Below are 44,226 nucleotides of genomic sequence, written 5' to 3' on the forward strand. Positions count from 1 at the left end.
CGGTTTGCTGTCACCATGGAGTAGGTTTCTTCTGCTTGGGTGGGGTTGAACGCACGGAATGTGTTCGAGCCATCTCCATCTTCAAACAGTGTGTTTTCTACTGTTGCGCCGTGGATCGCGCACAACAATGCTCCACCGAGTACCCCAGCCACTCCCATCATGTGGAAGGGGTTGAGTGTCCAGTTGTGGAACCCTTGCAGGAACAGCAAGAAGCGGAAGATTGCTGCCACTCCAAAGCTGGGTGCGAAGAACCAGGATGATTGTCCCAATGGGTACATCAAGAACACGCTCACGAACACTGCTATCGGTGCAGAAAATGCGATCGCATTGTATGGTCTGATGCCTACGAGTCTGGCGATTTCAAACTGTCTGAGCATGAATCCAATCAGACCGAAAGCTCCGTGCAGTGCTACGAATGGCCACAATCCACCTAGTTGGAACCAACGAGTGAAATCTCCTTGTGCTTCTGGTCCCCACAGCAGCAACAAGGAATGTCCCATGCTGTCTGCTGGTGTGGATACTGCTACTGTCAAGAAGTTACACCCTTCCAAGTAGGAGGACGCCAAGCCGTGTGTGTACCAGCTTGTTACGAATGTTGTACCGGTCAGCCAACCGCCGAGGGCTAGGAAAGCACAGGGAAACAGTAATATCCCCGACCAACCTACGAATACGAAACGATCGCGCTTCAACCAGTCGTCTAGTACGTCAAACCACCCTCTTGTACTGGGGGCGCGTCCAACTGCGATGGTCATTTGGACTAAATCCTCTTTACTAAAATTGCAACTTTTTGAGGAATTAAGGTTTTGCTTATGACACTTACAGATGCCTAACAGCAACTGACTTTGTGAGAAACTACTACCACTAGTAGTCAAGTTTCTCATAAAACCTCATAGAGGTCACTTAAATATCTAGTGTCACAATAGTTTCTACCAGTTGGTAATTCAGCTTGTAGAAACTTAATGATTCTTAACTTATCACATTAGTTTGGCTTTGTGCTCGATTAGCACTTAAAAATTAGGTATAAAGCACAAACCTACTACTTATAATTAATATCAGAATTTTTACAATCTGACACAACTTTTCTCAGAAATCTCACAAAACTTGCAATACACGCGCTCTAGTGGCAAACTTAGTAGAGAGTATCTATCAGTGCTAAGGTAGTTCGCTTACATGACGGCATCAACAACCATTAACAAAGGCGAGTTCCCTTCAGAGGGTAACTCTACTTCAAACGTTCTGCATCAAAAGGTTCTCGGTTCCCGTCGGTTCAGTAACTACTGGTGGGCAACTGTAGTCTCTATAGGATCTGTAGGCTTTTTACTAGCCGGAATTTCGAGTTATTTAAAAGTTAATTTACTTTTAGTAACAGACCCAACGCAACTGGTTTTCTATCCCCAAGGCTTAGTAATGGGTTTGTACGGTTCTGCCGGTCTACTTTTGTCTCTGTACTTGTGGTTAACGGTTCTTTGGGATATAGGCGGCGGGTACAACGATTTCAATCGGGAAACAGGAAAAGTGAAAATTTTTCGATGGGGGTTTCCCGGCAAAAACCGTCGTATAGAAATTGATTGCAGCACTCAAGATGTGCAATCCGTTCGAGTCGATATTAGGGAGGGCATTAACCCCCGTCGCTCGCTGTACTTACGTGTTAAAGGTCGTCGAGACATTCCTTTATCGCCAGTAGGTCAACCCATGTCATTGCAAGAGTTGGAAACTCAAGGCGCTCAATTAGCCCGCTTTTTAGAAGTACCTTTGGAAGGACTGTAACAGTGACCAGTGAACAGTGACCAGTTACCAGCTATTGATTATTGGTAACTGGTTACTGCTCACTGGTCACTGAATTATTGCTGTACTTGATAATGCGGTCTAATATTTCCAAATTAGCAGTTGCTTTATTGATGGTTGGTATCTTATGGCTAAGCGGTGGTTTTATAGAGCCATCTGTAGCCAGTTCTCTATCAACTGTCACGCCGAACCAAGCAACTACCCAGTTAACTTTCGGGAATTTAACTAAACAAGCAACCCTTGTATCTCAACTTACAAACAAGAGTACTCCCAGAATGAACGACTACCCACGGCTCGAAGGCAAAGCAACTGTAGTGATGAGTGTTGGCGGCTCGCCCATCACTATTGAATTGGATGGTAAAAATGCCCCTATTACTGCAGGCAATTTTGTAGATTTAGTCCAAAAAGGCGTGTACGATGGCTTAGTTTTCCATAGGGTTGTACGCCAGCCCCAACCGTTTGTGGTTCAAGGGGGTGACCCACAAAGTAAAGACTCAAAAGTACCAGCAAGCCGCTTGGGAACAGGCGGTTATATCGAGCCAAAAACTGGCAAAGAGCGTCGCATACCTCTAGAAATTAAGCCACAAGGATCGGAGGAACCAGTTTACAGCAAAACTTTTGAATCGGCACGTATCAATAAACAACCCGTACTTCAGCATAAATTAGGGGCAGTGGCAATGGCGCGATCGCAAATGCCAGACTCTGCATCATCCCAATTTTATTTTGCTCTGGACAACCTCAGTTTCCTAGATGGTAGCTATGCTGTTTTTGGTTACGTCACCAATGGCATGGACGTTGTTAACAAAATTCAACAAGGCGATCGCATTGACTCAGCTAAAGTGACTGAAGGTGCGGAAAACTTGAAGAAGTAGGGAATAGGGAGTAGAGAGTAGGGAGTAGGGAATACATATTTTCTCAACTTCCCACTCCTAATCCTCTATCCCTAATCCCCAATCCCTAGTCCCCAATCCCTAGTCCCTAAGCAATGCAGTTAAACTGTTCCAAATTCTTCTTCGTTTTCATTTTCAGTGCGTTCCTGCTTGGCAGCTGTTCGACATCTCAAGTCGCTTCCAATTCCTCTCCAACATCTACCGCTACTCAAACAAGTTCCGAGTTATCAACACAGACAAGTACCGAGACGGCAAACCCAGAGACAACTCCTGAATCGGAAAATACTAGCGAGAGCATTCCCGGATTCAAAGAATTACCACGGCTTGAAGGCAAAGCAACTGTAGTCATGATAGTCAAAGGTTCGCCCATCACTATCGAAGTGGATGGTACAAATGCGCCCATCACGGCAGGTAATTTTGTAGATTTGGTTCAGCGAGGTGCATACAACGGGTTAATGTTCCATAGAGTTGAGAAAGATCCAAGTCCTTTTGTGGTGCAAGGCGGAGATCCTCAAAGTAAAGACCCAAAAGTACCAGTTACCGATCTAGGCACGGGTAGTTTTATCGATCCAAAAACAAATAAAATTCGTTACATACCTTTAGAAATTAAGCCGCTAGGTTCAGAAAAACCAATATATAGTAAACCTCTTAAGGATGCAGATGCAGAAGTGTCTTCACAACCAGTGTTAAAGCATACACGGGGTGCAGTGGCAATGGCGCGATCGCAAATGCCTGACTCTGCATCCTCTCAGTTTTACTTTGCTTTATCCGATTTACCCCCACTTGATGGTAATTACGCTGTGTTCGGCTATGTCAAAGAAGGAATGGACGTAGTTGACAAAATTCAGCAAGGCGATCGCATTGACTCAGCTAAAGTCACTCAAGGTGCAGAAAACTTGAAATAAAAGTGGTCGTTATCACTGGTATTGGTCTTGTTTCTACTTTAGGTAAAAGTTTAGAGGAAAGCTGGCAACAGTTGATTGCAGGTAAATCTGGAATTAAGCTACACCAACCGTTTCCAGAATTAAAATCCTATCCTCTGGGAATGATTGAGGAAGAACCAATGAGATTGAGAACACTCACTCAGTTGGTTGTTTCTATGGCATTGCAGGATGCCAATTTACTTCCACCTTTAACTGATTGTGGAGTAGTTATTGGTTCGAGCCGCAGCAATCAGGGTTTGTGGGAGAAGATGATGAGGTCTCCCGACTTACCAAGTATCTGCTCAGAAGATTGGTTAGAAACTTTGCCTCACATGAATGCGATCGCAGTCGCACGGCAAATTGGCTCGTGTGGAATCGTTTTAGTTCCTATGGCAGCTTGTTCTACAGGAATTTGGGCAATTGCACAAGCCGCTAACCTCATTCTAACTGGGCAATGTCAGAGAGCGATCGCAGGTGCAGTGGAAGTGCCAATAACACCTCTAACGTTAACTGGGTTTCAACAAATGGGGGCTTTGGCAAATACAGGAGTTTACCCTTTTGATTTGAATCGAGAAGGTTTGGCGCTAGCAGAAGGTGGTGCTGTGTTTGTTTTAGAGTCAGAGGAGTTAGCACTCCAGCGTCAAGCTAAGGTTTATGGTCGAGTCCTCAGTTTTGGCTTGACAGCAGATGCATATCATGCTAACTCTCCCGATCCAGAAGGTAGGGGTGCAAAACAAGCGATCGTACAATGTTTAAACAGCGCTCGCTTAACCTTCAATGATATTGATTATATTCATGCCCACGGTACGGCAACGCAAATGAACGATCGCATGGAAAGCAAAGTTATACAGCAGTTGTTTCCTCAAGGCGTTGCAGTCAGTTCAACGAAAGGAGCAACAGGTCATACTCTAGGAGCTTCAGGAGCTTTAGGTATTGCCTTTTCTCTCATGGCATTACAGCATCAAAAGATACCACCTTGTGTTGGGTTGAGCAATCCTGACTTTGATTTAGATTTGGTCAAAGAAATACGCTCGAGCAAAATTCACAACGTGCTTTGTTTGAGTTTTGGCTTTGGCGGGCAAAATACAGCGATGGCTTTGACGACTTATGACTAATATTATATTTCGTCAAAAAAATAATTTATTAATTGTATCGCGATAAATCCCAGAACAAGAAAAAGCTAAATTTTCATTGTTTGGGTCATTATACCATTGCTAAAAGAATATGTTGTACTGCTGAGGTTAATTTCTGGAAAATTCAAGTTGTTAGTAGCAGCCGACTGTTGTAAAACATCTAAATTAGGAAGAATCGAAGTTCTAACGAGTGATGAAAATTTTTATCTATTTTTCTAAGGTTTTCTGGAATCACTTTTAACTAAGCTGTAGAATACTCTCAAGAACACAATCAAATATATTAATATTGTCAGAGAAATTAATTGAAAACCTAAAAATTATTTGGATATAGCAATTCTATTGGGTTTGCAAAATCTATCTTAGACGGGCAATTCTTAACACTAAGTCTTTTAGTGGATATTGATTCACCTCACAGTACCTAAAATTGTTCATAAAGGATTGAGGATGGCTGTATAATCGAACCGAGAGTAAAGTGGAATTTTTAAGACAGACACACCTAGCTAACTGGATAACGCTTCTACAAAATTTCCAATTTTAGAAGTTAGATTAAAAAGAAAAAATGCATGGGTTCATCTACTAAAATTCCAATCATTGAAAATTATATTATGAAATTAGATTATGCGCTTACACCAGTGTTGATGGGAGTAGCGATCGCCTTTATTCAACCACAAATGGCTATAGCCCTATCTTCATCAGAGGTGTCGAAGATAGCTAAGGCAATGACTGTATTAATTGACAATAAAGATAGTTCCGGAACGGGAGTAATTATAAAAAAAGAGGGCGATACTTACACAGTTTTGACTGCTCAGCATGTAATAGCCAATCAAGTTAAATATGAAATTGTTACCGCAGGTGGTCAGCGTTATGCGCTCAATTACAATACTGTGAAAAAACTGCCGGATATAGACTTAGCTATTCTACAGTTTACTAGTAGCCAAATTTACGTTGTTGCTAAAATAGGAAACTCGGATAACTCTACAGAAGGGACAACAGCCTACATAGCTGGATTTCCGCAAACGACAGCAGCAATTACTGATAAAATTTACAACTTTATCGACGGGCGGATTACGGCTAATGCTTCAAAACCCCTGCGTGATGGCTATGCGTTGCTTTACAGCAATAATACGATGCCAGGGATGAGTGGGGGACCAGTATTAAATGATAATGGTGAACTAATTGGAATCCATGGTAAAGGAGACACTATACCGATCTTTCAAGTCTTTGAGAAAAATCCTGATATTATTATCAAATCAGGGATTAATTTAGGCATTCCGATTAATACCTTTTTGAAACTGTCAGCCAAAATAGGCGTAGATGTGGGTGTTCGCCTCCCCAGCAAGCCTGTAGTTACAGCACCGAAGGCTGATGACTTCTTTCTTCAGGGTCAGGATAAATTTAAGAAAAAAGACTTTCAAGGAGCTATTGCTGATTATACCCAGGCGATTCGTCTCAATCCCAATTATGCTAATGCCTACGCTTATAGAGGATTCGCCCAGTTAGTGTTAGGAAATAAAAAGGAGGCAATTGAAGACGTTAACCAAGCAATTAAGATTGATTCCAAGTCCGGTGATACCTATGCAGCCAGGGGAATAGTGCGCTATCAATTGGAAGATAATAAGGGGGCGATTGAAGATTTCACTCAAATTATTCGCCTCGATCCTAATATTGCTGATGCCTACCTATATAGGGGAGCAGCACGCTATAAATTAGGAGACAACAAAGGGGCGATTGAAGATTATAACCAAGCTCTCAAGATCGCTCCTAATGATGCAGACGTTTACCACGGAAGAGGATTAGCTCGCGCTAACTTGGGAGACCACAAAGGGGCGATTGAAGATTATAACCAAGCTGTCAAGATCGATCCCAAGTTAGCCAATGTTTACAACCGCAGAGGATTGGCTCGCGCTAACTTGGGAGACAACAAAGCGGCGATTGAAGACTACAACCAAGCTCTCAAGATCGATCCTAAGTTAGCCAATGTTTACAACAACCGGGGATATGCTCGGAGTGAGTTAGGAGATAACAAAGGAGCAATTGAAGATTATAACCAAGCCCTTAAGATCGATTCAAACTACGATACCGCTTATAGCAACCGAGGATATACCCGTGCCGATCTAGGAGATGACAAAGGGGCAATTGAAGATTATAACCAAGCCCTCAAAATTAATCCCAACTATGCCAATGCTTACAATGGTCGAGGATTAGCCCGGAGTAAGTTAGGCGATAACAAAGGAGCAATTGAAGATTATAACCAAGCCCTTAAAATCGATCCCAACTATGATACTGCTTATAGTAACCGAGGATATGACCGGAGTAAGTTAGGCGATAACAAAGGGGCAATTGAAGATCATAACCAAGCCCTCAAAATTAATCCTAATTATGCCAATGCTTACAATGGTCGAGGATTAGCCCGCAGTAATTTAGGAGATGACAAAGGGGCAATTGAAGATTATAACCAAGCCCTGAAAATCAATCCCAAATACGCTACTGCCTACAATAATCGAGGATCGGCTCGGAGACAGTTGGGAGACGACAAAGGGGCAATTGAAGATTACAACCAAGCCCTGAAAATCAATCCCAACGATGCCATAGCCTACAATAACCGAGGGTATACCCGCAGACAGTTGGGAGACGACAAAGGGGCAATTGAAGATTACAACCAAGCTCTTAAAATCGAGCCCAAGTTTGCTGAGGTTTACAATAATCGGGGATTTGTCCGTTATGATTTAGGAGACGAAGAAGGAGCGATCGCGGATTTAAAAAAAGCTGCTAATCTCTATTTAGAACAAGGTGATACAGAACAATACCAAAAAGTGCTGCAATTAATTAAACGGTTTCAAAAACAGGAGTTAGAGTTGTGAACGCTATGAAATTTATCTAGTGTAGTACGTTCTTAAGTACAACTACTATATATTCTACTAATGAGTATCAACAATAGATTTTCCCAACTCTTTCAATCTTTAAAAAAACTTTCTAAAGAACACCCTATCGAAGTAATTGGAATTGTTCTTGCCTTACCTACAACTATAGTTGCTTGGGCTTCCCTTCCGAAAGACATACGTGAGAAGGTATTTCCCGAACGGTCAAAAACTGAATTTACTGCCTATGAAAATATTGATTATGGAATCAGCGTTCAGTATCCTAAAGACTGGCAAGTACGAAATATCTATAATCCAATTACTGGAGAGATCGTTGAATTTATTTCTCCTAAAGAAAATAATTCAGATAAGTTTCAAGAGAAGGTAACTGTTACTGTGGAGACAAAAGCCAGTTTTACACTAATAGAATATACTAATTTGGTCAAACAAGATATACTTAAAAATATTAAAAATGCCCAAATTATAAGTGAAAGTGAGGACATTTTGGCAGGTAATAGGAGTTACAGAGTAGTTTATACAGGTTTAAATAAAAATATACGTATCAAAAATATGGATGTTTGGAACCTGAACAATTTTCAGGCATATTATGTTAGCTATAATGCCAAAGAAGATAAGTATGACAAATATTTACCAATAGTAAACGATATAATTAAATCATTACAAATAAAAGCTAAAAAGTCAAAGTGAATGTATTTACGTAAGTACATACGGAATTAAAGGGGAAATGCCGTAGGTAGTAAGATTCTTTCTATACATCCTTATAAAGGATTGGTATCAACAGTAGCGTAGTTTAAATACAGATTCACATCAATGTAGAGAGAACTATCGTCTTTACTTTCAGTCAATATCTTCCCAGCTGCTAAGCCACGCTTATCTAATAACCTTTCCAGAGTCTGCTTGGGCTTACTACCAGGCTTAAAAGTAAATAATAAGGTGTTATCCGTACAAGAGTCGTTGATACTAGTAGCAGCGCATAGGACTGTTTGCTGATTAAAACTACCAAGTTTCAGAATTTTCAGAGTACCGTTGTCATAATTCTTCTGAAATCTTCGAGATACCTCAATACAACGCTGCATTGGTGTCCAAGGAGGAGGGAACTCACCAGATATCCAGCGAATAATTGCAATATTTCCACTTTGGGTACGAGCATAGGTAGCTGGTACGCCTTGACTCTTTTGGCAGAAAAAGTTTGTGCTTTGTGCCTGAGAGGGCTGATTATAGATTGCAGTCATGGCAAAAGCAGCAAGTGATGCTATACCAACTGCGATCGCCGTAAATTTTTTAGCAGATAGCTGTAACTTCATCATTCAGTAAAAATACTTTAAAATTATAAAATATTATAACAGTTTATACTGTAATATACTTAAGATTTATGTTAGTGAAATATTTATATCGAAAACCATGCCATTGAGTACCGCCTCAATTAGATACCCTCATTCATATGTGTAAATTCGTCAATTCGTGAATCTATTAAAAACTTGGTAAATTTTAGCATCTCTACACTCTCTTCACAAAAAATAGATATGATATATAAAAGTCGATAAATCTTAAAAATTATTTATCAATGCTGGTTTCCTCCTCTGGCTTGTCCAAGGTCAAAGACTCAGTAAAGGAAAAAGTTTTTTTCGGTAACGAACTGACTACCGAGTTAGTCGCTATTCTTACCGTGTACTTTGTACAGGGCATTTTAGGATTAGCACGTCTTGCCGTTAGCTTCTTCCTCAAGGATGAATTGGGGCTAACCCCAGCTCAAGTTTCGGCAATGTTAGGCATAGTAGCCCTTCCTTGGATTATCAAGCCGCTATTTGGTTTCATTTCGGATGGATTTCCCATATTTGGCTACCGCCGACGACCTTATTTAGTGCTGTCAGGAATACTGGGAGCAACTTCTTGGGTTAGTCTTGCTACAATTGTCCATACACCGATAGCCGCTACACTGGTAATCTCGTTAGGTTCCCTTTCTGTTGCCGTCAGTGATGTCATTGTTGATTCGTTGGTAGTCGCAAGAGCAAGAAAAGAATCTCAAGCAGAAGCAGGTTCTCTACAGTCTTTAACTTGGGGTACATCTGCTTTAGGAGGTTTGATTACAGCATACTTTAGCGGTTTGTTGCTACAGCACTTCACCACACGCACAGTTTTTTGGATTACGGCAGTATTCCCACTGATTGTCTCTTTGGTGGCTTGGCTGATTACTGAATCACCTATCGAGCGAGACGCAAATAACAGCGATAAGCCGGGTACGGCTTGCGCCAGGGGCGAACGCGCAAATTTTGATAACATTAAGCATCAAGTCGGACAACTGCGTAAAGCCATCACTCAGAAAACAATTTGGCTACCGACATTATTTCTTTTCCTTTGGCAAGCTACACCAAGTGCAGACTCAGCTTTCTTCTTCTTTACCACCAACGAACTGCACTTTGAGCCAGAATTTTTAGGACGAGTGCGCCTAGTAACAAGCCTTGCATCCTTAATTGGTATTTGGATTTTTCAGCGTTTTCTCAAAACCGTTCCCTACAGAGTTATCTTTGGTTGGAGTGCAGTCATATCAACAGTGTTAGGAATGACAATGCTGCTGTTAGTCACTCATACCAATCGCGCTTTAGGTATAGATGACCACTGGTTCAGTTTAGGTGACAGTCTCATTTTAACTGTCATGGGGCAAATAGCTTATATGCCCATTTTAGTACTAGCAGCAAGGCTTTGTCCTGCTGGTGTGGAAGCAACCTTATTTGCCCTCCTAATGTCCGTAACAAATTTGGCAGGATTACTTTCCTACGAACTCGGGGCGGGATTGATGCACTTAATGGGCATCACAGAATCAAATTTTGATTCTCTGTGGTTGTTAGTTCTGCTTACAAACCTCAGCACATTACTACCATTACCCTTCCTGAAATGGCTGCCGTCCTCTGACTCTCAAAACGAAACTACAGAAACACAAAAATTACAACCAGCATCCGCACAAGTACTACCATCAGTTCCAACCAAAGATGGAGAACAATCATTAGTTAATGGTTAATGGTTAGTGGTTAGTAGTTAGTAGCAAATAACCAATAACTATCTATTAACGATGACAGGCGAGACGCCTGTCCTACACAACCTATTAACGATGACAGGCGAGACGCCTGTCCTACACAACCTATTAACGATGACAGGCGAGACGCCTGTCCTATACAACCAACAACTAAAAGTTAAAGATATGCAATCTTTTCAACTCTACGAACGAGCCTCTACAGTTCCAGAAAAATCATACAATCGTGCTAGTTGGCAAGCAGGATATCAATCTCTCAAACAAGAGTTTGATTATTGGATTAACGATATAGAAGGGCAAATTCCCCCAGAACTTCACGGCACTTTATTTAGAAATGGTCCGGGATTGTTGGAGATTAACGGTCAAAGGATTCACCACCCCTTTGATGGAGATGGGATGATTTCTCGCGTCACCTTTGTTGATGGACGCGCCCATTTCAGTAACCGCTATGTCCGTACTGCAGCCTATTTAGAAGAACAAAAAGCTGGCAAGATTCTCTATCGCGGCGTATTCGGTACGCAAAAGCCTGGAGGAGTGCTGGCAAATGCCTTTGATTTCAGAACCAAAAATATTGCTAATACCAACGTAATTTACTGGGGTGGAAAATTGCTTGCCTTATGGGAAGCAGCCGATCCCCATCGCCTCGATCCTTACAGTTTGGAGACGTTAGGGAAAGAACATTTAAATGGTGTTTTGTCAGAAGGGGAAGCTTTCTCCGCCCATCCTCGTTTTGACCCCAGTTGTGGTGATGATGGAGTACCAAGACTAGTTAACTTTTCTATCAAGCCGGGACTCTCCACTACAATTACTATTTTTGAGCTAAACGATAAAGGTGAAGTCGTTACCAAGCACCCTCATAGTGTGCCAGGTTTTGCCTTTATCCACGATTTTGCTATCACTCCAAATTACTGTATCTTTTTTCAAAATTCCGTCACCTTTAACCCCTTACCCTTTGTTTTGGGAGTGCGGGGTGCAGGAGAGTGTATTAAGTTTCAGCCGCACCAACCGACTCGCATCATCATTATTTCTCGCAATCCGAAACAGAAAAAAGTTCAGATTATAGAAACGCAATCTGGCTTTGTGTTCCACCATGCTAATGCTTTTGAGGTGGGGGATGAAGTTGTGGTTGACTCTATTTGCTACGAATCACTTCCAGAAGTGCAACCGGAAAGTGATTTTCGGGAAGTTGATTTTGATGCGCTTCAACCGGGACAATTATGGCGTTTCAATCTAAATCTTAAAGAGGAAACTGTACAAAGAACGTTATTGGAAAGTCAGTGCTGTGAATTTCCCACTATGCATCCTCAAAAAGTGGGGCGTCCATACCGTTATTTGTATATGAGTGTAGCACACGCAAATCGTGGGAATGCACCGTTACAGGCATATTTAAAAATTGATTTAGAATCTGGTCAACGACAACTTTGGAGTGCTGCACCTCATGGTTTTGTAAGCGAACCCATTTTTGTACCTCGTCCTGGTTCTGAAAGCGAAGATGATGGTTGGGTCGTGGGTTTGGTGTATAATTCTACCCATCATCGTTCAGATGTAGTTATTTTAGATGCTAAAGACCTTGAACGGGGTGCGATCGCAAAATTGCATCTCAAGCATCATGTGCCTTATGGTTTACATGGTAATTTTGTCTCTAAATGTTTTCTTTGAAAATACCCCCACTCACTTCCTCGTTCCCAGCTTCTGGCTGGGAATGCATTACTAGAGGCTCTGTCTCGCTATTTATTCAAGGCGGAAGATGAAGCCTCTAAGTAAGCATTCCCAATTACGTTGGGTTTCGTTCCTCAACCCAACCTACAGAAAATTTGCTGCGATAACAACTGCTATTGGTATCAAAATATTGTCAACTTCTTTTGGGCTACATCCTTCTATAAGGGTAGCTACCAAGGCTAATATGAAAATTCTTATAAAATCCAGATGAATCGGTATAATAAGCCAAACAAAAAAGACACTAGCAATGAAGGCAAAAATCAACATTGCAAGAGTACCTTCTAGTGTTTTAGTACTTAAAATTGTGTACTTGATTCTACCGATTCGACTACCAACAATTGGTGCAATACCATCACCCCAACCTAAGCTTGCCATTGCGACAATTCCAGAAAAATCTTTATAAAAGAACGTACCGCAAATCGTAGCCACAATAACGAAAAAAAGAGGTCCCTTCAAGAGTTCTTGCCTATCACCCGTGCGCGTCATGGTGACAACAGCTTCATCTTCTGGACTGGCAAACAGCCCTTTCTGCACGAGGAGAAAAATCCATAAGACAAAAACTGATACATTTAGGTACTTAGACCAGTGTAAATCGTTGTAAAGAGGTAAAAATCCAATAGTAGAACCCGCGCCAATATGAACAATTTTACGACTAATATCTTGTGGCAAATTAAATTTTAATACACACCACTTCAACAGGTTTATTAATCCAAATACATAAACAAAGGTTAGTAATGTAGCTATCAAATTTCCTGAAAGTGGACTAAAATTAAAAGTTAGAGACAACATCTTAAACATCTCCTCCTTTACGGAAAAACTGCTGCAAAATCTCTCCAGGTTTTCTATCCCAAGTGTCAATATGTTCGTAAATTAAAGCATCATGGTTGAGTTTATAAGTTGAGTAACCATTAAAATAGAGTTTGGCTTTCCAAGGAACGCGCAAGACGCCGCGAACTGTCCATTTTGCTAAAACTATATCCTTATTTGATTGAAGCACTTCATGTAAATCAAAGAAAATTTTAGTAAAGAAAAGTTGTGCGTGGAATCGTAATGTCCAAAAAATAATGCGATAGCTGAGTTTTCCTTTGAATTTGTTAACAGGGTCTTGAAAAGATATATCTCGCGTGTAAATTTCGTAAGATATGTCTTTTTCAAATAATGTTGGCAAATCGTATCTGAGAGTCTCCATGACTCTTTCTACTTGAAAATCATATTCCACGCGATCGCTCCTCAAATCTTATATAAGATTCTTCAGAAAACCTATCAGCTTTTGAAAAACAGATAATGTCGTCCTGACTACTCTACCTCGATTTAAGTCTAATAGGGAAGGAAATGTAGCAGGCTGGGAGTAGGGATTTTGTTGTAACACTTGGGCTAGGGCATTGTTGTTTTCTCGCAAACCTTCATAGAAAAAAAAGACTTCTCCAAAAATGCCGAGACTTCGGTTATACTGAATACTTTGTATTAAATACTCTGGGCTAATACGGTAAGAACCCACTTTCATGAGAATCCCTGGTGCTAATCTTGGCAAGGTAGTGTCTGTAAACTGTTGGGTAACGAATCTATCAACAATTTCTTTGTATGCAGCAAAGTCTCGTCGATAAATTTGCGGATGAATAATATCTACCAACCCCTTTTCTATCCAGGTAGGAGAGTCCTGTAGGTATTCTTTATACGCCCAATCATGAATATTAGGGGCAATAGATATAATGAGGTTGGGATTGACTGCTTTGACTTCCTGATATAGTTGAGTTAGAAATTCAGTGAGAATATCGGCACGCCATTGCAGCCATTGTTCGTCTTTGGGATTCTTTGGAGGTTCTTCACCAAACTGCTGACGATATCTACCCATAGTATTGCGATCGTAACCACCTTCACTAGGCAAAGCAGGAAAGCGATCGTCACCTTGGATACCATCGACTGCATAGTTTTTAATGATTTCCAACACCAAGCTTAACATGAAACCTTGAACTTCCGGGTCAAGAGCATTTAACCACTCAAAACCGTTCTTTTTCAGTAGATTGCCCTCACTGTCAATCGCCGCCCATTCAGGCTTTTTTGCTAGGAGTAATCCACCATTCAAATTATAGGAACTAGCAAATCCATATTCTAACCAAGGAATGACCTTTAGCCCTACTTGTTGTGCTTCCACAATCAATTCTGCTAAAGGATCGCGCCCAGTAAAAAGCGGCTGAATGTCTGTACCAAAGGTTTGTTGCACAACTTGACTAGGATATATTGTTGTTCCCCGAGTCCAAACTACGGGAAAAACAACATTAAATCCTGTCTCAGCAAGAAATTGTATCGCTTCTGCAACATTTTGCTGTGAATTGAGAACTTTGCTATCAGTAGCAGTCAGCCAAACGCCTCGTATTTCTGGGTTGTCATTTGTCATTTGTCATTTGTCATTTGTCATTTGTCCACTGGTCACTGGTCATTGGTCACTGGTCGATTAACGTATCATTACATGACGGTATCGCGCTTGAATAACCATATAAATGCCGTATGCAATCAAACCTAGGGCAACAATACCTAAAAGCCAAGGACCATAAGGTTGTTGTGCTAGCGTTTGCAAAGCCAAATCTAACCCACCTGCTTTACTAGCATCAGACGATGTTGCTGCTTGAATCAAAAACCAGCCAATAATACAAAAAACTATGCCCCTTGCTACTAAACCAAATCTTGAAATACCCATGACTAACTTTCGTTCTGAGTCATCTAATTCAGTTAAGTCAAGTTTTCGTCTAAATTTAGCACGAAAGGCTTCATAAAACTCATAGAAACCCAAACCGATAGTAAATGCCCCTATAGTACCAACTAACCATTGACCAAAAGGCTGAGAAAGAAGTCGTGCTGTCCAATCTTGTGTAGAGTTACTACTACCAGAGTTACCAGAACCTAAAATAATTTGCACTGCAGTCCAAGCTAAACCTGCATATATAAAACCATTAATTACATAACCAATTCTTTGTGCTATTCCTTTAGCATCAGTGCCTTTGTTTTCTGGATCTTTGATTGCTTGTACAAACCGTAAAACAACATATCCAAGTAACCCAATGGCTACTAAAGCAAGCAAAAACTTTCCAAAGGGTTGACCAACAATTGTATGCAAAGCACCTTGAGTATCGGTTGTTTTTCCACCACTACCAAAAGCCGCTTGTGCTGCTAGTAGTCCAACAATACTATAAACTATTCCTTTAGATATATAACCGAATCGAGCGAGTTTCTCAATCCAAGGTGAGTGATAATCTATTAACTGTTGCGTCATACTATTTGATTAGTGTAATTATGGCTAAAGATTTATCAAATTTCTTAAAACAATACATCTATCCAAAGGAAAGGATTGAATAATTTAGTAGATAAATAACAAATGACAAATGACAAATGACAAAGGACACTAACAATGTTTGTTACACAAGAGACTTGGAAGCACGAATATATTCTGACTAACGGATTGAAACTGCATTATGTAACTCAGGGAGAGGGTCCTTTAATGTTGATGTTACACGGCTTTCCTGAGTTTTGGTATTCTTGGCGTCATCAAATACCAGAATTTGCTAAAGATTTTAAAGTCGTTGCTCTTGACTTGCGCGGATACAATGACAGTGATAAGCCAAAGAATAAATCTGCTTATATAATGGATGAATTTGTTAGAGATATTGAGGGTGTTATTACAGGTTTAGGATACGAAAAGTGTACTTTGGTGGGACATGATTGGGGAGGTGCGATCGCATGGAATTTCGCCTATTCTTATCCTAATATTGTAGAGCAATTAATTATCCTCAATTTGCCTCATCCTGCAAAATTTAGTGAAGGATTAAGAACTCCACAACAGTTATTGCGTAGTTCCTACGCCTTCTTTTTTCAACTTCCTAGTTTACCTGAGTTTTTCATACAAGCTTCAGATTATCAATTATTAGAAAATGCTTTTAGAGGATTAGCGATCGACAAAAATGCTTTTACTCAAGAAGATATTGAAGCTTATAAAAATGCAGCCTCAAAACGAGGTGCTTTAACAGCGATGTTAAACTATTACCGCAATTTTTCTCAACAAAAAATTATGAATGGCAGTTGGGGTGTATTGGAAGTGCCAACATTAATGATATGGGCAGAAAACGATATAGCATTAGGTAAAGAAATGACATATGGTACAAATGCTTATGTAAGAGATTTGCAAATTAAATATATTCCTAACTGTAGTCATTGGGTACAGCAAGAACAGCCTCAATTGGTTAATCAGTATATTCGAGAGTTTTTAGAAAGGTAATAAGTATGTAATTTACCCCCCTTAGTGCCCCTTATAAACAATGGTGGGCAATGCCCACCCTACGTTTGAGGTAAAAATACTAGCGCCACAGACACAATTGTGATGGAGGTGTCATGCGAGGGGCAGTGTAACGATAGAATCCTTTCACGTTTAATGAAGCTTTAGGAAATAAAATCCAATGAATAGTACCATCCATACCTTCTTCAGTACGAACAATGTTTCCTTTACCAAGTGTTAAGCGCCCCTCGGAGTCCCACTCAATATTGGACTTTGAAATATTGGACTCAGGATTCACATCCCATAATATTTCTAAAGCTTCTCCTTTAATCGAACTGTCATTGACTTCACCTCTTATGCAAACAAAACGATCTGAGTGAGGATAACCATAGTATCCGAATGGCGCGATCGCCTGTTTTACTAAAATTAAAACAAACTCCTGCTCCATCTTGCCAATCTCTAGGATCGGGTTCGCTGCAAAACTGGTATTTACCATTTGCGAGAGTGGCAATTCTGGTTCGTTGTGGAGCATTTTTGTGGATTGATAAAACGGCTGATGGGAGTGTAACATCTATCAAAGTAGCTACAAACAGGGCTGTCACGATCGCACTCAACCTCAAATGATTCTTTTCTTGGTACCCTCTGATTTTCGATGTTTTTATTCTCCCTTAAAACTGGAAGTGCTACATATTCGGTACAGTAAAGATAATGTTTTTTAAAATTTTTTTTATACAAATAGTTAATTATGTCAGGAGAAAAATCTGCGTCACAGGGGAGAATAACACTGCTACAACCCGGTATGTTATGGCAACGTGTTAAAGAACAGACTGAGTATGCTCTTACCAAGCAAGCTTTGCTGACAATTCCCACAGAGTTTGAATTTGTTGAACAAGATGGCGTTTGCTTCCTAGTACGGGTCTTATCTAATCTAGTTCGTAAAGATGCAGCCAAAAAAGAGCAGCTCAAACAAATCGTCCGTCCTGGGAAAGAATTTAATCCTTTTCTCCCCTATGAACAGGATTTGTTTGTAGCCGATCTTTCAGACACTCATGTATGTATTTTGAACAAATATAATGTAGTGGATTATCACCTCCTGATTATTACTCGTGCTTTTGAAGAACAAGAAAGTTTACTGACATTAGAAGACTTTGCTGCTGTACAAGCTTGCTTGGCTGAAATTGATGGTTTGGTATTTTACAACGGTGGTAAAGTTGCAGGTGCGAGTCAGAGACACAAGCACTTGCAATTGGTTCCGCTTCCATTTATTCCAAGTGGTTCTCAGATACCAATCGAGCCTTTGTTGGCATCTGCCAAGTTTCAAAGCTCTATAACAACTATACCAAGATTCCCTTTTGTGAACGCATATACACGATTAAATGTCAAGAACATAGAGTCACCATTAGCCACTACCGAAGTTACCTTTGAGTGCTACCGTACCCTTCTCAAAAATGTAGGTATAGAAAACGCTCCGGGAAGCGAAAACAAGCAATCAGCTCCTTACAATTTGCTAGTTACCCGACAATGGATGTTAATCGTACCGCGATCGCAAGAAAGTTTTGAATCGATTTCTGTCAACTCACTGGGATTTGCTGGTTCTTTATTTGTGAAAAATGAGCAACAGATGCAACTGCTCAAAGACATTGGACCAATGACTCTTCTGAAGAAGGTCGCTAAATCAGTGAGCAGTGAGCAGTGAGCAGTGACCGTGTACGGGCGCAATGCATTGCGCCCCTACGAAACCTTCCCCCTTTTAACTTTTGATTTTGTTTGGTGATTGGCGGCTTGAGTTAACAGAGAGTCTGCAAATGCGATCGCTTCTTGGGCGGACTTCCCACCTGCAAGTTGTGCGAGTTCTTCTCGCCGCTTGTTTATGTTGTTCAAAGCAGTGACTCGTACAACGGTACGCTGTTCTGAGTGTCCGTTGGTTGCTTTTTGACCTTTATCTGTATTAATCACTTGTTTAGCCACTCGAAAATGACGATCTGCCATTGCTGCTACAAGGGGCTGGTGCGTGACACACAAAACTTGATGGAATTGACCGAGTTGGTGTAACTTTTCAGCAATTGCTTGGGCTACCCGTCCGGAAACCCCAACATCAATTTCATCAAAGACTAATGTTGCTGCTGCATCAGCTTGGGAAAAACAAGCTTTCAGTGCTAACAAAAAGCGGCTCATTTCACCACCAGAGGCAATTTCTGTTAAAGGTTGTAATGGTTCTCCTGGGTTGGGGCTAAACAAAAAGGTGATTTTATCTGCTCCTGCTACTGTTGGCATAACTGGAACAATTTCTACTTGGAACTTTACCTTATCCATTGCCAATGGCTTTAATTCTTTGATAAGTTCTGCTTCTAAAGTAGATGCAGCATTCTGTCGCAATTGAGTTAATTCCTGACAAGCTTCAGTCAGTTTTGACAGGCATTCTCTTTCTTGCTTTTCCAGACTTTCTATAGATTGTTCGCTATTATTAAGCTGAGATAATTCTTCATGAATGCGTTGGTAAAAAGCTATGGCTTCTGCTAAGGTGGGACCGTACTTTCGACAAACTTGTTTTAACTCTCGAATTCGCTCTTCTACTTCTTCCAAGCGTTGCGGGTCTGCTTCTAATCCTTCTCCATAGGCATTTACTTGTCGTCCAACTTCTGCTAAGGTTGCTTGAGCATCTCTAACCATGTCTAAGAGGGGTTGCAGTTGAGTATCGTATTCAACCATATTGGTTAATGTGACCTCACTGTCTCCAAGAAGGTCGGCGGCTGCGGGAGCTTCATTGTCATTCTGGTACAAAGCTTGATAGACTTTGTAACTCATTTGCTGTAGTTCTACCACATGGCTCAGGCGTTCCCGCTCTTGTAAAAGCTTGTCGAATTCGTCAGGCTCACTCAAGTTAGCTGCTTTTAATTCTTGTACTTGATACGTCAACAGGTCTAACTGCTGTAGCCGCTCTCGTTCTGATGTCCGGCGTTTTTCCAGCATGAGATGAGCTTGTTGATATGTACCAAAAGCGACTGCAACAAGTTGGCGCTGCTGCACTAAGGAGTGACCGCCATAAACATCCAACCAATCCCGAACTTGGGCAGATTGTCCCACTTGTACAGTTTGACCTTGCGCCGTGATTTCTACAAGGCGATCGCGCAATCCTCCCATGACTTGCCGATTTACCAACACTCCATTAACCCGCGAACGACTGCGAATATTACTTGCGGTTTCAGTAATTTCTCTACTAAGAATGATGGAGTTTTCATCAATTAAGTCTATCTCCTGTTCGCTTAGCCAAGCGGCTAATGCAGAGTTAGAGGTAAAAGTAGCTTCTACCATTGACCGATTTGTGCCAGTACGAATGACACGGCTAGAGACTTTGCCACCGAGGACAGCATCAATCGCATCTAGGATGATGGATTTGCCAGCGCCAGTTTCACCTGTCAATACGTTGAGTCCAGCGCCAAAATCCAATTCCAGTTGGTCAATGAGAGCAAAGTTTTCTATTCGCAGAGAGAGCAACATCTAGTTAAATTCTCCGTGAGGACAGACGCCGGATATTTCCAATTCAAGAGAAACTGAGAATGACCTGTAAGCGATCGGCTATACCCAATCCCATTGAACAAAAACCCCTTGAGTGTACCTAACCTAGTTTAATTTGACTTTCACAAAGATTGGTGGTTGAGGATAGACTTTTTTTATCAGTGACCAGTGACCAGTGACCAGTGACCAGTGACCAGTGACCAGTGACCAGTGACCGGTAACTGGCTTACTGGTAAATGATAACTGAGTGATTACGTAACATATTGTTACAACAGTTAACAAATATAATCTGATTATAGTGGTAAGCCCATGAATGCCAAGACTGTTTCCTATGATTCCCAACCAAACAAAGACCCTTCTAAGACTATCTCGGTAATAGAAGTATCTGTTAACAATAAACAATTAAGTAAAAATACTCAAAAAGAACTGTCTGTTACACAACCAGACTTAAAAGATGTGGTAGTGGTTAGTGAGGAGAGCTTACCATATAAGGGCGATCGCATGGTTTTGACTAGGAAACGCGAATCAGAAGAAATACGCTACAACGCCAGAGAAATTGCTGCTTACTATCAACAGACACCCTTACGGGTATTGCGGCGGGTACTTGCAGTTCTAGCACCAACCTTATCATTTGTTTTTGGATTGTGGTGGAGTAGCAAACGAGGAATTGTTGTCAAAAATGACCGAAGACAAGCAATTCGACTGCGAGAATTGCTAACAAAATTGGGACCCGCATATATTAAAATTGGGCAAGCTTTATCCACTAGACCAGATTTAGTTCCTCCTATTTATCTCGAAGAACTGACTCAATTGCAGGACAAACTACCAGCTTTTCCTAATGAAATTGCTTATAAATTTATTGAAGAAGAACTCGGTTTACCTCCAGAAGAAATTTACCCCGTTCTCTCTAGCGAGCCTATAGCAGCAGCTTCTTTGGGTCAAGTTTACAAGGGTAGATTGCATACAGGTGAAGAAGTTGCTGTTAAAGTTCAACGTCCAGACTTACGAGAAAGCATAACTATTGACTTATATATTCTCCGCAAATTAGCTGTATGGGGGCAAAAAAAAGTTAAACGGGTACGCAGCGATCTTGCAGGAATTCTTGATGAATTAGGGACTCGCATTTTTGAGGAAATGGACTATATTCATGAAGGAGAAAATGCGGAGAGATTTTTTCAACTTTATGGTCATTTAAAAGACGTTTATGTTCCTAAAATATATTGGGAATATACGAATCGTCGTGTTTTAACGATGGAGTGGATTAATGGGATTAAATTAACTCAAACCGAAGAAATTCGCGCACATGGAATCGATGCTCGCTACTTAATCGAAGTGGGCGTACAATGTTCGTTGCGCCAGTTACTCGAACATGGATTTTTCCACGCCGATCCGCATCCAGGAAATTTGTTGGCAACTCTAGATGGCAAATTGGCTTATCTAGATTTTGGAATGATGAGCGAAATTCAACCACAACAGCGCTATGGTTTGCTCGAAGCGATCGTTCACGTTGTCAATCGGGATTTTGAAGCTTTAGCTCAAGATTACGTCAAGTTGGATTTCCTGTCACCAGATACTAATTTAGCACCGATTGTACCAGCTTTTGCTAAAGTTTTTGCTGAAGCTCAAGGAGCTAGCGTAGCTCAGTTAAACATCAAAAGTATCACCGATGACCTTTCAAATTTGATGTACGAATATCCCTTCCGCGTACCGCCTTACTACGCTTTAATTATTCGTTCTTTGGTGACTTTGGAAGGAATTGCTATCTATATAGATCCTAATTTCAAAGTTCTTAGCGAAGCATATCCCTATGTTGCTAAACGGTTATTAACTGACCCAGCACCAGCATTAAGAGCATCTTTGCGAGATTTATTATTTAAAGAAGGTAGATTTCGTTGGAATCGGTTAGAAAACTTATTACGAAATGCTCGTAATAATGACGATTATGATTTCAACTTGGTTCTGAATCAGGGCATAGACTTTTTGTCTTCGGAACGTGGTGCTTTTATTCGTGACAAGTTAGTTGATGAAATTCTCAAAGGGTTGAATGCAGCAACTACCAATGTTCTGCATAACTTTACATATTTGCTACGAGAAAGAGTAGGGATTGCAGCAATTAATGAAACACCTAGCGCTACAATTGAGCAACAACAAACTTTGGATCATATCAAACGGATCTTAAATATTCTACAAGAAACTCGTGGATTTGATGCTACACAACTTGCACCTCAACTCGCTCAGATGTTATTTAATCCTGGAGTGCAGCGTTTGGGACAACAAATAGCTAACCAACTCGCACAAAAAGCGATCGCACGTTTAATTCGGCAATTGTTGGCGTCGGAAGTACCAGCAGAAGTTGATACTGGTGAAGATGGTGTTGTTGTTCAACCAAATCGGTTGTCTTTACCACCTGCTAATGTGTGAGTACCGGTTCTCAAATTTACCCCACCCTAGCCCTCCCCGATGCATTGGGGAGGGAACTAGATTTCTATTCTTTCCCCCCAATACATCGGGGGGACTAAGGGGGGTAATAATGTGATTCAAATGACAGCCAACTACTGTTCAAACATCCTCTAAGACTTGCCATCAGAGTTTTCTGTATTTCTTCAATTCATAGAACCTTACAAACAGTAAAAGGAAACAGTAGATTTTTTAGATATTTCTATTGATAAAAACAAGTTCCTGAAATTTTTTTTGTATCTCAGGATCGAGCATTTCAGATTGTTGGACGAGATTTAAACTCCTAGTGGTTTTAGCAACTTCTACCAAAGATTCATCAACATGATAGCCCTTATGTTCAATTAACCATATAAGAAGCTCAAAGAGATGCCAAACAGATTGCGCCCCTCCGTAGACAGCAGGGGGGCGGTTTGAAATGCTTTTCGATAGTAACTTTTGAATATTTTGTCGAGAGCATCCCAGGAGGTTTGCTACATCAGTTACACCAACAAAATCGGGTGAAGCCTCGACAACCTCCGCTTGTGGGATAGCTTTTCTTACATCTTTTATTGCGCTCGACATTGCATCATACGCTGATGGTGCTTCACGGATAAAATCAAGCGCAATAAACCCTTTGATTCCAGTGCCAATAATGGCGTCATCACAGCCTGATTCATAGAGGATATCGACGTACATACCAGTATCAATCGTAGGATCTGGGAGTCTGAATTTTAAAGTAAATTCGTATTCTCGCATTTGACCTTACCCTCTCCTAAAAGTAGTCATTAGTCTTCTTCTTGTTGATAAATACACTTATCTACTACTCGACGAATCTGTTTTGCATGGTTAGTAGGGTTTTTAGGAGTGCTCCAAATACTGGTAATGCAAAATTCCCCACATCTACATTCAGAATCGTTGTAGGGGCAGTACATTTTCCCCCAAGCATGAGAGCCACCTTCTTCAAGATTGATCCCTAGCATATCTCCTGGTATTCAAGCTTTGCGTGACGCTGGGTTGTGGTTATCCGATACTTTGGTCAATTTATTGAAACAACAAGCTGGTGAATAGGTTTCTACATAACTTGCTGTGCAACCCATTCTTCAAACAATCGAGAGCCAATTTCATAATACTCTTCATCTAGCTGTTGAATCACACCAGTCCCAGCAATCACTTCTAAAGCATCTGTCACTTTGATGCGACTTAAACTAGTACACTGTGATAAAGTTTTAGAACTTCCTTTTCGGTTTTGAACTAAGGCACAATAAACTTTTCTTTCGGTTTCTCCAAAGCAACCAGAATATTCTTCTGCATTCCACCACCCGGAAAAATCGTTATCGTGGTGCTGTAATAATTTGTCTATAAAATTAGTACGCGATTCTTTTTGGAGATCGCAATCAAAAATAATGTTTAGTGCTTGTTGTATTAAATAAGGATGGCATCCCGACCATTCTATAATAGAATTTATTCTTTCTTCAGTTAAAGAAATCTGTTCTTGTTCTGCGCGATCGCTTATCAATATTTTGGCTTGTTCTTCACTTAAGGAAGTCAACCATTCAATTTCTGCTATGTTTAACAGGGGAGAACCGACTCGTTGTTGATATTCTTTCAAATCTCGATAGCCTGATAGCAAAAGCTCTAAAAAAGGTTTGATGGCTGTGTCTGTATCTTTTAATCCTCGTAGGTAAGACCAAGCATCACTTACCCAATTTTGACGTACAATAAACTCGGCTCCATCTATGAGAAAGCAGACGCCTTGAAAATTGGATTTGCGAAGTTCTTCTATGGTTTTGAGAAATGCTATTCGGAAGCTATCATTATTTAAACGCCGTTCGCGATCGGGATTGTCAATGTTTAACTTAATATTTAATTGCTGAAGAAAGCTGACAGAGACTTCACCACCCTTGACTCTACCAAGAAACTGAAGTTGAGGATGTCGGGAATGTATTTGGCACCCGATGTACCCAAGTTCCCCAATGCACTTGCCGCATTGCCACGAACGGTGGCGTCTACCTTTTCATCCTTGAGGAAGTTGAGGATGTCGGGAATGTATTTGGTATCCGATGTACCCAACTTCCCCAATGCACTTGCCGCACTGTAACGAACGGTGGCGTCTACCTTTTCATCCTTGAGGAAGTTGAGGATGTCGGGAATGTATTTGGCATCCGATGTACCCAACTTCCCCAATCCACTCGCCGCATTGCTACGAACGATGGCGGATACCTTTTCATCCTTGAGGATGTTTACGAGGTCGGGAATGTATTTGGCATCCGATGTACCCAAGTTCCCCAATCCACTCGCCACTTCTCCACGAACGGTGGCGGATACCTTTTCATCCTTGAGGATGTTTACGAGGTCGGGAATGTATTTGGCTGCTGATGTACCCAAGTTCCCCAATCCACTCGCCGCATTGTAACGAACGTTGGCGGATATCTTTTCATCCTTGAGGATGTTTACGAGGTCGGGAATGTATTTGGCACCCGATGTTCCGAAGTTCCCCAATGCAATAGCCGCATTGCCACGAACGTTGGCGTCTACCTTTTCATCCTTGAGGAAGTTGAGGATGTCGGGAATGTATTTGGCAGTCGATGTACCCAAGTTCGCCAATGCACTCGCCGCTTCGCCACGAACGTTGGCGGATATCTTTTCATCCTTGAGGAAGTTGAGGATGTCGGGAATGTATTTGGCAGTCGATGAACCCAAGTTCGCCAATGCACTCGCCGCTTCGCCACGAACGTTGGCGGATGCCTTTTCATCCTTGAGGATGTCGGCGGCTTTCTCTACGATACCTTCTCGTTTATTGCCCAAGGAATTTTGGTCGTACTCTGCTAATTTACTCAGTGCGTATTCCCTTACCTTATCATGACCATCATCAAGCGCAGCCATAATGCCGTCAATCTGCCAAGGTTGTAGCTTCGGTTTTTTGGATTCTTCTGCATTTACCCAAGAGAGGGAGAAGAATAAAGTCAAGATAAAGACTAAAAAATAAAGGATAAAGGGGGAAGGCTTGCCAGTTTTGAAGGATAAAGGGGGAAGGCTTGCCAGTTTTGCGGCGGCTGTTAAGCATAATTTGTTAACGCTCACTTTGGATTACGATCGCTTTGCAAATACATGATTCTGTATCGTTTCATACCTCATCGTAAGTCTTGAAAAACAATCATAAGTTAGAAGCTTTTGTATACATAGTTTTATCAAATGGTCTATTTCTTCAAATGTTATACATAATTTTGATATATTCCAAGGAATAACAAAGATTAATATTCAGTGGCTTGCCATAATTCTTAAACTACTTATTTCTCTAAAGATGTTATCTAGATTCGATTAATAACACTTTAGAGTATATGTTTGTGAGTTTTTTCATAGCAACTGAGTTAAATTTTGCTGTTTGACGTGAGGTATATCATGAGCAAGATTAATGGATTTGTTGGACGACGGAATTTGTTAAAGTTAGCAGGTGTAGGTAGCATTGGTATTGGTGCTAGTGCTGTTAGTAGTATACTCTTACAACAAGAACCTGCTGTTGCTCAAAAAACTACACCTGTAGAAAAACCTCGACCAGTTAACCCTCAAGCAGCTTTAACAAGATTAATTGAAGGTAATAATAGATTTGTTGAAGGTAAGCGTGTTAATCCTAACCAATCAAAACTACGATTGCAAGAAACGGCTGTCGCTCAATACCCCTTTGCTGCAATACTTGGGTGTGCAGACTCGAGAGTTCCGGCGGAAATTGTTTTCGATCAAGGATTGGGCGATCTATTTGTTGTCAGAGTTGCTGGTAATGTTGCAAGTCAAACTGCGATCGGTAGCTTAGAATTTGCTACAGCTGTGTTAGGCGCACCACTCATTGTAGTTTTAGGGCATGCTAGATGTGGTGCAGTTGTAGCAGCTGTTAAAGGCGATCCATTGCCTGGAAGAATTGGCGTTTTTGTGGAAGAAATTAAACCAGCTGTGGAAAAGGTAAGAAATAAAACTGGCAGTCTGGAAGAAAACTCTATCATTTCTAATGTCCAATATCAGGCAGAAAAATTGGCAGAAAGTTCAACAATTTTAAGAGGTTTGATTAAAGAAGGTAAATTGAAAATCGCTGCTGGTCGTTATGATTTAGCTAGTGGTAAGGTGACTTTGTTGAGTTGATTTTGAACTTGCAAATAGACCGCTTTACCCCCCTTAATCCCCCCTTGGAAAGGAGGGAAACAGAAAATACAGTTCCCTCTCCTTTCCTGGGGGGAAACAGAAAATACAGTTCCCTCCCCTTTCCAAGGGGAGGGCTAGGGTGGGGTAAAAATAACTATATACTTATGTGTAATCCAAAATTCCCAAGGGTGGGGTAAATTAATTAAAAACAACCCGATCGCGTCCCCTTCTCTTTGCTTGCATCAGTGCTCTTTCTGCAGTCACCAACAAATTATGAGGATCGGTTTGAGCTTCTGGAATCAAGCTTGCAACACCCAAACTAACAGTTAAAACATCAGCAGGAAGTCCGCCAATATTAGGATAATCGCAAGGAATTCCTAGTGCTTTCACTTCCTCGCGAATATCTTCAGCAACGTGTAAAGCATTGGCTGCATCGGTTTGGATGAGAATCACAAATTCCTCACCTCCATAACGAGCAACTAAAGCTGAATTGCGATCGCTATTTAAACCTTCACTTTGAAAAGACTGTTTTACACACTTATTAATAACACGAGAAATTTGACGCAAACAGTCATCACCTGCAGTAATTCCGTAAGTCTTATTATAAATTTTAAAGTAATCAATATCGCACAAAATCAATGATAGAGGAGCGCGTTTGCTCAAAGCTTTTTGCCACTCTATTTGAAGGTAGGTATTAAAAGAACGACGGCTTACCAATTGAGTCAGTTCGTCTAAACCAGAGAGAACTCGTAACTGTTGGTTTTCTTTTTCCAATTCTTGCAAACGGGGGTCGCGATCGCTGTTAGTGTTGAGTTGCTCCCTAAAATACAAGCGGTATAGCTCGCATGATGGAGTACAGCGATCGCCCTCTACACTCACTAACCCCATAGCATACAACTTATATGCTACAGATAGTTCCATTTGTAGGGGACTTACAGCAGAAACCACCTCTCGGAAAGCATCTCCTAATTCTGGTTTCTCCCGCAAAACCAACAAACATTGCCTGAGATACTCATTATAAATTCCTGCTTCCGTGGGTGCTTGTTGCAATAATTGCCCTAAAGTGCGTTCCGTTCCGCCCTTACTGACAAGGTGATACAAAGCCAACCTTACCAAATAAGGATGTCCCCCTACCATTGCCATCAGTTTGTCAGCATCAGAAGCGTGAAACCAATCCAATCCGTGACGTTGTGCTAAATCCTGTACTTGTTCTTTTGAAAATTCCGTTAACTTGATTGGCAAACCGATATTAAATGGAGAATGAGTCATGTTGAGAGGTAACAGGAATTCTACTGAGTAAGCCAGAACAAGACGAAGTTTTTGCCAAACCTCCACCAATTTGGCTTGTTCGTACCAAGAACGGAGTAAAGGAAGAAAATCTTCAGCAATGACTGGATATTCAAACAGCCAATCGACTTCATTAAACACTAGAACCAGAGGACTGTTGAGAGATGGAAGTAAATAGTATTGGAAATAGAGAGAACAACAGATTTTACTGCCCATATCCTCATCCCAATAATCGTTGAGTCTCGGTTCCAAACCCAACTCCCGGCTAACATTGGCACAAAACCAGCGCAAAAATCGGTCGAGATTAGTAAAAACTGCCCTATCCGCCTGCTGAAAGTCTAAATGAACTGTGCTGTAGCTAAGACTTGATGCATGAGCAAGAATCCGTAGAATTAGGGAACTTTTCCCCATATTCTTAGGGGCTTTGATGCAAGTAACACTTCCTGGTTCTGCTATTCCCGCGTAAGCCAATTCTTCAATTGGCGAACGAGAAACATAAAATTTAGAGTTCAGTGATACCGGACCACTAGGAAATTCTAGGGATGTGACTTCATCTTTACGATTGAATTCCCGGAGCAGTTGTTGTTGCGTTCTGCTTAAACGGCGAGGTTCTAAAATTTGACGGAAGTTGGATTTGCCGATTGGCTCTTTCCAAAAATCACTCAAAACTTGCCATAAATTAGAAGCAACTTTTCTAACTCTCTCTTCTCCGTAATGCGCTTCAACTGCTATACTTGTATAAGTTTTTCCTTCCCATGAAGAACGTAACACCATTTCTTGGAGTGGAGTTAACGAGTTCGGAGCGTTTGCCTTCAGTAGTAATACGATTTCATCTATAGTCATTAGTCCTCAGACCCGACTTGTGTGTGTAATTTCCTCAATTTTTTCTTGTAAAAGTTTAATCGGTAAGTGGTTGATTCAAATGTAGCCTCCGTTTTGTAGAATTGAGTAAGGCGATCGTAAAAAAGCTACAAAAAAATATTGACAATTTTATAAAATTATGAGTTCTTTGTCTAGACTAGAGTGTAGCTTTTTTAAACTCTTCCATACTAAATCTTAAACGCTTTGTTTGTGATTTTATATACTTAGTATTCTGCCATTTTGAAAGAGTAGCAGGATAAAATGTAGCCAATTTTTTTTTGACGACGGTATTTGTGACCAAAGGACAGGTTACATTATTCTGTTGACCTTTTCTTAACTTCCATCGAAATTGTTTACAGGGATTAACGTATCTCGAATGTCAGTTATAGGGGAAGTAACCATTTAGAAATATAACAGCACTTTCTATGCATATACCATCAAGGTGCTAAAGCAGCCATTGAGCTATAAGCTAAGCTATTTTCCTTATCGAACCAGCAGCTATGTATACAGAAGGATCGGCTACTCATCATAGGGAAGCTCTACTTTCAACAGGAAGCGCCAAAGCGTTAGCAGAGCAAGAGCAAGATACACACCAGGCTTTCACAGAACTTTGCCAACGTTCGCACGCTAGTTTGCAAACAGCATTAGTCGCAACTGGTTTGGGTCTGTGGGACTGGAATTTAGTGACTGACAAGATCTACTACGACCCTCAATGGAAACACATTTTAGGGTACGAAGTAGAAGAAATCGAGAATCATCACACATCCTTTGAGAGACTCGTACACCCAGAGGACTTTCCAAGGGTGATGGCGGTATTAGATGATTATTTAGACGGGCGCATACCAGTCTACGAAGTCGAATTTAGAATGTTAGCTAAATCCGGAGAGTGGAAGTGGATTTTTGACCGAGGAAGAGTCTTTCAGTGGGATCGATCCGGTCAGCCAGTGCAAATGGTGGGAACCCACCAAGATATCACCAGGCAAAAATGTCAAGAGCAAGCATTGCAACAGATGAGAAAACGGGAAAGTTTGCTGAATGGCATTCGCAAATGTATTTATTCTGGTTCTCAGCTACAGCCAATACTTGAGACAATAGCCAATCTCGTACAGCAGTTTTTACAAGTAGACCGTACAGTCATTTATCGTTTTCCTGGGGATGAAAACAATATGATGGCTGTTGAGTCGGTTAACGATCGCGATCGATATATTTATCTAGAGAAACTTCAAACTAAAGCCAGTTTAGTTTTTCCTATCTCTCTAAAGTTAGAAGATTACCAAAATACAATATCCCCAATTCCAAGTTCTCACTTACAAGTCACCAATCAGAAAAATGGAATTCTCAACTGCTGTTGCCAAAGCAAATTATGGGGCTTGCTTATGGTTTACGATCGTTCAAATAACCGTTATTGGCAGGAAGAGGAGCTAGAAACTTTAAGACAAGTCAGTGTTGAGATTGCGATCGCAATTCAGCAATGCCAGTTAATCGAACAAGTCCAACAAGAAATAGCTTCAAGAGTTATTGTCGAAGCCCGAGAACAGAAAACAGCACAGCAACTAGAGGATACCCAAGAAGATTTGAGAAATTTCCGAGGGAAGTTATTGCAAAACGAAAAAATGACTAACCTTGGTAAACTAGTAGTAGATGTAGTTGGTGAGATTTACAATCCCATTAACTTTATAAATGCTTCCCTACATCCTGCCAGTGAATATGCAGAAGACTTAATTCATCTGCTAGAATTGTATCAACAAAGTTATCCTAAATCCAAAACAGAATTAGCCTCACAACTTCAACGCTTTGACTTGAACTTTGTGAAAACAGATTTTTTAAAATTGCTATGGTCAATGCGAGCAAGTTCCGAACGCATAAAAGACATTGCCTTTGCCTTGTGGAGTTTTTCCCAAGATGAAGACGAGCGCATGGTCAAGGCTGACATACATACAGGGTTGGATTGCGCTCTGAAAATTTTACAGCACCGTTTAAAAGAACAGCCCAATAGACCTCGAATACAAGTAATTAAAGAGTTTGGGGAATTACCACTTGTAAATTGTTATGTAAGCGAGCTAAATCAGGTATTTATAAATATATTCAATAATGCTATTGATGCATTAGAAGAAAAGATACAGCAAGATAATTCCTTTATTCCTAAGATTTGGATTCGCACAGAAGTCATTAACAGTCATTTATCATTAGTAGGTAAACGTAGCAGTCAATTATCAAAGCAACATAAAATTGTTATCCGTATCTCTGATAACGGTCAAGGGATTCTTCCTCATTTAAAAAAGCATATTTTTGAACTATTCTTTACAACCAGAGCGGAAGGAAATGCAAGAGGACTAGGGCTATCAATTAGCCAACAAATTATAGTGGAGAAACATCAAGGAAAAATAAAGTGTTACTCTCAATTTGGTAAAGGAACAGAATTTGCGATAGAATTAAATCATAGAGTTGCAACTTATGCTGACATTATACAGAGTACTAGTTTTTAGACTTAGTTACTAAGTTCGCACTCAAAATATTCAAGTTTGGTAGCAAGAGAGCATATGGGAGTGGGGTATAAACCCGCTCCTTTTCTTTAGTATGATATTTATGTTGATAAGCTCCCCGACTTCTTAAAGAAGTCGGAGATCTGAACAGCCCAATATTACCAAATCCCCAATCGCCAATCCCCAATCCCTACACTACATGACACCAACCACTCCGTTTAAACCTCGAAAGCTACCAACTCAAGCAATAGGAGCCAAAATTTTTCATTGGGTTAATATCATTAGCTTGTTTATTATGCTTACCAGTGGATTGCAAATTTATAATGCCAATCCCGTATTTGGCGGGCGGGCTGGTTGGCATGTTCCTCCTATATTTACACTGGGAGGTTGGCTAGCAGGCGGTAGACATTGGCATTTTGCTGCTATGTGGTTATTTTCGTTGAATTTACTGTGGTATGGAATTTATGTTTTAGCTACACGGCGGTGGCGACATCGGTTCGTAGGAACGAAGGACTTGAAAGCACTACAAAAAAGTAAAAATTCTAAACGGTTAATTTATGCTTTTCATCGTATTGTTTATACATTTATAATTCCTATCTTGCTTTTAGCTATATTTACGGGAATAGGAATGTATAAACCAGCTCAATTCTATTGGATTGTAGATATATTTGGAAGTTGGCAAGCTTTGAGAATCGTACATTTTTCCTCCGTACCAATAGTTATTTTGTTCTCGATAACTCACTGGTTATTAGGACGCGAAGCTGGAGGTACAGAATTAACTGAATCTATGTTTTGGAGAAACTACTAACTCACTATTATGAATATAATTCGCGTAAATCATCCTCAATTAACGCGCCGTCAATTTCTCAATGTTTCAGGAATTTCTAGTATTGGTTTTCTATTGGGCGGATGCGGAACTCCTTTATTTGAAGATGTTGTCGGAAAACTTTCCGAACCCCTGAATCAAAAGGTGGAAGCCTTACTATTGAATCCACAAAAGCCTGTTCCAGAATTTTCTATTAGCGAAATTCAACCAGAAGCATTGTTAGTGAATAGCTTTAGGTATAATCCAATCATTGACCAGGCAAAATACCGTTTAATTGTTGATGGTGAGGTAAAAAATCCCCTCAATCTGAGCATGGCTGACATTCAAGCTTTGCCTTTGACATCTATGATTATTCGCCATGTTTGTGTAGAAGGTTGGGCTGCGATCGTACAATGGGCGGGTGTGCGTTTGCAAGAGATTATTGCTCTTGCTCAACCTCAGTCAAATGTTAAGTATGTTTACTTTAAATCAGCCGATGGCTACTATTCAAGTTGGGATATTGCTTCAGCCTCACATCCTCAAACTTTGTTAGCTTATCAAAAGAATGGTGAAACATTACCAGTGGAGAATGGTGCGCCTTTACGTTTGGCTTCTCCAGTGAAACTTGGATACAAGCAGAGTAAGTGGGTAACTCAAGTTACACTGGTTAGTCAGTTATCGCTTTTTAAGGGATATTGGGAAGACCAAGGTTATGAATGGTTTGCAGGACTGTAATCTGATGCAACGTACCGCCTCTGGAGAAAGAATATGATGATAGTAACCGTGCGCGACCCTAAAATTCTCTCTAATTTAGATCCACAGCAATTAATAACCTACCTTCAAAAAAACGGATGGAATCAAGAGAAACAATTCGGCAATTCAGAATCAGTTTGGTATAAGATAACAGACTCAGGTGAAGAATTTGATATTACCCTACCTCTGAATCCTAATATTCGGTCTTACGCTTTGCGGATGTCTGAGATTCTAGAAACTTTAGAAAAAGCCTCTGGGTATTCTCAATTGAATATATTAAGCTATCTGATAGAGAGGTTGATTTACGAAAACTCTCACAAAAAATTCTGAAAGCTGAAGAAAAAGCTCGCAGCGAATTAAAGAAGTTAGCTGCGGAAAAATTTGCCTGTGAAGCTGATGCGGTTAAAGTATTATCAAAACTTTCCCAAAAGTTCAAATATCATCAAATTGAGAAATATAAAGTGACTGTAATAACACCAAAAGCACAAGGAACAGAAATCCCATCAGATGTTTATCAAATATCAGCAACAATCATGAAGGATGAAAATAAAATTAATCAGGATTCTCTTAGCGCTGGGAGATTTATCATTGCGACAAACGTTTTAGAATCAAGTCAGCTTGGCAATAGTACCATGATTTATCATTATAAAGCGCAGCAATCATGCGAGAGAGGATTTGCTTTTCTCAAAGACCTATCGTTTTTTGCAAATAGCGTTTATCTTAAAAGACCGGAAAGAATCGAAGCATTGGTAATGATTATGGGTTTATGCTTGTTAGTCTATAAGTTAGCGCAGCGACAAATACGGCTGGCTTTATATGAGTCACAATTAACTGTTAAGAATCAGTTAGGGAAATCCATAGATAATCCCACTTTAAGGTGGATATTTCAATGTTTTCAATCAATTCATCTCGTGACTTTTCATGAAGAGAAACAAGTTTCAAATTGGAATCAAGAGAGAAACTTTATTCTAAATCTATTACCAGAGAACTGCCAGCGTTATTATCGAATAGTTACATAATTGTATTTTAAAAATATATAATTTCTCCACCAATGAGCTATTTTTTTCTAGAAAATAGCTTTAAATAGTTATGTCTAATGATTTTTTTTGAGCCTTATACATTAGTAAAATCATAAATTATTCAATAAAATATAGAAATTTATCTATCAATGACGACAAAAAATCTGTTGCCATCTTATTGCTAATAATTGAGAATAGCTTGGATGTCTCATGTCCCAGTTTTCACACTTTCTCACCTGTTTTTATGAGAAAAACAGTATAGTTTTATTCTTTTTTTAGAGATTTTACTCAGTAATTACCGTTTGTGACAGTTGGGGTGCGGAATGGGGGCTATAATTCATAGCTTAATGCCTCCATCATTTCATGCTTCACAAATCAATTCCATGAACAATGCCATTCGCAAATATGAAACCCTTAAAACTCTTTCAAAACCTATTAAAGATAATTAAAGATAGCTATATTTAGAGTTTAAAGATTCTTTATCGCTATAAAATTAGCTATTGTCTTTGTGTATCTGCCCCTAGATTCTTTTAAAGGTTCAACTAGAGGAAGGTAATTCCTGAATAAGTTGCACGTCGCGTGAAGGTTGTCGAATCCACTGATGACGTCGGGAAGGTGCTGCTTGAAATCCAAAACGATACAAAAGGGTGGTAATTGTATCTTCTTCAATACCCAAATTCATTGCTGCACGTTTAACATCAAAGTGAATTTTCACTGGCAAATGCTGTCGTTGCGTGGCTAAAAGTTCGTTCATTTCGTCTCGGATCGAATCGTTCACTTCAAAAAATTGGTCAGAATTGGGACCTTTAATCCGTTCGATCGCCATGTCTATCATCTGTTGAATCGGTTCAGTATTTTCCACAATCGTTAATCCATGCGCTCTCCCCATCATGACGATTTGGTCGTGGATTGTGCGAATCATATCGAAATTAGCTCGATATCGATCGGCATCTCGTTGCGTCGCCGATCGCGATCGAAGGGCAAAATGCTGCCAATGCTGTTGCGGATCGACCTGCATAATGAGCCAATCTATATTGAGGAGTTCAAAGATTGGCTCTGATATTAACCCCGGTAACAACCCTACGCCTTCAATTAACGCTGATGTATTTTGTTTGTGCAATCGTTTTACCAATCCTTCCACCCCGATCGTGCTGAGAATCGATTGACAGTAATATGACTGGATGTTTCCCTCAAACGAAGATTGGTATAAAGCAGGAAAAGCTTCAGCCGCCTCTTCCTGACCAAAGAGAAAATCTAAAATTGCTTTGGTATTGGCTCGTCCCGCTTCGTCAGTAGAAAATACTTTTTGTATGCCAAAGAGCCGAGCTACCTGTGTCGAAAGTGTTGATTTGCCCGAACCAGATGAGCCACTGACCAAAATAATTGTCGGCTTAGTCAGGTCTTTCCAGCGAGGCAAATCGTATACACGCAGCATCAGACTCTGAATAAATTGATAAAGATTCTCCGGTAGAAATTGCTCGCGCACCCCGTCTAATATAGCATCTTGATATAAGGCAATTTTCACGCGATCGTTGAGAGTGTTCCACTGATAATACTGCTGAAAATAGGTACTCTCTAACTGATGAATCTCCTGTTCCCATTCCGCAATCATTTGTTGCAGTGGTACTAAGTCCATTGGTGTCTGCTGAGCGTCTTCTTCTAACTGCTGATACCACTCATCTAATTGACGTGATGATGGTTCCAAACCCAAGTTCAGCATCTCCCTTAGGTTTTTAAACAATTGTTCGATATGTTGCCACGATACCAATCGAATTGATTTCAAAACAGTTAGCTGTTGCAGTAACTGCTCCATGAATTGCTTGAGTGTTGGTAGGTCATCTATTTGAGTTTGCAACAGTTTCATCAGAGCTCGAATGATGGGCTGATGCGACACATCCAATACATCAATGTACTCAACAATTTTGCGTTTAATCTCTGGCAGTAACTTTTTCTTGAGAATAGATTCTGTGTCCGGTACATCATCTAAATTAGATGCAATGTCTCCTGATATTGTAGTCTCCCGATCGGGACTAAGGTCGCGGTTCCGGTCAAGAAACAAATTGGACGCCTCGAAGAGTTGCAATACAATCTGACGAGCTTCATCATAAGTATATTCCGGTGAGGCGACGATTCGATGAATAAGAGCATACTGATAACTCACCAATTGACCTAACTGAAAATACGCTGTATAAAGCTGTTCGTAATGTTGCTCGAGTAGCGCATAAATTTGCTCGTCTGATACTGCATCAACAATTGAATGATGTTTTTTAACACGAGAGAGCCAATTCAGTTTTTCGTGGCGAATGCGAAATGGCATTAGCTTTTTGAGAGCAAGAGAGGCTCGTCTCCCCAAGGAATTGTCAACTACCGTGAGTTCCCGTAATATTCGGATGACTTGCTTGAGTTGTTCCTGCTTTAATAATTCTCTCAAAACGGGTTGAGCGGCTAACGTTTGCCCTTTGTTTGCATCATAATGAACTCCCAGTATTCCTTCACACTTAAAAGCTTGATTTAAATTTTTAACTTTATCATCTACAAAAATCGTTTGCTCTCCAATCTGCTCGTAGTTATTCGTCCAAAAATCTAACCATCGTTCGGCGACTAAAGTCACATCTATGTTCGCATAACCAAGTTCTTTTAATATGCGATCGCAGGCAAGAATTGCGGATTGACTTAGTTCTAAATTAGTGTGTTGTGTCTCTACAAAACTATAAAATTTGGCATCGATTTGAAATACAGCTTGCCACAACTGAGAGATAGCGCTATCTGGTAAGTCTACTTGTAAGATTTCCTTAGCAAACCTATCAATAAAAACGTGCTGTTTAAACAATAAATATATTTGAGGACTGGGTTTACTAACACCAAATTTCTCTGATACAATCGGAATAACTCCTTGTAAATAATCGAATTCTTGCTGAGATAAGAAATATTCAATTTTTGCCATGAAATTATTGGTTAACCCATACTGGCGAATTCCTAATTGCTTGAGGCTCTGCAATATCTCACCATTTTCATGCTTGGGGTCGTAATGACTGTAGTAGAGAGTTAGAAAATTGCGAATTTCTGAATTGGTAATCTCAATCTTGTCTTTTCCTACTGTGGTAAATGCAGTATTAAAATGCGCGATCGCGTGAGAGGCAAATTCTTCAGGAGTCGCCTGACCGATCTTTAGGGCATCATAATTCTCCCCAGGAATAGGAGCGCTTTTAAAGATAATCTGCCAAAGTTGAGTTAATTTTTCTCTGCTTAAATCAACTCCCTTTGAACGTGCATACAGTTCAATAAAAAGTTTATTATGTCCATCCATCAGGACACCACCAAAATCCCAAGCGATGGCATAGGTATCGTGAATCCGCAAAAGAATCCGTTCTATTGTTTCTAACGCTTTAATGCGTGAATCTGGCGTACCATTTTTTACAAGGTCAAGATTCTCTTGAATATTTTCCAACCGATAACGATCTCGATACTGATAAGTAAGTTCTTCTTCAAAATTCTTTATCATTTGTAACAAAGCCTCAAGTAGTTGTTGTTAATTGAATTTCTGTTTCCACTATGACTTACGCATAGCCCCCCTTTTTAAGGCTACGGTGTATACACAAGTTTGAAATAGCCGACAAATTGAGGTTTTAACGTTGTTTTTACCCCACCCTAACCCTCCCCTTATAAAGGGGAGGGAACTAGAAATTCAGTTTCCCCCTTTATAAGGGGGGATTAAGGGGGGTAAATGCAACTTGTGTTTACACCGTAGCTTTATAAGGGGGGTTGGGGGGATCGCATTTGTCTCAAAGATTCAGTGAAATGGTATTAGGCTTTATTTGTGTAGCCCCACTCTTCTAGAGTGAGGGCAATTTACAAATTTAAGCTACTTCCTTCTGATATAAATCTCGTCTTGCTACCAAGTAAAGTTAAATCGCAGTGAACTGTGATATAGCGTTCGTCTACCGAGGTACAAATTTATCTGCGTCCATCTGCTACAGGGTGCGGTTAATTATTTCTTCAATGTACCTCACGGAAGTGGGAATTGTAATAAAGTAGTACGTTAATAACTCGAATATAAGCCCCAATGACTGCACAAGTTCATTCGCTCTGGCTTCCTTACGCACAAATGAAGACCGTTCCGCCCCCATATCGAGTCGTTCGAGCGGAAGGGGTCAAACTCTATCTTGATGATGGCACGGTGCTCATTGACGGCATCTCTTCGTGGTGGTGCGTTATTCACGGGTACAATCACCCCGTCCTCAATCAGGCGGTTCAGGAGCAGCTTGCAAAATTCGCTCACGTTATGCTCGGGGGTCTAGTTAACGATGCAGCTATTCATCTCGCCGAGACGTTAGTCAGGATTACCCCCGAGCGGCTCAATCATGTGTTCTTTGGTGATAGCGGCTCAGTAGGGGTAGAGGTTGCGCTAAAGATGGCAATTCAGTTCTGGCGCAACAAAGGGGTTCCCCAGAAAAGTCGTTTTGTAGCGCTCCGTCGGGGGTATCACGGCGACACGACAGGAGCAATGTCGGTGAGTGACGACGACGAGGGGATGCACCGATTGTTTAAAGGGGTCATACTCCCCCAATATTTTGTTGATGCACCGGGCGGGGTTAACATAGAATCTCACGAATGCCAAACATCGCTTTGTCAACTCGCCGAGCTTCTCGAATCAAACAAGAACCAGATTGCTGCTGTAATTCTCGAGCCGGTATTTCAAGGAGCGGGTGGCTTTCGCTTCTATCCCCCCGAGTATTTATTCCACGCCCGGAAACTGTGTGATGAGCATGGGGTGCTACTCATATTCGACGAGGTAGCAACGGGTTTCGGGCGAACAGGAGCCTTATTTGCAGCAGAGCTTGCCAATGTCACCCCGGATATCATGGTGCTTGGTAAAGCACTGACTGGGGGATACTTCGGACTATCGGCGACTATCGCTACAAGCCAAGTCTACGAGTCCTTCCTCGGTGACGATCCGGAACTCGCTTTCATGCATGGGCCAACTTTCATGGGAAATGCTGTCGCCTGCGCTGTGGCGTTGGCAAGTATCAACCTTATCGAAACCGAAAACTACCTTAGTAAAGTCAAAGCTATTGAGCAAGTGCTCAAAGAAGAGATCCAGGGATTGGAGGGACCATCGCTTTGCGACGCACGAGTACTTGGAGCCATAGGAGTGCTGGAGTTTGAATGTCCGTCGAATCTCATAGGATTCAAGGAATTTGCTCTAGATCGGGGAGTGTGGCTTCGCCCGTACAGCAAATGGCTGTACACTATGCCTCCATACATCATTGGTGAGGACGACTTGCGACGAATTATCACAGTTATGAAAGAGTGGGTATCAAGTCGCTTCGCTCCAATTCGTAATTCGTAATTCGTAATTCGTAATTTGTACCCAACTATACGTTATAGAATTATACGTATGTGAAAGCTTTAAAAAAAATCTATGAACTTTTTTGATAAATTAAATGGAGCAATTGCACAAAATCAAAGTTTACTATTTGTAGGACTAGACCCCAACCCAGAGATGATGCCTGCTGGATACGAAGCCCAAGACATCATACCTTGTTTGTGGGATTGGTTGCAATTCGTCATTTCCAAAACAGCCGATAAAGTTTGCGCCTATAAACCGACGCTCGGCTTTTATGAAGCTTTAGGTATTCCGGGTTTAGAACTGCTACATAAAACTCTAGCAGCTATCCCTTCCCATATTCCCATTATTTTAGATGCCAAACACAGCGACTTAAACACGAGTACTCTCTTTGCCCGTACTGTGTTTACAGAATGGAATGTTGATGCTATCACTTTAAGTTCTTATGCAGGACAAGACCATGTTGCGCCGTTTTTAGTGTATTCAGATAAAGCCGTTTTTATTTTATGCTGTACTTCCAATCCTGCTGCTCAGAAATTACAGCATTATCCTACAGATGATACACCTTTTTATTTACAAATAGTTAGAGAGTCAAGAAATTGGGGAATACAAGAACAATTGGGTTTGGAAGTGGGAACAACAAAGCCTGATGTCATAGCAAGAATTCGCTTTGAGGCTCCCGAACGTATTATTATGACTCGTAGTATTTGGGCAGAAGGGAACAAGATTAATCAAATTTTAGCAGCAGGTTTAAACAGAAATGGGGATGGTTTATTAATTCCCGTATCCCAAGATATGTTATCGCGAGAAGATTTATCCGAGCAAGTTCAGTCTCTACAAGAAGAAGTCAATCGAGCAAAAACTGAAATTAACTTTGATGCTTCGAGTTGTGCTGTCTGGTTACCCGATCTTTCTTTGCTCAATCAACATCCCTTGCAAGATTTGATTTTGCAACTTTATGATATCGGCTGTATTATGTTTGGCAACTACGTGCAAGCTTCAGGTGCTGTATTTCCTTACTACATCGATTTACGTAAAATCATTTCCAATCCTCAGCTTTTCGAGCGAGTTCTTAAGGCATATGAGGAGATTCTACGAACTCTAAAATTTAATAGAGTAGCAGGTATACCTTATGGTTCTTTACCTACAGCAACTGGTTTAGCCTTGCGTCTTCAATGTCCCATGATTTTTCCTCGCAAAGAAGTAAAAGCTCATGGTACTCGACGCGCGATCGAGGGAGAGTTTTATCCTGGTGAGACAATTGCAGTTGTTGATGATATTCTCATCAGTGGTAAAAGCGTCATGGAAGGAGCAGAAAAAATAAAATCTGTGGGTTTAAATGTTGAGGATATTGTGGTCTTTATCAATCACGAACAAGGCGTTATGGAAAGGTTACAGGAAAATGGTTATCGAGGTTATGCAGTTTTAACAATATCAGAAATTACAGAAACTCTGTACAAAGCTGGACGTATAGATCGAGAGCAATTTTTAGCTTTGAAGTCTGAGGAGTAGTGTTGTAGTCAGTTGTAGTATAGTTTTGGGTATCGTGGTGCGGGCGTCCTCGCCCGCCACAAATATAAAACGGGCGAGGACGCCCGTTCCACAATATGGAATAATTTAATTTTCTGGGAATCCTTAAAGGTAATTTGCTAAATTAAGATATTCCCTTTTGATGGGCATTGCCCACCCTACGTATAATTCTTAAACCAACTTATAGTCCTATATTCTTAGATTTTATGACTAAAGGTGGTAGACTTTTCAGTAATATTAACATATCTAATAATATTACTAGGCATTGTCTATCTCAGAAATTTTACTAAAAGCAAGATGACTATTTCACTTAATAAATTACTACAATTGTTAATTCTGACACTTATATTTCCTTTACTTTTTCTCAATGGATGGCTCGCATTTCGATTTTTTCATTATTTTCAACCCATTGTCACAACTCTAGTCTTAGCAACTTTACTCAGTTTTATTTTGAATTACCCAGTTTCTATTTTAGAAAACCAAGGAATTAAACGTAATTATGCAGTTGCATCAGTTTTTATCGTTACTTTAACTATTTTATTAGCTTTAGGGTTAACACTACTTCCGATTATATCACAACAATTTCATGAAATGGATAGAGTGCTTCCTAAATGGCTTAATTCTAGCGAACAAAAATTTGAAGTTTTTAATAACTGGACTATTAGTCATGGGTTTAATTGGAATTTAAATCAAGTATTTACTCAAATAGCAAATCGTTTACCAGATGAATTAGAGTATTTAACGGATAAACTCTTTAAATTAGTTCTAGAAACAATTGATAGTATTTCTGAAGCTTTGATTACTATAGTATTAACTTTCTACCTTTTATTAGATGGTGGAAGAATTTGGGAAGGAATATTTAAAAAGCTACCTTTGAGTTTTGGTCAACAATTAAAACAATCTGTTCAACAAAATTTTCAAAACTATTTAATCGGTCAGATAGCGTTGGGTGTGTTGATGGGATTTTCACTGACTGTAGTGTTTCTGCTTCTCAACGTTCAATTTGCTTTACTCTTTGGTTTGGGAGTGGGGATTTTAAGTTTAATTCCTTTTGGCGATGTTGCAAGTCTTGCTATAGTCACTCTCATAATAGTATCGCACAACTTTTGGCTAGCTGTGAGGGTTTTAGGTGTTTCTGTCATTATCGACCAAATTATCGATCAAGCGATCGCACCTCGTCTTTTAGGTAGTTTTACTGGGCTGAGACCAATATGGGTTTTAGTTTCTTTGCTGATTGGAACATATATTGGTGGAGTGTTGGGGTTATTAATTGCTGTTCCCGTAGCTGGTGTGATTAAAGATGCTGTCAACGGTTGGTCATCCGTATCTGATTATTCTCAGAATGCGATCGACAATAAAGAACTGCTAGAAATAAAGGATTGTTAATGGTTAGTAGGGGCGCAATGCCTTGCGCCCGTACAGTGGTTAGTGGAGAACCAACAACTAACAACTAACAACTAACATAAAATACAAGATTGCCCAATTTATCTAAATTTTATGGATCTCAATCACCTGCTGATTTGGTTAGTGTGTCTGTCATGTGTTTCCACCATGCTAAATGCAGCACTTATCTCTGTAAAAAATAATCGTGGTTGGATTGTAATTTCTGTGCTGATCTTAGGTATTACAGCAGTAAGTACTTACGCCATACCAGCTACAGCAGGCTTGATTGGTGGATGTTTGTGGGCGATCTTAATAGTCGCACCAAACATCGGTAACAGAAAAGTTGACCAACTCAGCGCCCAACAAAGTTTCGGTCAAGCTAGCAAATTAGCTCAATTTATTGCACTGTTACACCCTGCTGATGGCTGGCGCGAACGACCAAAACTGTTACGCGCTATAGAATTGGCACAAAATGGGAATGTAGATGAAGCGAGTGCAATTCTCGACCGTCACAAAAACGCTCAAACACCCACTGGTCGATCCGCGATCGCAACACTGTATCAGATAGAAGGTCGTTGGGAAGATCTATTGTTATGGATACAGGATATGTCCCCCGTAACATTACGTAAGGACTTCGATATACTCAACACCTATTTAAGAGCGCTGGGAGAAACAGGCAACTTAAATGGTATGCTATTGACCTGGGAACGTTACGAACGCACGTTTGAGAAAATACTTAACATAAGAACGCGAAACCTAGCACGTTTGTTTATCTTTGCTTTTTGCGGTGAAACAGAACAAGTCACGAAACTACTGAGCGGTTCTCTCTTCAACTATTCTGACACTATTAAAATATTCTGGCTTGCGACGGCTGACCAAGCTGCTGGAAAAGACACAATCGCTCGCGAACAATTTTTAAGTATAAGCGATAGCAGCGATCTTCGCGTCCAAAAAGTAGTCGCAAGACGTTTATCCAATCCTGTTGTTGAAGCTGAAACAGTTTTAACTGAGAGAAGCAAACAAACTTTATCTAGAATCAGTGCTGAAATGGAATCTGAAGCTAGATATAACAGTAGAATTGGCGTTAAACCGCGCAAAGCATTTGCCACTTACTTTATTATTAGTTTAAATTTGCTGGTTTTTGGTCTTGAGGTGAAGCTCGGAGGAAGTACTAACCTTGAGAACTTATATAATTTGGGCGCATTAGTTCCTAAAGAAGTTGTCGCAGGAGAATGGTGGCGTTTATTCGCTGCTGCTTTTCTTCACTATGGTTTCTTGCACCTTGCACTTAATATGTTAGGTCTTTTTTTGTTTGGTCGTTTGGTAGAATTTGCGCTCGGACTTCCTCGATTTATTCTGTTATATTTTACCAGTGCGATCGGTTCAATGCTAGCCGTAACCTTTATGTCACTTAAAGGTTATTCTCAGACTAATTTTGCGGTTGGTGCTTCTGGATGCATCATGGGGCTTGTTGGTGCTTTTGCTGCTATTTTATTAATTGACTGGCAAAGGAAAAGAACGCGCATTGCTGCTAGAAGTTTGCGAGGAATTGTCACGCTGATTATTTTGCAAATCATCTTCGATTTAACAACACCACAGATTAGTTTTGTCGGTCATACGTCTGGGTTGATTGTTGGGTTTGTGGTAGGCTGGCTTTTGAAGTCTACCTGGTGGGTTAGACAATAACAGCTCCATCAAGACATAATTGATAGCTCGGTAAGTTGTTATTTTAGAAGTTTTTCTGGGAACTATAAAAATGTAACTCTAAGATTGGTTAGTTAAGAGATGCTTCAGTATAACTTTTTCCCAGAGTCTTTTGAAAAAACTTACCAGGTAGAAAAGATTTTACAGTGTTTTGTTCAAGTTCAAGAGCAAATAGATTCTCAAAACAGTAAATTGAGTAGTAATGAAGTCTTAAGTGTACTGAGACCATACCTTAAAGAAGTAGGTATGCAAGTTGAAGAAGGTAAAGCTAAAGAGCAAAGAATTCGTGTACCGATTTTATTTGGCGTAATACCAATTTAATATGAAGCTGCATAGAAAAGAGCTTCTAA

The 44,226-nt window shown here is 40.4% G+C and carries 35 protein-coding genes and 1 pseudogene; 22 read left to right on the forward strand and 14 right to left on the reverse strand.

Annotation, left to right across the window (positions count from 1 at the left end; translation table 11 throughout):
* Positions 1–752: photosynthetic reaction center family protein (locus ACKTT2_RS13760; RefSeq protein ID WP_407887691.1), on the reverse strand; the 752-nt coding region annotated here is incomplete at its 3' end.
* 418 nt (positions 753–1,170) lie between these two features.
* Here ACKTT2_RS13760 and ACKTT2_RS13765 point away from each other — a divergent pair.
* The 6 genes from ACKTT2_RS13765 (at position 1,171) to ACKTT2_RS13790 (ending at position 8,297) form a co-directional block, all read left to right on the forward strand.
* On the forward strand, positions 1,171–1,767 hold the full coding sequence (locus ACKTT2_RS13765; RefSeq protein WP_407887693.1) for a photosystem I assembly protein Ycf4: 597 nt from the start codon (positions 1,171–1,173) through the stop codon (positions 1,765–1,767).
* 92 nt (positions 1,768–1,859) lie between these two features.
* Positions 1,860–2,657 (forward strand): peptidylprolyl isomerase, encoded by a 798-nt coding sequence (locus ACKTT2_RS13770; protein ID WP_407887694.1) that lies wholly within the window; start codon positions 1,860–1,862, stop codon positions 2,655–2,657.
* A 113-nt stretch (positions 2,658–2,770) separates the two neighbouring features.
* Positions 2,771–3,580, forward strand: coding sequence for a peptidylprolyl isomerase (locus ACKTT2_RS13775; protein ID WP_407887696.1), 810 nt, complete (start codon positions 2,771–2,773; stop codon positions 3,578–3,580).
* A gap of 2 nt (positions 3,581–3,582) precedes the next feature.
* Positions 3,583–4,713: a beta-ketoacyl-ACP synthase gene (locus tag ACKTT2_RS13780; RefSeq protein ID WP_407887698.1), complete on the forward strand. Its 1,131-nt coding sequence runs from the start codon at positions 3,583–3,585 to the stop codon at positions 4,711–4,713.
* A 623-nt stretch (positions 4,714–5,336) separates the two neighbouring features.
* The gene (locus tag ACKTT2_RS13785; RefSeq protein ID WP_407887700.1) at positions 5,337–7,592 is read left to right on the forward strand and encodes a tetratricopeptide repeat protein; all 2,256 of its coding nucleotides are present in this window, start codon (positions 5,337–5,339) and stop codon (positions 7,590–7,592) included.
* Positions 7,593–7,652: 60 nt separating this feature from the next.
* The gene (locus ACKTT2_RS13790) at positions 7,653–8,297 is read left to right on the forward strand and encodes a PsbP-related protein (protein ID WP_407887702.1); all 645 of its coding nucleotides are present in this window, start codon (positions 7,653–7,655) and stop codon (positions 8,295–8,297) included.
* A gap of 71 nt (positions 8,298–8,368) precedes the next feature.
* Here ACKTT2_RS13790 and ACKTT2_RS13795 read toward each other — a convergent pair whose 3' ends face one another.
* On the reverse strand, positions 8,369–8,917 hold the full coding sequence (locus tag ACKTT2_RS13795) for a COP23 domain-containing protein (protein ID WP_407887704.1): 549 nt from the start codon (positions 8,915–8,917) through the stop codon (positions 8,369–8,371).
* A 257-nt stretch (positions 8,918–9,174) separates the two neighbouring features.
* Here ACKTT2_RS13795 and ACKTT2_RS13800 point away from each other — a divergent pair, with 257 nt between their 5' ends.
* Together ACKTT2_RS13800 and ACKTT2_RS13805 are read left to right on the forward strand one after the other, a co-directional pair.
* A complete protein-coding gene (locus tag ACKTT2_RS13800) occupies positions 9,175–10,626 on the forward strand; it encodes a folate/biopterin family MFS transporter (protein WP_407887706.1) in 1,452 nt (483 codons plus the stop codon).
* A gap of 180 nt (positions 10,627–10,806) precedes the next feature.
* Complete coding sequence (locus ACKTT2_RS13805) at positions 10,807–12,297, forward strand: carotenoid oxygenase family protein (RefSeq protein ID WP_407887752.1); 1,491 nt, start codon at positions 10,807–10,809, stop codon at positions 12,295–12,297.
* A 144-nt stretch (positions 12,298–12,441) separates the two neighbouring features.
* On the opposite strand, the gene ACKTT2_RS13810 is transcribed toward ACKTT2_RS13805, so the two are convergent.
* From ACKTT2_RS13810 to ACKTT2_RS13825, 4 genes are read right to left on the reverse strand one after another with little or no spacing between them, the layout of a single operon-like run.
* Positions 12,442–13,146: a diacylglycerol/polyprenol kinase family protein gene (locus ACKTT2_RS13810; protein WP_407887708.1), complete on the reverse strand. Its 705-nt coding sequence runs from the start codon at positions 13,144–13,146 to the stop codon at positions 12,442–12,444.
* Between the two features lies 1 nt (position 13,147).
* On the reverse strand, positions 13,148–13,546 hold the full coding sequence (locus tag ACKTT2_RS13815; RefSeq protein ID WP_407887754.1) for a C6orf136 family protein: 399 nt from the start codon (positions 13,544–13,546) through the stop codon (positions 13,148–13,150).
* A 48-nt stretch (positions 13,547–13,594) separates the two neighbouring features.
* Complete coding sequence (locus ACKTT2_RS13820) at positions 13,595–14,752, reverse strand: glycoside hydrolase family 10-like protein (protein WP_407887710.1); 1,158 nt, start codon at positions 14,750–14,752, stop codon at positions 13,595–13,597.
* Positions 14,753–14,809: 57 nt separating this feature from the next.
* Entirely contained in the window at positions 14,810–15,625 is an 816-nt protein-coding gene (locus ACKTT2_RS13825) for a DUF1206 domain-containing protein (protein WP_407887711.1), read from the reverse strand.
* A 135-nt stretch (positions 15,626–15,760) separates the two neighbouring features.
* On the opposite strand from ACKTT2_RS13825, the gene ACKTT2_RS13830 reads away from it, so the two are divergent.
* Complete coding sequence (locus ACKTT2_RS13830; protein ID WP_407887713.1) at positions 15,761–16,624, forward strand: alpha/beta fold hydrolase; 864 nt, start codon at positions 15,761–15,763, stop codon at positions 16,622–16,624.
* A gap of 79 nt (positions 16,625–16,703) precedes the next feature.
* Here ACKTT2_RS13830 and ACKTT2_RS13835 read toward each other — a convergent pair whose 3' ends face one another.
* The gene (locus ACKTT2_RS13835) at positions 16,704–17,153 is read right to left on the reverse strand and encodes a hypothetical protein (RefSeq protein ID WP_407887715.1); all 450 of its coding nucleotides are present in this window, start codon (positions 17,151–17,153) and stop codon (positions 16,704–16,706) included.
* 213 nt (positions 17,154–17,366) lie between these two features.
* Between ACKTT2_RS13835 and ACKTT2_RS13840 the strand changes: the two genes are divergently transcribed.
* Complete coding sequence (locus tag ACKTT2_RS13840) at positions 17,367–18,317, forward strand: ATP adenylyltransferase family protein (protein ID WP_407887717.1); 951 nt, start codon at positions 17,367–17,369, stop codon at positions 18,315–18,317.
* Between the two features lie 35 nt (positions 18,318–18,352).
* On the opposite strand, the gene recN is transcribed toward ACKTT2_RS13840, so the two are convergent.
* Entirely contained in the window at positions 18,353–20,119 is a 1,767-nt protein-coding gene (gene recN, locus ACKTT2_RS13845) for a DNA repair protein RecN (RefSeq protein WP_407887719.1), read from the reverse strand.
* A gap of 327 nt (positions 20,120–20,446) precedes the next feature.
* Here recN and ACKTT2_RS13850 point away from each other — a divergent pair, with 327 nt between their 5' ends.
* Positions 20,447–22,558, forward strand: coding sequence for an ABC1 kinase family protein (locus ACKTT2_RS13850; protein ID WP_500691384.1), 2,112 nt, complete (start codon positions 20,447–20,449; stop codon positions 22,556–22,558).
* A gap of 228 nt (positions 22,559–22,786) precedes the next feature.
* Here ACKTT2_RS13850 and ACKTT2_RS13855 read toward each other — a convergent pair whose 3' ends face one another.
* The 4 genes from ACKTT2_RS13855 to ACKTT2_RS13870 all read right to left on the reverse strand — a co-directional run bounded on the left by ACKTT2_RS13855 (position 22,787) and on the right by ACKTT2_RS13870 (position 25,654).
* Positions 22,787–23,329, reverse strand: coding sequence for a DNA-binding protein (locus ACKTT2_RS13855; RefSeq protein WP_407887721.1), 543 nt, complete (start codon positions 23,327–23,329; stop codon positions 22,787–22,789).
* 29 nt (positions 23,330–23,358) lie between these two features.
* Entirely contained in the window at positions 23,359–23,553 is a 195-nt protein-coding gene (locus tag ACKTT2_RS13860) for a hypothetical protein (protein WP_407887723.1), read from the reverse strand.
* Between the two features lie 92 nt (positions 23,554–23,645).
* Positions 23,646–24,203, reverse strand: coding sequence for a hypothetical protein (locus ACKTT2_RS13865; protein WP_407887725.1), 558 nt, complete (start codon positions 24,201–24,203; stop codon positions 23,646–23,648).
* A 233-nt stretch (positions 24,204–24,436) separates the two neighbouring features.
* Positions 24,437–25,654, reverse strand: coding sequence for a HEAT repeat domain-containing protein (locus tag ACKTT2_RS13870; RefSeq protein WP_407887727.1), 1,218 nt, complete (start codon positions 25,652–25,654; stop codon positions 24,437–24,439).
* A gap of 318 nt (positions 25,655–25,972) precedes the next feature.
* Between ACKTT2_RS13870 and ACKTT2_RS13875 the strand changes: the two genes are divergently transcribed.
* Positions 25,973–26,704: a carbonic anhydrase gene (locus tag ACKTT2_RS13875; RefSeq protein WP_407887729.1), complete on the forward strand. Its 732-nt coding sequence runs from the start codon at positions 25,973–25,975 to the stop codon at positions 26,702–26,704.
* A 198-nt stretch (positions 26,705–26,902) separates the two neighbouring features.
* Here ACKTT2_RS13875 and ACKTT2_RS13880 read toward each other — a convergent pair whose 3' ends face one another.
* Positions 26,903–28,834, reverse strand: a complete 1,932-nt coding sequence (locus tag ACKTT2_RS13880; RefSeq protein WP_407887731.1) for an AAA-like domain-containing protein — start codon at positions 28,832–28,834, stop codon at positions 26,903–26,905.
* Between the two features lie 518 nt (positions 28,835–29,352).
* Here ACKTT2_RS13880 and ACKTT2_RS13885 point away from each other — a divergent pair.
* The 5 genes and pseudogenes from ACKTT2_RS13885 to ACKTT2_RS13905 form a co-directional block, all read left to right on the forward strand.
* Positions 29,353–31,338, forward strand: coding sequence for a PAS domain-containing protein (locus ACKTT2_RS13885; RefSeq protein WP_407887733.1), 1,986 nt, complete (start codon positions 29,353–29,355; stop codon positions 31,336–31,338).
* Positions 31,339–31,534: 196 nt separating this feature from the next.
* Positions 31,535–32,143, forward strand: a complete 609-nt coding sequence (locus ACKTT2_RS13890) for a cytochrome b/b6 domain-containing protein (RefSeq protein WP_407887735.1) — start codon at positions 31,535–31,537, stop codon at positions 32,141–32,143.
* 9 nt (positions 32,144–32,152) lie between these two features.
* Positions 32,153–32,875, forward strand: a complete 723-nt coding sequence (locus ACKTT2_RS13895; RefSeq protein WP_407887737.1) for a molybdopterin-dependent oxidoreductase — start codon at positions 32,153–32,155, stop codon at positions 32,873–32,875.
* Between the two features lie 33 nt (positions 32,876–32,908).
* Entirely contained in the window at positions 32,909–33,223 is a 315-nt protein-coding gene (locus ACKTT2_RS13900; protein WP_407887739.1) for a hypothetical protein, read from the forward strand.
* A pseudogene (locus ACKTT2_RS13905) lies at positions 33,184–33,912 on the forward strand (IS1634 family transposase); the annotation flags it as partial. The gene ACKTT2_RS13900 and the pseudogene ACKTT2_RS13905, both read left to right, overlap by 40 nt.
* A 538-nt stretch (positions 33,913–34,450) precedes the next feature.
* On the opposite strand, the gene ACKTT2_RS13910 reads toward ACKTT2_RS13905, so the two are convergent.
* A complete protein-coding gene (locus ACKTT2_RS13910; protein WP_407887741.1) occupies positions 34,451–37,414 on the reverse strand; it encodes an HAD family hydrolase in 2,964 nt (987 codons plus the stop codon).
* 561 nt (positions 37,415–37,975) lie between these two features.
* On the opposite strand from ACKTT2_RS13910, the gene bioA reads away from it, so the two are divergent.
* The 5 genes from bioA to ACKTT2_RS13935 all read left to right on the forward strand — a co-directional run bounded on the left by bioA (position 37,976) and on the right by ACKTT2_RS13935 (position 44,197).
* Positions 37,976–39,262: an adenosylmethionine--8-amino-7-oxononanoate transaminase gene (gene bioA / locus ACKTT2_RS13915; protein WP_407887743.1), complete on the forward strand. Its 1,287-nt coding sequence runs from the start codon at positions 37,976–37,978 to the stop codon at positions 39,260–39,262.
* A 72-nt stretch (positions 39,263–39,334) separates the two neighbouring features.
* Positions 39,335–40,771 (forward strand): bifunctional orotidine-5'-phosphate decarboxylase/orotate phosphoribosyltransferase, encoded by a 1,437-nt coding sequence (locus ACKTT2_RS13920; RefSeq protein WP_407887745.1) that lies wholly within the window; start codon positions 39,335–39,337, stop codon positions 40,769–40,771.
* Positions 40,772–41,086: 315 nt separating this feature from the next.
* Positions 41,087–42,175 carry an AI-2E family transporter gene (locus ACKTT2_RS13925; RefSeq protein ID WP_407887747.1) on the forward strand — a complete coding sequence of 363 codons (1,089 nt, stop codon included), beginning with the start codon at positions 41,087–41,089 and terminating at the stop codon, positions 42,173–42,175.
* Positions 42,176–42,286: 111 nt separating this feature from the next.
* Positions 42,287–43,858: a rhomboid family intramembrane serine protease gene (locus ACKTT2_RS13930; protein ID WP_407887749.1), complete on the forward strand. Its 1,572-nt coding sequence runs from the start codon at positions 42,287–42,289 to the stop codon at positions 43,856–43,858.
* A gap of 99 nt (positions 43,859–43,957) precedes the next feature.
* Complete coding sequence (locus ACKTT2_RS13935; RefSeq protein WP_407887750.1) at positions 43,958–44,197, forward strand: hypothetical protein; 240 nt, start codon at positions 43,958–43,960, stop codon at positions 44,195–44,197.
* The last annotated feature ends 29 nt before the right edge of the window (positions 44,198–44,226 follow it).

This window comes from Scytonema hankhaensis NUACC26, from assembly GCF_045865695.1.
GTDB lineage: Bacteria > Cyanobacteriota > Cyanobacteriia > Cyanobacteriales > Nostocaceae > Scytonema.

What these genes read in the sequence shown, in the direction of transcription:
- ACKTT2_RS13840 (WP_407887717.1), top strand. Translation starts at nt 17,367, where the DNA reads ATGTCAGGAGAAAAATCTGCGTCACAGGGGAGAATAACACTGCTACAA.
- ACKTT2_RS13850 (WP_500691384.1), top strand. Translation starts at nt 20,447, where the DNA reads ATGAATGCCAAGACTGTTTCCTATGATTCCCAACCAAACAAAGACCCT.
- ACKTT2_RS13875 (WP_407887729.1), top strand. Translation starts at nt 25,973, where the DNA reads ATGAGCAAGATTAATGGATTTGTTGGACGACGGAATTTGTTAAAGTTA.
- ACKTT2_RS13935 (WP_407887750.1), top strand. Translation starts at nt 43,958, where the DNA reads ATGCTTCAGTATAACTTTTTCCCAGAGTCTTTTGAAAAAACTTACCAG.
- ACKTT2_RS13800 (WP_407887706.1), top strand. Translation starts at nt 9,175, where the DNA reads ATGCTGGTTTCCTCCTCTGGCTTGTCCAAGGTCAAAGACTCAGTAAAG.
- recN (WP_407887719.1), bottom strand. Translation starts at nt 20,119, where the DNA reads ATGTTGCTCTCTCTGCGAATAGAAAACTTTGCTCTCATTGACCAACTG.
- ACKTT2_RS13930 (WP_407887749.1), top strand. Translation starts at nt 42,287, where the DNA reads ATGGATCTCAATCACCTGCTGATTTGGTTAGTGTGTCTGTCATGTGTT.
- ACKTT2_RS13860 (WP_407887723.1), bottom strand. Translation starts at nt 23,553, where the DNA reads ATGCTAGGGATCAATCTTGAAGAAGGTGGCTCTCATGCTTGGGGGAAA.
- ACKTT2_RS13920 (WP_407887745.1), top strand. Translation starts at nt 39,335, where the DNA reads ATGAACTTTTTTGATAAATTAAATGGAGCAATTGCACAAAATCAAAGT.
- ACKTT2_RS13810 (WP_407887708.1), bottom strand. Translation starts at nt 13,146, where the DNA reads ATGTTGTCTCTAACTTTTAATTTTAGTCCACTTTCAGGAAATTTGATA.
- ACKTT2_RS13775 (WP_407887696.1), top strand. Translation starts at nt 2,771, where the DNA reads ATGCAGTTAAACTGTTCCAAATTCTTCTTCGTTTTCATTTTCAGTGCG.
- ACKTT2_RS13825 (WP_407887711.1), bottom strand. Translation starts at nt 15,625, where the DNA reads ATGACGCAACAGTTAATAGATTATCACTCACCTTGGATTGAGAAACTC.
- ACKTT2_RS13895 (WP_407887737.1), top strand. Translation starts at nt 32,153, where the DNA reads ATGAATATAATTCGCGTAAATCATCCTCAATTAACGCGCCGTCAATTT.
- ACKTT2_RS13900 (WP_407887739.1), top strand. Translation starts at nt 32,909, where the DNA reads ATGATGATAGTAACCGTGCGCGACCCTAAAATTCTCTCTAATTTAGAT.
- ACKTT2_RS13785 (WP_407887700.1), top strand. Translation starts at nt 5,337, where the DNA reads ATGAAATTAGATTATGCGCTTACACCAGTGTTGATGGGAGTAGCGATC.
- ACKTT2_RS13890 (WP_407887735.1), top strand. Translation starts at nt 31,535, where the DNA reads ATGACACCAACCACTCCGTTTAAACCTCGAAAGCTACCAACTCAAGCA.
- ACKTT2_RS13820 (WP_407887710.1), bottom strand. Translation starts at nt 14,752, where the DNA reads ATGACAAATGACAACCCAGAAATACGAGGCGTTTGGCTGACTGCTACT.
- ACKTT2_RS13795 (WP_407887704.1), bottom strand. Translation starts at nt 8,917, where the DNA reads ATGATGAAGTTACAGCTATCTGCTAAAAAATTTACGGCGATCGCAGTT.
- ACKTT2_RS13790 (WP_407887702.1), top strand. Translation starts at nt 7,653, where the DNA reads ATGAGTATCAACAATAGATTTTCCCAACTCTTTCAATCTTTAAAAAAA.
- ACKTT2_RS13830 (WP_407887713.1), top strand. Translation starts at nt 15,761, where the DNA reads ATGTTTGTTACACAAGAGACTTGGAAGCACGAATATATTCTGACTAAC.
- ACKTT2_RS13925 (WP_407887747.1), top strand. Translation starts at nt 41,087, where the DNA reads ATGACTATTTCACTTAATAAATTACTACAATTGTTAATTCTGACACTT.
- ACKTT2_RS13815 (WP_407887754.1), bottom strand. Translation starts at nt 13,546, where the DNA reads ATGGAGACTCTCAGATACGATTTGCCAACATTATTTGAAAAAGACATA.
- ACKTT2_RS13770 (WP_407887694.1), top strand. Translation starts at nt 1,860, where the DNA reads ATGCGGTCTAATATTTCCAAATTAGCAGTTGCTTTATTGATGGTTGGT.
- bioA (WP_407887743.1), top strand. Translation starts at nt 37,976, where the DNA reads ATGACTGCACAAGTTCATTCGCTCTGGCTTCCTTACGCACAAATGAAG.
- ACKTT2_RS13885 (WP_407887733.1), top strand. Translation starts at nt 29,353, where the DNA reads ATGTATACAGAAGGATCGGCTACTCATCATAGGGAAGCTCTACTTTCA.
- ACKTT2_RS13765 (WP_407887693.1), top strand. Translation starts at nt 1,171, where the DNA reads ATGACGGCATCAACAACCATTAACAAAGGCGAGTTCCCTTCAGAGGGT.
- ACKTT2_RS13835 (WP_407887715.1), bottom strand. Translation starts at nt 17,153, where the DNA reads ATGCTCCACAACGAACCAGAATTGCCACTCTCGCAAATGGTAAATACC.
- ACKTT2_RS13855 (WP_407887721.1), bottom strand. Translation starts at nt 23,329, where the DNA reads ATGCGAGAATACGAATTTACTTTAAAATTCAGACTCCCAGATCCTACG.
- ACKTT2_RS13805 (WP_407887752.1), top strand. Translation starts at nt 10,807, where the DNA reads ATGCAATCTTTTCAACTCTACGAACGAGCCTCTACAGTTCCAGAAAAA.
- ACKTT2_RS13910 (WP_407887741.1), bottom strand. Translation starts at nt 37,414, where the DNA reads ATGATAAAGAATTTTGAAGAAGAACTTACTTATCAGTATCGAGATCGT.
- ACKTT2_RS13880 (WP_407887731.1), bottom strand. Translation starts at nt 28,834, where the DNA reads ATGACTATAGATGAAATCGTATTACTACTGAAGGCAAACGCTCCGAAC.